Source organism: Vogesella sp. AC12, assembly GCF_024437575.1.
In the GTDB taxonomy this organism is placed as follows: domain Bacteria; phylum Pseudomonadota; class Gammaproteobacteria; order Burkholderiales; family Chromobacteriaceae; genus Vogesella; species Vogesella indigofera.
Window position 1 is genome coordinate 56871 of the sequence record NZ_JANFNU010000004.1, and the last position, 57156, is coordinate 114026.

General features: G+C 64.1%; 50 protein-coding genes and 4 tRNA genes (2 of these 54 running past the window's edge). 35 read left to right on the forward strand and 19 right to left on the reverse strand.

Going from position 1 to position 57156, the window contains the following annotated elements:
• A protein-coding gene (locus NOM55_RS08380) for a PLP-dependent aminotransferase family protein (protein WP_255908218.1) crosses the window boundary here: on the reverse strand, nt 1–690 show its beginning. Its footprint begins 741 nt before the window's first position; 690 of the gene's 1431 nt are visible here — the first part of the coding sequence; it begins with the start codon at nt 688–690; its stop codon lies beyond the left edge, outside the window.
• Nucleotides 691–1000: 310 nt separating this feature from the next.
• On the opposite strand from NOM55_RS08380, the gene NOM55_RS08385 reads away from it, so the two are divergent.
• The 3 genes from NOM55_RS08385 (at nt 1001) to NOM55_RS08395 (ending at nt 3173) form a co-directional block, all read left to right on the forward strand.
• The gene (locus NOM55_RS08385) at nt 1001–1609 is read left to right on the forward strand and encodes a LysE family translocator (RefSeq protein ID WP_255908219.1); all 609 of its coding nucleotides are present in this window, start codon (nt 1001–1003) and stop codon (nt 1607–1609) included.
• A 1-nt stretch (nt 1610) separates the two neighbouring features.
• Complete coding sequence (locus NOM55_RS08390) at nt 1611–2324, forward strand: aspartate/glutamate racemase family protein (protein ID WP_255908220.1); 714 nt, start codon at nt 1611–1613, stop codon at nt 2322–2324.
• Nucleotides 2325–2414: 90 nt separating this feature from the next.
• Nucleotides 2415–3173: an ABC transporter substrate-binding protein gene (locus NOM55_RS08395; protein WP_255908221.1), complete on the forward strand. Its 759-nt coding sequence runs from the start codon at nt 2415–2417 to the stop codon at nt 3171–3173.
• Between the two features lie 134 nt (nt 3174–3307).
• On the opposite strand, the gene NOM55_RS08400 is transcribed toward NOM55_RS08395, so the two are convergent.
• From NOM55_RS08400 to tgt, 7 genes are all read right to left on the reverse strand, one after another.
• Nucleotides 3308–4471 (reverse strand): benzoate/H(+) symporter BenE family transporter, encoded by a 1164-nt coding sequence (locus tag NOM55_RS08400; RefSeq protein ID WP_255908222.1) that lies wholly within the window; start codon nt 4469–4471, stop codon nt 3308–3310.
• Between the two features lie 22 nt (nt 4472–4493).
• Complete coding sequence (mutL, locus tag NOM55_RS08405) at nt 4494–6440, reverse strand: DNA mismatch repair endonuclease MutL (RefSeq protein ID WP_255908223.1); 1947 nt, start codon at nt 6438–6440, stop codon at nt 4494–4496.
• Nucleotides 6441–6544: 104 nt separating this feature from the next.
• Nucleotides 6545–7183, reverse strand: a complete 639-nt coding sequence (locus tag NOM55_RS08410; protein ID WP_202902783.1) for a DedA family protein — start codon at nt 7181–7183, stop codon at nt 6545–6547.
• Between the two features lie 88 nt (nt 7184–7271).
• Nucleotides 7272–8207: a protein translocase subunit SecF gene (secF, locus tag NOM55_RS08415; protein WP_255908224.1), complete on the reverse strand. Its 936-nt coding sequence runs from the start codon at nt 8205–8207 to the stop codon at nt 7272–7274.
• 12 nt (nt 8208–8219) lie between these two features.
• Nucleotides 8220–10067: a protein translocase subunit SecD gene (gene secD, locus NOM55_RS08420; protein ID WP_255908225.1), complete on the reverse strand. Its 1848-nt coding sequence runs from the start codon at nt 10065–10067 to the stop codon at nt 8220–8222.
• A 45-nt stretch (nt 10068–10112) separates the two neighbouring features.
• Nucleotides 10113–10415 carry a preprotein translocase subunit YajC gene (yajC, locus tag NOM55_RS08425; RefSeq protein ID WP_120811475.1) on the reverse strand — a complete coding sequence of 101 codons (303 nt, stop codon included), beginning with the start codon at nt 10413–10415 and terminating at the stop codon, nt 10113–10115.
• 163 nt (nt 10416–10578) lie between these two features.
• Complete coding sequence (tgt, locus tag NOM55_RS08430) at nt 10579–11694, reverse strand: tRNA guanosine(34) transglycosylase Tgt (protein ID WP_170152169.1); 1116 nt, start codon at nt 11692–11694, stop codon at nt 10579–10581.
• A gap of 135 nt (nt 11695–11829) precedes the next feature.
• On the opposite strand from tgt, the gene NOM55_RS08435 reads away from it, so the two are divergent.
• From NOM55_RS08435 to NOM55_RS08495, 13 genes are all read left to right on the forward strand, one after another.
• Nucleotides 11830–11906: transfer RNA gene (locus tag NOM55_RS08435), tRNA-Val, on the forward strand.
• Between the two features lie 184 nt (nt 11907–12090).
• A complete protein-coding gene (thrS, locus tag NOM55_RS08440; RefSeq protein ID WP_255908226.1) occupies nt 12091–13992 on the forward strand; it encodes a threonine--tRNA ligase in 1902 nt (633 codons plus the stop codon).
• A 35-nt stretch (nt 13993–14027) separates the two neighbouring features.
• A complete protein-coding gene (infC, locus tag NOM55_RS08445; RefSeq protein ID WP_082133798.1) occupies nt 14028–14552 on the forward strand; it encodes a translation initiation factor IF-3 in 525 nt (174 codons plus the stop codon).
• Between the two features lie 153 nt (nt 14553–14705).
• Complete coding sequence (rpmI, locus tag NOM55_RS08450) at nt 14706–14903, forward strand: 50S ribosomal protein L35 (RefSeq protein ID WP_047967884.1); 198 nt, start codon at nt 14706–14708, stop codon at nt 14901–14903.
• 11 nt (nt 14904–14914) lie between these two features.
• Nucleotides 14915–15271, forward strand: a complete 357-nt coding sequence (gene rplT, locus NOM55_RS08455; RefSeq protein ID WP_047967885.1) for a 50S ribosomal protein L20 — start codon at nt 14915–14917, stop codon at nt 15269–15271.
• Between the two features lie 116 nt (nt 15272–15387).
• Nucleotides 15388–16374: a phenylalanine--tRNA ligase subunit alpha gene (pheS, locus tag NOM55_RS08460; protein WP_255908227.1), complete on the forward strand. Its 987-nt coding sequence runs from the start codon at nt 15388–15390 to the stop codon at nt 16372–16374.
• An 18-nt stretch (nt 16375–16392) separates the two neighbouring features.
• Nucleotides 16393–18753, forward strand: a complete 2361-nt coding sequence (gene pheT / locus NOM55_RS08465; protein WP_255908228.1) for a phenylalanine--tRNA ligase subunit beta — start codon at nt 16393–16395, stop codon at nt 18751–18753.
• A gap of 65 nt (nt 18754–18818) precedes the next feature.
• Nucleotides 18819–19121: an integration host factor subunit alpha gene (locus tag NOM55_RS08470; RefSeq protein WP_047967888.1), complete on the forward strand. Its 303-nt coding sequence runs from the start codon at nt 18819–18821 to the stop codon at nt 19119–19121.
• Nucleotides 19102–19449 (forward strand): MerR family transcriptional regulator, encoded by a 348-nt coding sequence (locus NOM55_RS08475; RefSeq protein ID WP_047967889.1) that lies wholly within the window; start codon nt 19102–19104, stop codon nt 19447–19449. The genes NOM55_RS08470 and NOM55_RS08475 overlap by 20 nt, the downstream gene beginning before the upstream one ends.
• A gap of 28 nt (nt 19450–19477) precedes the next feature.
• Nucleotides 19478–19554: transfer RNA gene (locus tag NOM55_RS08480), tRNA-Pro, on the forward strand.
• Nucleotides 19555–19646: 92 nt separating this feature from the next.
• Nucleotides 19647–20051, forward strand: a complete 405-nt coding sequence (locus NOM55_RS08485; protein WP_255908229.1) for a DUF1289 domain-containing protein — start codon at nt 19647–19649, stop codon at nt 20049–20051.
• A gap of 86 nt (nt 20052–20137) precedes the next feature.
• On the forward strand, nt 20138–20731 hold the full coding sequence (locus tag NOM55_RS08490) for a methyltransferase domain-containing protein (RefSeq protein WP_255908230.1): 594 nt from the start codon (nt 20138–20140) through the stop codon (nt 20729–20731).
• A gap of 97 nt (nt 20732–20828) precedes the next feature.
• Complete coding sequence (locus NOM55_RS08495; protein ID WP_047967892.1) at nt 20829–22628, forward strand: methyl-accepting chemotaxis protein; 1800 nt, start codon at nt 20829–20831, stop codon at nt 22626–22628.
• A gap of 69 nt (nt 22629–22697) precedes the next feature.
• On the opposite strand, the gene NOM55_RS08500 is transcribed toward NOM55_RS08495, so the two are convergent.
• Both NOM55_RS08500 and NOM55_RS08505 read right to left on the reverse strand, forming a co-directional pair.
• Nucleotides 22698–23030, reverse strand: coding sequence for a DUF2325 domain-containing protein (locus tag NOM55_RS08500; protein ID WP_047967893.1), 333 nt, complete (start codon nt 23028–23030; stop codon nt 22698–22700).
• A 108-nt stretch (nt 23031–23138) separates the two neighbouring features.
• A complete protein-coding gene (locus NOM55_RS08505) occupies nt 23139–24797 on the reverse strand; it encodes an AarF/UbiB family protein (RefSeq protein WP_308446532.1) in 1659 nt (552 codons plus the stop codon).
• 129 nt (nt 24798–24926) lie between these two features.
• Between NOM55_RS08505 and NOM55_RS08510 the strand changes: the two genes are divergently transcribed.
• The 10 genes from NOM55_RS08510 (at nt 24927) to NOM55_RS08555 (ending at nt 36177) form a co-directional block, all read left to right on the forward strand.
• Nucleotides 24927–25661, forward strand: coding sequence for a C40 family peptidase (locus tag NOM55_RS08510; protein WP_255908232.1), 735 nt, complete (start codon nt 24927–24929; stop codon nt 25659–25661).
• Nucleotides 25662–25757: 96 nt separating this feature from the next.
• Nucleotides 25758–25970 carry a hypothetical protein gene (locus NOM55_RS08515; RefSeq protein WP_047967896.1) on the forward strand — a complete coding sequence of 71 codons (213 nt, stop codon included), beginning with the start codon at nt 25758–25760 and terminating at the stop codon, nt 25968–25970.
• A gap of 25 nt (nt 25971–25995) precedes the next feature.
• Entirely contained in the window at nt 25996–27243 is a 1248-nt protein-coding gene (locus tag NOM55_RS08520) for a lipoprotein-releasing ABC transporter permease subunit (protein WP_255908233.1), read from the forward strand.
• On the forward strand, nt 27236–27934 hold the full coding sequence (gene lolD / locus NOM55_RS08525) for a lipoprotein-releasing ABC transporter ATP-binding protein LolD (RefSeq protein ID WP_120811498.1): 699 nt from the start codon (nt 27236–27238) through the stop codon (nt 27932–27934). The genes NOM55_RS08520 and lolD overlap by 8 nt, the downstream gene beginning before the upstream one ends.
• Entirely contained in the window at nt 27931–29259 is a 1329-nt protein-coding gene (locus NOM55_RS08530) for a mechanosensitive ion channel family protein (protein ID WP_255908234.1), read from the forward strand. Before lolD ends, NOM55_RS08530 begins: the two co-directional genes overlap by 4 nt.
• A complete protein-coding gene (locus NOM55_RS08535) occupies nt 29256–29876 on the forward strand; it encodes a response regulator transcription factor (RefSeq protein ID WP_255908235.1) in 621 nt (206 codons plus the stop codon). The genes NOM55_RS08530 and NOM55_RS08535 overlap by 4 nt, the downstream gene beginning before the upstream one ends.
• Complete coding sequence (gene nudB / locus NOM55_RS08540) at nt 29873–30334, forward strand: dihydroneopterin triphosphate diphosphatase (protein ID WP_255908236.1); 462 nt, start codon at nt 29873–29875, stop codon at nt 30332–30334. The genes NOM55_RS08535 and nudB overlap by 4 nt, the downstream gene beginning before the upstream one ends.
• A 94-nt stretch (nt 30335–30428) precedes the next feature.
• On the forward strand, nt 30429–31163 hold the full coding sequence (locus NOM55_RS08545) for a response regulator (protein WP_255908237.1): 735 nt from the start codon (nt 30429–30431) through the stop codon (nt 31161–31163).
• A 17-nt stretch (nt 31164–31180) separates the two neighbouring features.
• A complete protein-coding gene (locus NOM55_RS08550; protein WP_255908238.1) occupies nt 31181–35446 on the forward strand; it encodes an ATP-binding protein in 4266 nt (1421 codons plus the stop codon).
• Nucleotides 35428–36177, forward strand: coding sequence for an endonuclease/exonuclease/phosphatase family protein (locus NOM55_RS08555; protein WP_255908239.1), 750 nt, complete (start codon nt 35428–35430; stop codon nt 36175–36177). Before NOM55_RS08550 ends, NOM55_RS08555 begins: the two co-directional genes overlap by 19 nt.
• A 15-nt stretch (nt 36178–36192) precedes the next feature.
• On the opposite strand, the gene NOM55_RS08560 is transcribed toward NOM55_RS08555, so the two are convergent.
• From NOM55_RS08560 to NOM55_RS08580, 5 genes are read right to left on the reverse strand one after another with little or no spacing between them, the layout of a single operon-like run.
• Entirely contained in the window at nt 36193–36939 is a 747-nt protein-coding gene (locus tag NOM55_RS08560) for a proteasome-type protease (protein WP_255908240.1), read from the reverse strand.
• Entirely contained in the window at nt 36936–37730 is a 795-nt protein-coding gene (locus NOM55_RS08565) for a transglutaminase family protein (RefSeq protein ID WP_255908241.1), read from the reverse strand. Before NOM55_RS08565 ends, NOM55_RS08560 begins: the two co-directional genes overlap by 4 nt.
• A gap of 60 nt (nt 37731–37790) precedes the next feature.
• Nucleotides 37791–38297, reverse strand: a complete 507-nt coding sequence (locus tag NOM55_RS08570; RefSeq protein ID WP_255908242.1) for an arsinothricin resistance N-acetyltransferase ArsN1 family B — start codon at nt 38295–38297, stop codon at nt 37791–37793.
• Nucleotides 38294–39217, reverse strand: a complete 924-nt coding sequence (locus NOM55_RS08575) for an alpha-E domain-containing protein (RefSeq protein WP_255908243.1) — start codon at nt 39215–39217, stop codon at nt 38294–38296. The genes NOM55_RS08570 and NOM55_RS08575 overlap by 4 nt, the downstream gene beginning before the upstream one ends.
• Before the next feature lie 2 nt (nt 39218–39219).
• Nucleotides 39220–40647: a circularly permuted type 2 ATP-grasp protein gene (locus tag NOM55_RS08580; protein WP_047968064.1), complete on the reverse strand. Its 1428-nt coding sequence runs from the start codon at nt 40645–40647 to the stop codon at nt 39220–39222.
• 253 nt (nt 40648–40900) lie between these two features.
• On the opposite strand from NOM55_RS08580, the gene NOM55_RS08585 reads away from it, so the two are divergent.
• From NOM55_RS08585 to NOM55_RS08615, 7 genes are all read left to right on the forward strand, one after another.
• Nucleotides 40901–42487 carry a diguanylate cyclase gene (locus NOM55_RS08585; RefSeq protein WP_255908244.1) on the forward strand — a complete coding sequence of 529 codons (1587 nt, stop codon included), beginning with the start codon at nt 40901–40903 and terminating at the stop codon, nt 42485–42487.
• Nucleotides 42488–42568: 81 nt separating this feature from the next.
• Entirely contained in the window at nt 42569–43339 is a 771-nt protein-coding gene (locus NOM55_RS08590; protein ID WP_255908245.1) for a 2-keto-4-pentenoate hydratase, read from the forward strand.
• A 340-nt stretch (nt 43340–43679) separates the two neighbouring features.
• A complete protein-coding gene (locus tag NOM55_RS08595) occupies nt 43680–44417 on the forward strand; it encodes a methionine ABC transporter ATP-binding protein (RefSeq protein WP_120811525.1) in 738 nt (245 codons plus the stop codon).
• Nucleotides 44418–45107 carry a methionine ABC transporter permease gene (locus NOM55_RS08600; RefSeq protein WP_120811528.1) on the forward strand — a complete coding sequence of 230 codons (690 nt, stop codon included), beginning with the start codon at nt 44418–44420 and terminating at the stop codon, nt 45105–45107.
• Between the two features lie 74 nt (nt 45108–45181).
• Complete coding sequence (locus tag NOM55_RS08605; RefSeq protein WP_047968073.1) at nt 45182–45991, forward strand: MetQ/NlpA family ABC transporter substrate-binding protein; 810 nt, start codon at nt 45182–45184, stop codon at nt 45989–45991.
• A gap of 324 nt (nt 45992–46315) precedes the next feature.
• Nucleotides 46316–47179 carry a MurR/RpiR family transcriptional regulator gene (locus NOM55_RS08610; protein WP_211329250.1) on the forward strand — a complete coding sequence of 288 codons (864 nt, stop codon included), beginning with the start codon at nt 46316–46318 and terminating at the stop codon, nt 47177–47179.
• Nucleotides 47180–47435: 256 nt separating this feature from the next.
• Nucleotides 47436–49205: an S-layer homology domain-containing protein gene (locus NOM55_RS08615; protein WP_255908246.1), complete on the forward strand. Its 1770-nt coding sequence runs from the start codon at nt 47436–47438 to the stop codon at nt 49203–49205.
• Between the two features lie 131 nt (nt 49206–49336).
• Here the strand turns inward: NOM55_RS08615 and gltX are convergent, their stop codons facing one another.
• The 3 genes from gltX to NOM55_RS08630 form a co-directional block, all read right to left on the reverse strand.
• Complete coding sequence (gltX, locus tag NOM55_RS08620; RefSeq protein ID WP_255908247.1) at nt 49337–50722, reverse strand: glutamate--tRNA ligase; 1386 nt, start codon at nt 50720–50722, stop codon at nt 49337–49339.
• 189 nt (nt 50723–50911) lie between these two features.
• Nucleotides 50912–50986, reverse strand: a tRNA-Glu gene (locus tag NOM55_RS08625).
• A 5-nt stretch (nt 50987–50991) separates the two neighbouring features.
• Nucleotides 50992–51067: transfer RNA gene (locus tag NOM55_RS08630), tRNA-Ala, on the reverse strand.
• A gap of 367 nt (nt 51068–51434) precedes the next feature.
• On the opposite strand from NOM55_RS08630, the gene NOM55_RS08635 reads away from it, so the two are divergent.
• Together NOM55_RS08635 and NOM55_RS08640 are read left to right on the forward strand one after the other, a co-directional pair.
• On the forward strand, nt 51435–51668 hold the full coding sequence (locus NOM55_RS08635) for a hypothetical protein (protein ID WP_255908248.1): 234 nt from the start codon (nt 51435–51437) through the stop codon (nt 51666–51668).
• 542 nt (nt 51669–52210) lie between these two features.
• Entirely contained in the window at nt 52211–54220 is a 2010-nt protein-coding gene (locus tag NOM55_RS08640; protein ID WP_255908249.1) for an Ig-like domain-containing protein, read from the forward strand.
• 69 nt (nt 54221–54289) lie between these two features.
• Here NOM55_RS08640 and NOM55_RS08645 read toward each other — a convergent pair whose 3' ends face one another.
• Nucleotides 54290–57156: the 3' portion of a hypothetical protein gene (locus tag NOM55_RS08645; protein ID WP_255908250.1), read on the reverse strand. It continues 163 nt past the right edge of the window; only the last 2867 of its 3030 coding nucleotides appear in the window; its start codon lies beyond the right edge, outside the window — the gene reads right to left on this strand; its stop codon occupies nt 54290–54292.

Consider the following 57156-nt stretch of genomic DNA (forward strand, 5'->3'; position numbering starts at 1 on the left):
GGATTGCGGATCGGTGGGGATTTCCAGCGCCTTCAGCCCCAGGCTGGCGAACAGCGGCAGCAGGTTGAAGTAGGTCGGCGACTCGATGCCGACGGTGTCGCCGGGGCGGCACACCGCGCGCAGCGCCAGGTTCAGCGCCTCCATCGCGCCGTGGGTGAGGATGATGTTGTCGGCCTGCAGCGCCATGCCCAGCTCCAGCCCGCGGCGCGCGATCTGGGTGCGCAGCCGTTCCGAGCCCGGCGGCAGCGCGTAGTTGCTGACCAGGCCGGGGTTCTTGCGCAGCACCTGGCCCATCAGCCGCGCCAGCTTGCCGGCGGGGTAGAAGTCGCCGCCGCGCGGGCAGGCCAGCGCCATGTCGATGTAGCCCGGCGTCTGCTGCGCCTTCAGCGCGGCGCCGATCAGGTCCAGCACCGCGCCGTCGGTGCCCTGCGCCGGGCCGGCGGCCTGGCTGCTGCTGCGCGCCGGCGACGGCAGCCGCGAGCGCACGTAGTAGCCGGACTGCGGCCGCGCCTCGACCAGGCCGCGGTCTTCCAGCACGCGGTAGGCGGCGACCACGGTATTGAGCGACAGCTGGCGGCTGTGCGCGGTCTTGCGCACCGAGGGCAGGCGCGAGCCGGGCGGCAAGGTGCCCAGGTTGATGGCGCCGGACAGGTCGTCGGCGAGTTGCTGGTACAGGGTGCTGCTATCCATGGCGGCTTTCCGTAAGAACCTGTTCAATGGCTGCTGTGCTTTGTGGAACGTTACACGGTGAGTACGTCTTCGGCATGCGGCGTGCTCCCGTTGAATTCCGCTTCCCCTGTCGTTTTTGCCTGGTCTCGCGTGAGCGTGCGAGACTTTGCACGGGTTCTGACACGGGCATGACAGTGGGCGGGAGAACGGAGGGTGACAGTTGCCAGTATGCTGCAACTGTCACCATGACAATAATAAATTCTTGACACTGTATCCGGCAACTGCTGTTGGCTACGATGGAACGGTCTACTACTTGTTGCGGGAGCGTGTGATGCTGGGTCTGCCTTTATTGAGTTATGTGTCGCTGATGTCGATCACGCCGGGGCCGAACAACCTGATGTTGGCCGCATCGGGGGTCAACTTCGGCTTTCGCCGCAGCGTGCCGCACCTGCTTGGCATCAGCATCGGCCATGGCGTGCAGGTGTTGCTGGTGTCGCTGCTGCTGGGCTGGGTGATGGCGTGGCTGGACGACTGGCGCCTCTTGCTGACGCTGGCCGGCTGCAGTTACCTGTTGTGGCTGTCGTGGCAGGTGTGGCTGGCGGGCGAGCCGCAGGCGAAACAGCTGGTGCGGCCGATGGGTTTCATCGGCGCCGCCGCCTTCCAGTGGGTGAATCCCAAGGCGTGGGTGATGGTGATCAACACCGCCTTGCTGTTCTTGCCGCTGCAGGCGCAGCTGTCGCACGCCATGCTGCTGGCGCTGGCCTGTGCGCTGATCAACTTCCCGTGCATCTGCGTCTGGGCCGGGCTGGGCGAGGCCTTGCGCCGCCATCTGTCGCAAGCGGCGGCGCGGCGCTGGTTCAATGGCATCATGGCCTTGTTGATGGCGTTGACCGCGCTGTACCTGCTGTACGACGAATTGCAACTGGCCGGGGTGCTGTGACATGAGTGGAAAACTGCTGGGCCTGCTGGGCGGCATGAGCTGGGAATCGACCGCGCACTACTACGCGCAGATCAATCGCCGGGTGCGCGACGCGCGCGGCGGGCTGCACTCGGCACCGCTGCTGCTGCACAGCATCGACTTCGCGCCGCTGGCCGAGCTGCAGAGCCACGGCGAGTGGGCGCAGGCCGCCGAGCTGCTGGGCGAGGCCGGCCGTGGTCTGGCGCAAGCTGGTGCCGGGGCGCTGCTGATCTGCAGCAACACCATGCACCAGGTGGCGGCGCCGGTGGCGGAGCGGGCCGGCATCCCGCTGCTGCATATCGCCGACCCCACCATTGCCGCGCTGCTTGCGGCCAAGGTTGGCCGCGTCGGCCTGCTCGGCACCCGTTTCACCATGGAGCAGGCGTTCTACCGTGAGCGGCTGCAGACGGCCGGGCTGCAGGTGCTGCTGCCAACGGCGGCCGAACGCGACGAGGTGCATCGCGTGATCTTCGACGAGCTGTGCCAGGGCCGCCTTCTGCCGGCGTCGCGGGCGCGCTATCTCGACATCATCGCCGCTCTGCAGGCGGCGGGGGCGGAGGCGGTGATACTCGGCTGCACCGAGATCGCCATGCTGCTCGACGGCTGCCAGGCCGCCTTGCCGCTGCTGGACACCACCGCGCTGCATAGCGCGGCGGCCGCCGACTGGCTGTTGCAGCCAGACAACGCCGCGTGCTGAGCGCAGGCCGGCTTTGCCGCCAGTGGGTGCGGCCAACCATGCGGCATGCTGTTAGGCTTGAGGCTTGTCGCCATTGCCGGGGAGTCGTGCATGTTCCGCAAACTGTTGGCGCTGGCCGCCCTCACCCTGTCCGCCCCGGCCTCGGCCGCGGTGTTCACGCTGTGCGCCGAGGCGTGGCAGCCGTTCATCTACCAGAATGCGCAGGGCCAGCCGGTGGGGCTGGCGGTGGACGCGCTGGGCCGTGCCGCGCGTGCGGAAGGGCACCGCATCCGCTACCTGTTCCTGGCGCCGGCCTCCTGTCTGCGGCTGATGAAGGAGCAGCGCATCGATATCATGGCCTTTGCCACCGCCGAGGGCAGCCCGCCGGGCTGGCTGCAGACGCAGCAGCCGCTGGTGTACTGGGTGCTCAACGCCTGGGTGCGTGCCGACAATCCGCTGCACCACTATCCGGGGCTGGGCCATTTCAGCGCGCACAAGGTGGCCTTTGTCGACGTCTACGACTATCCGCCGGCGATCACGGCAAAACGCGACTGGCAGCGGGTGGCGGCCAACGACTCCACCACCGCGGTGCGGCAGCTGGCGGCCGGGCGGGTGGACGTGATCTTCGAGGACGCGGTGGCGCTGCAGGATGTCGACCCGTCGCTGCATGGCAAGATCCGGCGCCTGCAGCCGGTGGTGGCCAGTGTCGCGCAGCCGTTCAGCTTCCGCCCCGGCCTCGAGCTGTTGCGCGATGCGGTGGATGGCGAGGCGCAGCGGCTGAAGGGCAGTGGCGAGCTGGATCGTTTCTACCAGCGCCATTTCGGCAGCACGCTGGCGCAGGTCAGTGCCAGCGTCGCCGCCAGCCCGTAAGCACCGCTTTGTTGTGATGAGTCGCAATGGCGCGATCCGGCGTTGCAAACGGCTTCGGCATGCGGGCGTGCCGCCGGGCGAACACCGTTTCCCCCACCGTGTTCGCCCTGTCCCGCGCTTGAGGCGCTAGCGGCTCAGGCCTTGCGCCGCGCGTTGAGGATCAGCAGCGCCAGCACGCCGCCCGCCAGCCCCCAGAACGCGGAGCCGATGCCGGCCAGCGACACGCCGGAGGCGGTAATCAGGAAGGTGATCAGCGCCGGCTCGCGCATCGCGTCGTCCTTCATTGCGGTGGCGAGGCCGCCGGCGATGGTGCCGAACAGCGCCAGCCCGGCGATGGCCAGCACCAGTGCCTTGGGAAACGCCGCGAACAGCGCGCCGACGGTGGCGCCGAAAATCCCCAGCAACAGGTAGAACGCGCCGGCCGCCACGCTGGCCAGATAGCGCCGCGCCGGATCTTCGTGCGCGTCGCGGCCCATGCACAGCGCGGCGGTGATCGCCGCCAGATTCACCGCGAAGCAGCCGAACGGCGCCAGCAGCAGGTTGACCACGCCGGTGCCGGTCATCAGCGCCGAGATCGGCGGCCGGTAGCCGTTGGCGTGCAGGGTAGCGACGCCGGGGATGTTCTGCGATGCCATGGTGACCATGAACAGCGGCAGGCCGACGCCCAGCAGCACGCCGGGGTTGAACTGCGGCGTGGTCCACAGCGGCGTGGCCAGCGTCAGCGTGACCTCGCCCAGCTGCAGCAGGCCCTGTGTCGCGGCGATGGCGCAGCCGAGCAGCAGCACCAGCACGATGGCGTAGCGCGGCAGCAGGCGCTTGGCCAGCAGGTAGGCGACGAACATCGCCAGCACCAGCGCGAGCTGGGTCTGCATCGCGCCGAACACGTTGATGCCGAACTTGACCAGGATGCCGGCCAGCATCGCCGCCGCCATCGGCAGCGGGATGCGGTTGAGCGCCTTCTCGAACCAGCCGGTGACGCCGGCGAGCACGATCAGCGCTGCGGAGAACACGAAGGCGCCGATGGCCTCCGGCATGCTGACGCCGGAGAGCGAGGTGATCAGGAGCGCCGCGCCCGGCGTCGACCACGCGGTCACCACCGGCACCTTGTAGCGTAGCGACAGCCCGATGCAGGTGATGCCCATCGCGATGCCCAGCGCCATCAGCCACGAGGCGATCATCGCCTGGCTGGCGCCGGCGCTGCGTGCCGCCTCGAAGATGATGGCCGCCGAGCTGGTGTAGCCGACGAGGACGGTGACAAAGCCGGCGCTGAGGGCGGGCAGATCGCGACGTTGCAGCATGGGGACTCCGTGAGCGCGCGCCTTAGCGGCCGCGCATGAAAAGATTGTCCAGATCGCGCATCGACAGCCGCGACCACGTTGGCCGGCCGTGATTGCACTGCCCGGAGCGTTCGGTGGCCTCCATGTCGCGCAGCAGCGCGTTCATCTCGGTCAGCGTCAGCTGGCGGTTGGCGCGCACCGCGCCGTGGCAGGCCATGGTGGCCAAGAGCTCGTTGCGACGTTCGGTCAGCACCTGGCTGAGGCCGATCTCGCGCACATCCTTCAGCACCGCGCGCGCCAGCTCCACCGGGTTGCCGTCTTGCAGCCACACCGGCACGCCGCGCACCGCGATCTGCGTCGGCGACAGCGGCGCCAGGTCGATGCCGAGGCGCTGCATCTCGGCGCCGTGTTCGTGCGCGGTGGCGACCTCGAAGCGGTCGGCGGCGAACGACACCGGCAGCAGCAAGGGCTGCATCGGGATCGTGTCTTCTTCTAATGCATTTTTCAGCCGTTCGTAGACGATGCGCTCGTGCGCGGCGTGCATGTCGACCACGATCAGGCCGTCCTCGCACTGGCTGAGGATGTAGACGCCGTGCAGCTGCGCTAGCGCAAAACCGAGCGGCGGGATGCCGTCGCTGGCGTCGGGCAGGGCGGCAAGCTTGGCCGCAGACAGCGGCGTGGCCAGGGTGCTGCCGATCGTCGTGCTGCCGGCCGGCGTGTCGGTGACGGCCGGTGTCAGGCCGCGTTCCTCCTCGCGCAGCCCGGCAAACTGGCGCTGGTAGCCGCCGATCGCCTCGCGCGCCACGTGCAGCGGCATTGCCTGCTGTTCGTAGCGTGGCTGCTGGAACGGCATCCGCTGCGGGCTGTCGCCAGCGCGCGAGGCGGCGGCCGCGGTGCCGAAGGTGGCGAGCGTGTCTTCGTTGCGGCCAACGTTGGCCGCAACGGCAATGTCATTGCCTGCCGGCTGGCCATCGTCCAGCGTCACCGCCGGGCTGGCGCCGGCTGTGGTGCTGGCCAGCGCCTTGTGGATGCTGTGGAACAGAAACTGGTGGATGCCCTGGCTTTCGCGGAAGCGCACCTCGATCTTGGTCGGATGTACGTTGACGTCGACGTTGGCCGGATCGAGGGTGAAGAACAGCGCGTAGGCCGGGTGGCGGTCGTGGTGCAGCACGTCGCGGTAGGCCTGGCGCAGCGCGTGCTGCGCGATCTTGTCGCGCACGAAGCGGCCGTTGACGTAGAAGTACTGCGCGTCGCGGCTGGCCTTGGAGTAGGTCGGGCTGGCGACAAAGCCGGTGAGCGTCAGGCCGGCGGCGCCGGTGTCGGCCGGTAGCGAGGCCTCGACGAAGTCCTTGCCCAAGAGCGCGCCGACGCGTTCGGCCAGGCTCTGCTGCGGCAGGCGCCACACCACCTTGCCGTTGTGGCGCAGGATGAATTCGACCTGGGGATGTGCGAGCGCGATGCGCTCGAAGGTGGCCTCGCAGTGCGCGTACTCGGTGTTCTCGCTCTTCAGGAACTTGCGCCGCGCCGGGGTGTTGAAATAGAGATCGACGATCTCGACGCTGGTGCCGGGGGCGTGCGCAGCCGGCTCCACCGGATGCAGCGTGCCGTCGATGGCGACGATCTGGTGCGCGTGCTCGGCGTCGTGCGGGCGGCTGGTCAGCGTCAGCCGCGACACTGAGGCGACACTGGCCAGCCCCTCGCCGCGAAAGCCGAGGGTGGCGACGTTTTCCAGATCGTCGAGGCTGCCGATCTTGCTGGTGGCGTGGCGGTCCAGCGCCAGCGCCAGGTCGGCGGCGGCGATGCCGCCACCGTTGTCGGTGACGCGGATCAGCTTGATGCCGCCCTGCGCCAGGTCGACGCTGATGCGGTCGGCACCGGCGTCGAGGCTGTTTTCCAGGATTTCCTTCAGTGCCGACGCCGGCCGCTCCACCACCTCGCCGGCGGCGATCTGGTTGACGAGGTGGTCGGGCAGTTTCTGGATGCGTTTCATGGTGTCAAAACCTTGTTTGCCACAGCAGCCACGGCAAGCAGCCGCAAGACCGGCTCAGCCGTGTGGGGCGGGCTTGTTGCCGTGTTGGCTGTGGCAGGAAAAAGTCACGCCTTGCCGGCGGCGCGGCGGTGGCGGATCACTTCGATGATACCCGGCAGCATCGACACGATGATGATGCCGAAGATCAGGTATTCCAGGTTCTTGCGCACGAAGGGCAGGTTGCCGAAGAAGTAGCCGGCGTAGCTGAAACCGGCCACCCACAGCACGGCACCGATCACGTTGTAGCTGAGGAAGTGGCGGTAATCCATGCGCCCGATGCCGGCGACGAAGGGGGCGAAGGTGCGCACGATCGGCACGAAACGGGCGAAGATGATGGTCTTGCCGCCGTGGCGCTCGTAGAAGGCGTGGGTCTTGTCCAGGTATTGCGGTTTCAGCAGCCGCGGAAAGCGGGCAAACAACCGCATGCCGACATGTTTGCCGATGGCGTAGTTGACGCCGTCGCCGAGGATGGCGGCCACGATCAGCAGCACTACCAGCAGCTGTACGTTCATCTCGCCCATCGCGGCGAGGGCGCCGGCGACGAACAGCAGCGAATCACCGGGCAGGAACGGCGTCACCACCAGTCCGGTTTCGCAGAACACGATCAGGAACAGGATCAGGTAGATCCACGGCCCGTAGCTGGCGACCAGCTGGGTCAGGTGCACGTCGATGTGCAGGATGAAATCGAGCAGAAAAGCGATCAGTTCCATGGCGACTCGGGGCAGGTAAAAGTCAAAAAAGGTTGGCCGCATTGCCTGCGGCCAACCTTGCTCAGGTGCGGGGCGCGATGCGTCAGACCACCGCTTCTTCTTTCGGCTTCACGATCTTGATCATGTGCTCGCGCTTGACGCCCAGCGCCAGCGCCAGCGGGCTGGCGACCAGCACCGAGGAGTAGATGCCGAACACGATGCCGATGGTCAGCGCCATGGCAAAGCCGTGCAGCGCCGGGCCGCCGAACACCAGCATCGCCAGCACCACCGTCTCGGTGGAGCCGTGGGTGATCATGGTGCGGCTGATGGTGGAGGTGATCGCGTTGTCGATCACTTCTGCGGTGCTGCGACCGCGCATGCCCGGCTTGCGGAAGTTCTCGCGGATCCGGTCGAACACCACCACCGATTCGTTGACCGAGTAGCCCAGCACCGCCAGCACGCCGGCCAGTACCGTCAGGCTGAATTCCCACTGGAACAGCGCGAAGCAGCCGATGATGATCACCACGTCGTGCATGTTGGCGATGATCGCCGACACCGCCAGCCGCCACTCGAAGCGCAGCGCGAGGTAGATCACGATGCCGAGGCAGACCAGCAGGATCGCGGTCAGGCCGTGGCTGACCAGTTCCTCGCCCACGCTTGGGCCGACGAACTCGACCTTGCGCAGCTGCACGCCGGCGTCCCCAGCCTTGAGCAGGCTCATCACCTGTTCCGACAGCTTGGCCGAGCTGGTGCCTTCCTTGTTCGGCAGGCGGATCAGCACGTCGCGGCTGGTGCCCAGGCTCTGCACCTGCACTTCGCCCACTTTCAGCGTTTCCACGCGATGGCGGATGTCGGCGATGTTGGCCGGCTGCTGGTACTGCACTTCCATCACCGTGCCGCCGGTGAATTCCACCGACAGGTTCAGCCCTTTGCTGAACAGGAAGAACACCGCCAGGATGAAGGTCACCAGCGAGATCGCGGTGGTGAGCTTGCCGTAGCTCATGAACGGGATGTCCCGTTTGATGCGGAAAAACTCCATGTTTCTTGATCCTTACTTGGTTTCCGGCTTCCACACCTGGCCGATGGACACGGCAGTCAGGCGGCGGCGACGGCCGTACCACAGGTTGACGATGCCGCGCGATACCAGCACCGCGGAGAACATCGAGGTCAGGATGCCGAGGCAGTGCACCACGGCAAAGCCGCGTACCGGGCCGGAGCCGAATACCAGCAGCGCGATACCGGCGATCAGCGTGGTCACGTTCGAGTCGAGGATGGTGGCCCAGGCGTGGGCGTAACCGGCCTGGATCGCCGACTGCGGCGGCACGCCGTTGCGCAGTTCTTCGCGGATGCGTTCGTTGATCAGCACGTTGGCGTCGATGGCCATGCCCAGCGTCAGCGCGATCGCGGCGATGCCCGGCAGTGTCAGCGTCGCCTGCAGCATCGACAGCAGCGCGATCAGCATGAACAGGTTGACGCCGAGCGAGGCGACCGAGATCAGGCCGAACACGCGGTAGTACAGCACCATGAACACGGCGATGGCGGCAAAGCCCCACAGCGTGGCGCTGAAGCCCTTCTCGATGTTTTCCTTGCCCAGGCTCGGGCCGATGGTGCGTTCCTCAATGATGTTCATCGGGGCCGCCAGCGAGCCGGCGCGCAGCAGCAGGGCCACGTCGTTGGCTTCGGCCGGGTTCATGCTGCCGGAGATCTGCACGCGGCCGCCGCCGATTTCACTGCGGATTACCGGTGCGGTCACCACTTCGCTCTTGTTCTTCTCGACCAGTACCATCGCCATGCGCTTGCCGATGTTTTCCGCGGTCAGGCTGCGGAAAATCTCGGCGCCGGTGCTGTCCAGACCGATGTCCACCGAGGCGCCGCCATTCTGGTCAAAGCCGGGCTGGGCCGAGTTGATGTTGTCGCCGGTCAGCTCGACATCCTTCTTCAGCAGGATCTTCTGAATGCCCTGCGAGCTGGCTTCGTCCAGCAGTTCGTAGCCGGTCGGCACGTTGCCGGCCATCGCTTCGGCCACGCGCGACGGATCGTCTTCCACCATGCGCACCTGCAGCGTGGCGGTACGGCCGAGAATATCCTTGGCCTTGGCGGTGTCCTGCACCCCCGGCAGCTGCACCACGATGCGGCTCGGGCCGGCTTGCTGGATCACCGGTTCGGCAACGCCCAGCTCGTTGACACGGTTGTGCAGGGTGGTGATGTTCTGCGACACGGCATCGCTCTGGATGCGGGTGATCTCTTCCGGCTTCAGCGCCAGGCTGAGGCGGAACAGCTGGTCGTCGCTACTGAAGGTCAGCGACGGCAGGCTGCTCGCCAGCTTGTCGGCGGCGGCGTTCAGCGTTTCCTGGTCACGCAGCTGTACTTCCAGCGCGGTGTTGCCGGTGCGCTTGATGGCGCCGTAGCGGATCTTGGCGGTTTTCAGCTCGCGGCGGATGTCGCCGGCGTAGCGTTCCATGGTCTTGTCCACGGCCGCCTGCATGTCGACTTCCAGCAGGAAGTGCACGCCGCCGCGCAGGTCGAGGCCCAGGAACATCGGGTTGGCATGCAGCTTGCTCAGCCATTCCGGCGATGCCGCCAGCAGGTTCAACGCGATGATGTAGGTGTCGCCCAGCGCTTGCTGGATGATGTCGCGCGCCTTGATCTGCGTATCGGGATCGTTGAAGCGCACTTTCAGGCTGTTGCCGTCAAGGAACAGGCCGGCAGGCTTGATGCCCTGTTGCTGCAGTACGGTTTCCACCCGCGCCATCAATGCCGTATCGACGGTGGCCGATTGGCGGGTGCTGGAGATTTGCACGGCAGGGGTTTCGCCAAAGAAATTGGGCAGGGTGTAGATTGTCGAGACAATCAGTACTACCGCAATGACGAGGTATTTCCAGATCGGGAAGCGGTTCATGGAGGCGGTAACAGGAAAAAGGGCCGCCAGGGCGGCCCATTGGGATTACAGGGACTTGATGGTGCCTTTTTCCAGCTTGGCGGCAACGGCGCCACGCTGGACATTGATTTCCACGCCGTTGGCAATCTCGATCGCCAGGTACTGGTCACCAGCCTTGGTCACGCGGCCAACGATGCCACCTTGAGTTGCCACTTCGTCACCCTTGTTGATTTCGGCCAGCATCTTCTGGTGTTCTTTCATTTTCTTCTGTTGCGGACGGATCAGCAGGAACCAGAACAAAACGAAAATCACGATCATGGGCAAAAAGCCCATCAGGTCGAGGCCGCCGGCCGCGGAAGTATTGAACATCGATTGAGTCTCCCTTGTTTTAGGATGAATGCGGGTATTACGTGTGCAAGTGGCCGATTGTAGCCACGCTGCGGCTGATTTCCAACCATTGTGCCGAGATGCCGCTTTTGCAAGCGGCATGACGGCGCGTGGCACGACATTACACTGACAGCAGTTGGCCGCGTCAGTTCACGCCGCGGGCGCGGCGCTCGTGGAAGCCGGCTTTCCAGTCTTCAAACTGGTCGGCGTCGATGGCGTCGCGCATCTCCTGCATCAGTACCTGATAGTAGTGCAGGTTGTGGATGGTGTTGAGGCGGGCGCCGAGAATCTCGCCGGTGCGGTGCAGGTGGTGCAGGTAGGCACGGCTGAAGTGGCGGCAGGCGTAGCACTCGCACTGCTCGTCCAGCGGCTTCTTGTCATCCTTGTAGCGCGCATTCTTGATCTTCAGGTCGCCCCACTGCGTGAACAGCCAGCCGTTGCGCGCATTGCGCGTCGGCATCACGCAGTCGAACATGTCGATGCCGTTGGCGACGCCGTGCACCAGGTCTTCCGGGGTGCCGACGCCCATCAGGTAGTGCGGCTTTTCCGCCGGCAGCATGTCCTTGAGTTCGGTCAGCATGCGGTACATTTCCGGCTTCGGCTCACCCACCGACAGGCCGCCGATGGCGATGCCGTCAAAACCGATCTGCATCAGGCCATCCAGCGATTCCTGGCGCAGGTCCTTGTACAGGTTGCCCTGCACGATGCCGAACAGCGCGTTGGGGTTTTTCAGCTCGTCGAAGGCGCGGCGCGAACGCTCGGCCCAGCGCAGGCTCATGCGCATGGATTTGGCGGCGGTGGCGTGGTCGACCTGACCCGGGGTGCACTCGTCGAAGATCATCACGATGTCGGAGTTGAGCACCTTCTGGATTTCCATCGACTTTTCCGGCGACAGGAACAGCTTGTCGCCGTTGACCGGGCTCTGGAAGGTGACGCCTTCCTCGGTGATCTTGTTCAGCGCGCCGAGGCTGAATACCTGGAAACCGCCGGAGTCGGTAAGGATGGGCTTGTCCCAGCCGATGAACTGGTGCAGGCCGCCGAACTTCTCGATGATGTCGAGGCCGGGGCGCAGCCACAGGTGGAAGGTATTGCCGAGAATGATCTGGGCCTTGATGTCGTGCAGCTCGTGCGGGCTCATCGCCTTCACCGAGCCGTAGGTGCCCACCGGCTGGAACACCGGGGTCTCGACTTTGCCATGGTTCAGTTCCAGGGTGCCGCGGCGGGCGCCACCCGATGTCTTGTGCAGGGTAAACTTCAGCATGTGCTTGATAATAATGGCTGGAATCGGAAATTTAGCCGCGCAGTATACACCCCGCGTGCGGCTGGCGTGTGAGCTTTACGCGCAAATGGCTTGCATTTGCCGGCGCCGGTTGGTAATATCGGCAGCCTTGATTGCAGGCACGTAGCTCAGTTGGTTAGAGCACCACCTTGACATGGTGGGGGTCGTTGGTTCGAATCCGATCGTGCCTACCAAATTCAGTTTGGAGTATTAAATGTTCAAGCGAACTACCACCACCCGTATCTCGCGATAAAACCGAGCCATACGGGGTGCCTTTAAAATTAAAGGAATACTCCAAGCAAACCAAAAAGTGCGGCTCAAGCCGCACTTTTTTTTTGGATTTTTGTCGTCCACCTTCACTTTAAAGCTGGAGTTGCTATGCCTGACATTCGCCTGCCCGACGGTTCCATCCGTTCCTTCGACAAGCCGGTAACGGTGCACGAAGTGGCTGCGTCCATCGGTACCGGTCTTGCGCGCGCGGCGCTGGCTGGTCGCGTGGACGGCCAACTGGTTGACACTTCCTATCTGATTGCGGCCAACGTTGATCTGGCCATCATCACCGAGAAAGACGCGGACGGCCTGTCCATCATCCGCCACTCCACCGCCCACCTGCTGGCGTATGCGGTGAAAGAGCTGTTCCCGGAGGCGCAGGTCACCATCGGGCCGGAGATCGAAAACGGCTTCTACTACGATTTCGCCTACATGCGTCCGTTCACGCCGGAAGACCTGGTGGCGATCGAGAAGAAGATGACCGAGCTGGCGAAGAAGGACATCCCGGTCGAGCGCTACGAGCTGCCGCGTGACGAGGCGATTGCCTACTTCAAGAGCATTGGCGAGGCGTACAAGGCCGAGATCATCGAGTCCATTCCGCAGGGCGAGGTGCTGTCGCTGTATCGCGAAGGCGGTTTCACCGACCTGTGTCGCGGCCCGCACGTGCCGTCCACCGGCAAGCTGAAGGTGTTCAAGCTGATGAAGGTGGCCGGTGCCTACTGGCGCGGCGACAGCAACAACGAGATGCTGCAGCGTATCTACGGCACCGCCTGGCAGAAGAAGGAAGACCTGGAGCAGTACCTGTTCATGCTGGAAGAGGCGGAAAAGCGCGACCATCGCAAGCTGGGTCGTCAGCTGGACCTGTTCCACCTGCAGGACGAGGCGCCGGGCATGGTGTTCTGGCATCCGAAGGGCTGGGCGCTGTGGCAGAGCATCGAACAGTATATGCGCAAGACGCTGACCGAGGCCGGCTACCAGGAAATCCGCACCCCGATGGTGATGGACCGCGTGCTGTGGGAAAAGTCCGGCCACTGGGAAAACTACCGTGAGGGCATGTTCACCACCGAGTCCGAAAAACGCGACTACGCGGTGAAACCGATGAACTGCCCGGGTCACGTGCAGGTGTTCAACCAGGGGCTGCGCTCCTACCGCGACCTGCCGATGCGCCTGGCCGAATTCGGTGCCTGCCACCGCAACGAACCGTCCGGCGCGCTGCACGGCATCATGCGTGTGCGCGGCTTCGTGCAGGACGATGCCCACATTTTCTGTACCGAAGAGCAGATCATCGAAGAGGCGCGTGCCTTCAACGAGCTGACCATGGCGGTGTACAAGCGCTTCGGCTTCGACAAGGTGGCGATCAAGCTGTCGCTGCGTCCGGAAAAGTACGCCGGCACACTGGAAACCTGGGATCGCGCCGAGGAAGGTCTGCGCGAGGCGCTGCGCGCCTGTGGCGTGGAGTGGGAAGAGCTGCCGGGCGAGGGCGCGTTTTACGGTCCGAAGATCGAGTATCACATCAAGGACGCGCTGGGCCGTTCCTGGCAGTGCGGTACCCTGCAGCTGGACTATGTGCTGCCGGAGCGTCTCGGCGCCGAGTATGTCACCGAGGATAACGGCCGTGCCCGTCCGGTGATGCTGCACCGCGCGATTCTGGGTTCGCTGGAGCGCTTCATCGGTATCCTGATCGAAAACCACGCCGGTGTTTTCCCGCTGTGGCTGGCGCCGGTGCAGATGGTGGTGATGAATATCACCAGCGCACAGGCCGATTATGCTGCGGATGTGGCAACCAGTTTGCGTAAACTGGGTTACAAAGTCGATCTTGACTTGAGAAACGAAAAGATCGGCTATAAAATCCGCGAGCACAGCCTGCAGAAGCTCCCTTACCAGGTCGTCATCGGCGACAAGGAAAAAGAGGGCGGGCTGGTGGCCGTACGTGCTCGCGGCGAGGATCTGGGTCAGATGACTCTGCAAGCCTTTGCCGACCACCTGCAAGCCGCGATGGCGCAGGTCTGAGTGCCTACGGGTACGATCACTAAACTACAGGAGTATTGGCTATAGCTCAGGAACGCGAACCACGGATCAATGGCGAAATTACCGCCCGCGAGATCCGTCTGGTAGGAGAAGAAGGCGAGCAGCTCGGTATCGTCAGTCTGCGTGAAGGTCTGGCGCTGGCGGAAGAACGCGACGTTGATCTGGTGGAAATTTCGCCGACGGCCCAGCCGCCGGTGGTCAAGCTGATGGACTACGGCAAGTACAAGTACGAGCAGTCCAAGAAGCGCCACGAAGCGAAGCAGAAGCAGAAGCAGATCCAGATCAAGGAAATCAAGTTCCGTCCGGGTACTGACGATGGCGACTACAACGTCAAGCTGCGTAACCTGATCCGCTTCCTCACTGAAGGTGACAAAGCCAAGGTAACCCTGCGTTTCCGTGGTCGTGAGATGGCTCACCAGGATATCGGTCTCGCGCTGCTCAAGCGCGTGGAAGCCGATTTGGCGGAAGTGGGTACGGTCGAGCAGTTCCCGCGACTGGAAGGCCGCCAAATGGTCATGATGATTGCCCCGAAAAAGAAATAATCGGGTATAATCATCGACTTCTTCACGGCAGGCTCGCCTGCCGTGTTGATTTTGTAGGCCGGTAACGGCCTGCAGCAAAAGCGTGACGCAGTGGTTTTAAGTGCCTTTGGCCACCCTGGGTCTAATCTAACGAAAATTCAGCAGGAGCATTCCATGCCGAAAATGAAAACCAAGTCGAGCGCGAAGAAGCGTCTCAAAGTATTGGGCAACGGTGGTGTCAAGCGCTCTATGGCGTTCAAGCGTCATATCCTGACCAAGAAAACCACCAAAACCAAACGTCAATTGCGCGGTACTGCCATGGTAGATAGCACCAACATGGCTTCCGTTCGCAAAATGATGCCCTACGCTTAAGGAGATAATTCATGCCACGCGTAAAACGCGGTGTAACCGCACGTGCTCGTCACAAGAAAATCTTAGCTCTGGCGAAAGGCTATCGCGGCCGCCGGAAGAACGTCTATCGCATCGCCAAACAGGCGGTGATGAAAGCCGGTCAGTACGCCTACCGCGACCGTCGCCAGAAAAAGCGTCAGTTCCGTCAACTGTGGATTGCTCGTATCAACGCCGCTTCGCGTGAAAACGGCCTGCCGTACAGCAAGTTCATGAACGGCCTGAAGAAAGCGCTGATCGAAATCGACCGTAAGGTCCTGGCCGATCTGGCCGTGTTCGATAAGCCGGCATTTGCTCAAATCGTTGAAAAAGCAAAAGCCGCCCTCGCTTAAGCGCTGGATACTAAAAAGGGAGGCTGATGCCTCCCTTTTTTTTCGATCTTCCCCAAGATGGCTGACTCGAGCGCGCCCCGTTCCGGTCAGTTTTCTTACGCATACTGGTGCGACCCATGAGCAATGTTGACGTGATTCTCAAGGAAGGTCTGGCGGCACTCGATGCTGCTGCCGATCTCGTTGAACTGGAACAGGTCAAGGCCCGCTATCTTGGTAAAAGCGGTGCCCTGACCGAGCTGCTGAAGCAGCTGGGCAAACTGTCGCCCGAAGAGCGCAAGAGTGCCGGCGCAACCATCAACGCCGCCAAGCAGGCGTTCGAGACCCGTCTTAACGAAGTGCGCGACGGCTTCAATGCCGCCAAGCTGGCCGCACAGTTGGCCGCAGAGTCGCTGGATGTGACTCTGCCGGGCCGTGGCATCTCGCCGGCCGGCCTGCACCCGGTGACGCTGACGCTGGAGCGTATCACCGGCCTGTTTGCCACCATGGGCTTTGAAGTGGCCGACGGTCCGGAAATCGAAAGCGACTTCCACAACTTCCAGGCGCTGAACATTCCGGAAAACCACCCGGCGCGTGCGATGCAGGACACCTTCTATGTCGAAGGCGGCGACGTGCTGCGTACCCATACCAGTCCGATCCAGGTGCGCTACATGCTGGATAACCAGCCGCCGATCAAGATCGTGGCCCCGGGCCGCGTGTACCGCGTGGATTCCGACGCTACCCACTCGCCGATGTTCCACCAGATGGAAGGCCTGTGGATCGACCAGAACGTGAGCTTCGCCGACCTGAAGGCCACCATCACCGAGTTCCTGCGCCGCTTCTTCGAGCGTGACGACATGCAGGTGCGCTTCCGTCCGTCCTTCTTCCCGTTCACCGAGACCTCGGCCGAGATCGACGTGCTGGACGAGCAGGGGCGCTGGCTGGAAGTCGGCGGTAGTGGCATGGTGCACCCGAACGTGCTGCGCAATGTCGGCATCGACCCGGAAAAATACACCGGCTTCGCCTTCGGTATCGGCCTCGACCGCTTTGCCATGCTGCGTTACGGCGTGAACGACCTGCGTTTGTTCTTCGAGAACGATCTGACGTTCCTGAAACAATTCAACTGATCGCGACGGAGACTCATCATGCAATTTTCCGAACAATGGCTGCGCAGCCGCGTTAACCCGTCGCTGAGCACCGACCAGCTGTCCTACCTGCTGACCATGGCCGGCCTGGAAGTGGAAGAAGTCAACGCCGCCGCCCCCGCTTTCAGCGGCGTGGTGATTGGCGAAGTGAAAGAATGTGAAAAGCACGAGAACGCCGACCGCCTGCGCGTGACCAAGGTCGATGTCGGTACCGGCGAGCTGGTGCAGATCGTGTGCGGCGCGCCGAACGTGGCCGTGGGCGTGAAAGTACCCTGCGCACTGCCGGGCGCCATCCTGCCGGGCGACTTCCGGATCAAGCCGACCAAGATGCGTGGCGTGGAATCCGGCGGCATGCTGTGTTCCGGCAAGGAGCTGGGGGTGCCGGACGAGGTCGACGGCCTGATGCTGCTGCCGGCCGATGCACCGGTCGGCCAGAACATCCGCGACTATCTGGGTCTGGATGACAGCCTCTTCACGCTGAAAATCACGCCGAACCGTGCCGACTGCCTGTCGGTGCGCGGTATCGCCCGCGAAGTGGCGGCACTGACCGGCAGCGCGCTGACGGCCTGGGACATTGCCGCGGTGGCACCGCAAACCGACAGCAAGCTGACGGTCAGCATTGCCGATAACGCACCGTGCGGCCGCTACGTTGGCCGCGTGCTGAAGAACGTGAACGCCGCCGCGCCGACGCCGGACTGGATGAAGCGCCGCCTCGAGCGTTCCGGCCTGCGTTCCATCTCCGCCATCGTCGACATCACCAACTACATCCTGCTGGAGCAGGGCCAGCCGATGCACGCGTTTGATCTGGACAAGATCGACGGCGGCATCACCGTGCGCATGGCCGCCGCCGGCGAGAAGCTGGTGTGCCTGAACGAAAAAGAAATCGAGCTGACGCCGGAGCTGATGGTGATCGCCGATGCCGCCAAGCCGCTGGCCATCGCCGGCATCATGGGCGGCCTCGACAGCGGCGTGACCACCGCCAGCCGCGACATCTTCCTGGAAAGCGCCTTCTTCCAGCCGGAAGCCATCGCCGGCAAGGCGCGCGCACTGGGCTTCGGCTCCGACTCCAGCTACCGCTACGAGCGTGGCGTGGATTTCGCGCTGCAGACCGAAGCCATCGAGCGCGCCACCGCGCTGGTGCTGGACATCTGCGGTGGCGAGCCTGGCCCGCTGACCGAAACCGTGTCGGCGCTGCCGGCACGCGCCAGCGTGGCGGTGCGGACCGCCCGCGTGGCCAAGGTACTGGGCATCACCTTGGCCGCAGACGAGATCGCCGCCATCTTCACCCGACTCGGCCTGTCGTTCGAGCAGAATGCCGACGGTTTCGTGGTCAGCGCGCCAAGCTTCCGCTTCGATATCGCGATCGAGGAAGACCTGATCGAGGAAATTGCCCGCGTCTACGGCTACGACAATATTCCGGCCAACGCCCCGGTCGCCGCGCAAACCATGCTGCCGCAGCCGGAAGGCCTGCGCGTGCGCAGTGAAGTACGCCGCCTGCTGGCCGGCCGCGATTTCCAGGAGATCGTCAGCTACGCCTTCGTGGAAGAGAAGTGGGAGCGCGATTTCGCCGGCAATACCAACCCGGTACGCCTGATCAACCCGATTGCCAGCCAGATGAGCGTGATGCGCTCCAGCCTGATTGGCGGTCTGGTGGACACCCTTGCGGCCAACCTTAACCGCAAGCACAGCCGCGTGCGCGTGTTCGAGATCGCCCGCGTGTTCCACAAACAAGCCGACGGCAGCGTGCAGCAGCCGGAAGTGGTCGCCGGCCTGGCGCACGGTAGCCGTGTCGACGAACAGTGGGGCAGCAAGGCCGAACGCGTCGATTTCTACGACATCAAGGCTGACGTCGAGGCGCTGCTGTATCCGCGCGTCGCCGAATACCGCAAGGCCGCCCATCCGGCCTTCCACCCTGGCCGTTGTGCCGAGGTGCTGCTGGATGGCGCCGTGGTTGGCGTGCTGGGCGAGCTGCACCCGCAGTGGGTACAGGCTTACGGCCTGACCAACGCACCGGTGCTGTTCGAGCTGGCGGCCTGCGCCGCCGAACAGGTTGGCCGCGTCAAGCTGGCGCCGGTCAGCAAGTTCCAGCCGGTACGCCGTGACCTGGCGCTGGTGGTGGCGGAAGAGGTGAGCGCCGCCACGCTGCAGCAGGCGATGCTGGCGGTCGCGCCTGAGTCTGTGCGCGAGCTGGCGCTGTTCGACCTCTACCGCGGCAAGGGCGTGGACGAGGGCAAGAAGAGCCTGGCGTTCCGCATCGTGTTGCAGGCGGCCGACCGCACCTTGGTCGACGATGAAGTCGAGCAAGCGGTGGCCGCGATGCTGGCGGCCGCCGAAGGCGCCGGTGCCGTACTGCGCGCCTGATCCATCCCTGTTGGCCACCCGCCGGGCGGGTGGCGTTTTATCTGATGTTGTAGTGAGGAATTGTCATGACTTTGACCAAAGCCGAGTTGGCCGATCTGTTGTTCGACAAGGTGGGCCTGAACAAGCGCGAAGCCAAGGACATGGTGGAGTCGTTCTTTGAAGAAATCCGCTCCACCCTGGAAACGGGCACCAGCGTCAAGCTGTCAGGTTTCGGTAATTTCCAGTTGCGCGACAAGCCGCAGCGCCCGGGGCGTAACCCGAAAACCGGCGAAGAGATTCCCATCACCGCCCGACGCGTGGTAACTTTCCATGCAAGTCAGAAACTCAAGGGAATGGTTGAACAACATCATGCAAATACCCAAGGCTGAGCTTCCTGCCATTCCGGCCAAACGCTATTTCACCATCGGTGAAGTCAGCGAGCTGACCGGCGTCAAGCAGCATGTACTGCGCTATTGGGAGCAGGAGTTTTCCGAGCTGCGCAACGTCAAGCGCCGCGGCAACCGTCGCTACTACCAGCACCGCGAGGTCTTGCTGGTGCGTCGCATCCGTTCCCTGCTCTACGACGACGGTTTTACGCTGCATGGTGCCCGTCAGCGCCTGGAAGGCGATCAGCCGGCACCGGCTACCGCCGGCGAAGTGCGCAAGGAGCTGCAGGCCATCCTGGACTGGCTGGATCTGAGCCTTGGCAAAGACTGAATAACTGTTTATAATTTTTGCCTTGAGTCGGAGTGTGGCGCAGCCCGGTAGCGCACTTGCATGGGGTGCAAGGGGTCGAAGGTTCGAATCCTTTCACTCCGACCAAAAAATCATTCGAAGGCCACTTGCTTGCAAGTGGCCTTTATCATTTGTTCTCAATATCGCTTTCTCCGTCTCAGTCACCGGGAGCCGCCATCATGATCGCCACGCCGTGTATCGGAGTCTGCTCCACCGCCGTTGGCGACGAGGTCTGCTTCGGCTGCGGCCGGAGTTTTGCCGAGGTCTCCAACTGGCTGGCGCTTGATGATGGCCAGCGTGCCGCCATCCAGGCGCAGCTGTCACGGCGCAAGGTCTGGCTGCAGATGGCGATGCAGAGCGGTGGCCGGCTGCAGGCGATCCAGCCGGCGCAGCAGCAGGCCAGGCTGGCGCTGACGCCGTCGCTGCTGGTCACCCTGGGTTGGCCGCAGCAACGGCAGGGTCGCGGCTATGTGCCGCTGCTGACTCACGACGGCCGCAGCTATCTGCTGCCGGTATACCGCGACGACTGGCTGCGCCTGTTCTGGGACTGCCTGTTTGATGCCGACTGCGCGCCGTTGAACTGAGCGTTCCTTGTCTTCGCCTGCCGATCGGCGGCAAGATAGCGACTCGATCGGGAGCAGGGGGATGCCGCATGGCGCAGGACAGCAGCTTGAGTTCATTCTGGGATAGCCGTTACCAGCAGCAGGTGACACCGTGGGAGAGCGGCCAGCTGCCGGCCGGGTTCGCCGCGCTGGTGCAGCCGCTGCTGCCGCTGGCGCATTCGGTGTTGCTGCCCGGTTGCGGCAGCGGCTATGAGGTCGCCTACCTGCAGCGCCAGGGCTTGCAGGTGGCCGCGATCGACTTCAGTGCCGAGGCGGTGGCGCGGGCGCGGGAGCAGCTCGGACCGCTGGCGTCACTGGTGCGGCAGGCCGATTTTTTCAGTGACGAGGTCGACGGCAGCTGGGACTGGGTGTACGAGCGCGCCTTCCTGTGCGCGTTGCCGCCACCGCGCTGGCCGGCCTATGCCGAGAAAATGGCGCGGCTGGTGAAGCCGGGCGGCTATCTCGCCGGCTACTTCTTCTTGCGGCCAACCTTGAAAGGCCCGCCCTTCGGCGCCGAGCTTGCCCGGCTGCAGGCACTGTTCCAGCCCTGGTTCACCCTGCACCAGCAAACCCCGGTGAGCGGCTCCTTGCCGGTGTTCGCGCCGGACGAGTATTGGCTGTGCTGGCAGCGATCCGATGCACACTTGACGACGGTCATTTGATTTAAGATGGCCGCTGTATTTTTCTACAGAAACAGTGTAAAAACGACCGACAATAAGTGCAGATAGGCACGCGTGCTAGCAACAGGAGACATGAAGGATGAATTGGTTCTGGCGGACTTATTACCTGATGGAAAAATCGTTCTGGAACTCGCTGACCAAGAAACTGTGCAGCTTTTTCTTTATCAGCCTGTTTCAATTGATCCTGATTGCCTACGTTTACCTGGCACTGGATGACATCCGCCAGCTGGTCGGTGGTCAGGAGCTGACCGAGCCGATCCGCCAGCAGATCTTCTCGCTGCTGGACAAGACCATGATCTGGTCGTTCGCCATCTGGTGCGTGTCGCTGGTGTTCATCGCCTTCATGGTCTGGTATCTGCGCTTCCTGATCGTGCGGCCATTGCAGATGATCATCGCCATCTTCCGCGAGATCGGTGCCGGCGAGGGCGACCTGTCACGCGAGATCCCGACCATCACCTACGACGAGATCCGCGATCTGTCGCTGTCCTATAACGAATTCCTGAAGAAGATGCGCGAGATCATCAGCAATGTGCGCATCATGACCATCCGCATCGCCATGGACTCCACCCGCACGCGCAAGAACATCGGCGAGTCGCTGAGCAGCGCCAAGCAGCAGGCGGAGCTGGCCAGCCAGGTGCGTGACTCCAGCGACAAGACCACCGCCGGCATCAACCAGGTGTCGGCCGAAACGCAGTCGATTTCCACCACCACCGTCGGCAACCTGGCGATGGCGCGCGAGTCTTATGCGGAGCTGCAGGACGCGGCGACGCGGATAGGCGAGATCAGCGGCCGCGTCGGTGCCTTCAACACCACCGTGGTGGAGCTGAACAACCGCTCGGCCAGCATCAAGACCATTGTCGACCTGATCAAGGACATCTCGGAACAGACCAACCTGCTGGCGCTGAATGCGGCGATCGAAGCGGCACGCGCCGGCGAATCCGGTCGCGGTTTTGCGGTGGTGGCCGACGAGGTGCGCAAGCTGGCGGAGCGGGTGCGGGTAGCGACCGAGGAAATCTCCGGCAATATCGACGGCATGCTCAATCTGGTGTCGCATACCCAGGAGGCGACCGCGCGCATCAATACCGATACCGCGCAGGCGCTGGACGTGGTCAATCGTTCCTCGCAGCACTTCGGCCGCATGATGAGCGATTTTGAAAACATGGCCAGCGGTCTGACCGAAATCGCCGGCACCATGGAGCTGTTTGCCGGCACCAACCTGCAGGTCAACCGCAATGTCTCGGAAATCCACGGCCTGAGCACGGTGGTGTCCACGCACCTGGCGCAGTCGGAAGACGTGTCGGTGAAGCTGTCGGTGGCGGCGGAGCAGGTGCAGGAGCTGGTGTCGCGCTTCGTGATCGGCGAGGGCGAGCTGGATGCGGTGATCGGCGTTGCCCGGCACGCCCGCGATAACCTGGCGGAAATGCTGGAGCGGGCGCAGGGCGAGGGCCTCAACATCTTTGACCAGCGCTACCAGCCGATTCCCGGCTCCAATCCGGCGAAATTCCATACCGCCTACGACGACAAGCTGGCACCGGCATTGCAGAAGATCTACGATCAGGTGGTGCAAAAGACCAATGGCGGCCGTTTCTGCCTGCTGGTCGATACCAACGGTTATGCGCCGACGCACAACAGCTTCTATTCCAAGCCGCTGACCGGCGACCTGCAGCAGGATCTGGTCGGCAGCCGCGACAAGCGCATCTTCAACGATCCGACCGGCATCAAGTCGGCGAAGAATACCCAGCCGTTCCTGTTGCAGACCTATATGCGCGACACCGGCGAGATCCTGTCGGAGATTGCGTTGCCGATCCGGCTCGCCGGCCGGCACTGGGGCGCGATCCGCGTCGGTTTCGACCCGTCGGCGCTGCTGCAGGCGGACTGACACACAGCCCATGACAAAACGCCCGGATCGTGACTATCCGGGCGTTTTGTTTGGCTGCGTATTCCGGGCCTAGTGCTTGCGGTGGCAGGCGTTGGGACAGCTGGCGCAGCGCTCGGACAGGCCGACACACTCCAGCGATTGCTTCAGCGAGCACACTGAGCGACGGCAGGCGATGAAACGGATGTTCTCCTCGTTGGCCAGCTGGCGGAAGTGCTTCATCACGTTGTGGCCGAGGAAGTCGGTGAACAGGATCAGCAGGTCGGTGCCTGCCGGCAGGCGATCCACCTTGCGCTGGTGCGAGCTGTTGCGCCCGCTGAGGTGCTTGTTGATGGAAATACCGAAGTTGTCCAGTACGCCAGGAATATTGCCCAGTGTATCGGCGCCGACCAGCATTGCATTCATGATGAGACCTTTCACTGTATTTTTAACAATGATATTTATTCTCATTTGCAAATGCAAATCAAAGTTGCATGGCCGGCGCTTCCGTTGCATTTATGCCAAAGCAGTAGCCTAGAACTCCTTGCCGGCCAGCCAGATCGACCAGATCAGCCACAGGCTGTTGAAGAACGCCACCATGAAGCCGAGAAAGCCGAACAGCGGCAAGCCGAACAGGGTCGGCCCGCCATCCACCGTCATCACGATTGAGGAGCCAATGATCAGGCAGCCGGTGACGATGCCCATCGTCAGCCGGTTGACGCTCTTGTCCAGCTGGTGGCCGAACTGCTCCAGCCGCTTCAGGTCGAGATTGATGCGGAACTTGCCGTGCTTGATGTCGCGGCCGATGCGGATGATGTCGCGCGGCAGGCTGGCCAGCATGGCGAAGCCGTCGCTCAGCGTTTCGCGGCCGCGCTTGAGCAGTGCCTCCGGACGGTAGCGTTCGATGATCAGCTTGCGCACGAACGGGGTGAGGTGTTCCACCAGCTGGAATTGCGGCTCCAGCTGCCGGCCCAGCCCCTCCAGCGTGATCAGCGCCTTGAACAGCATCGCCATGTCCGCCGGCAGCAGGATGCCGTGGTTGCGGATCAGCGCCATCAGGTCGTTGATCAGCTGCGACATGTTGAGGTCTTTCAGCACCACGTGATCGTACTGGAAGAAAATCTCGCCGATGTCCTCGGCAAACTGCTCCTCGTCCACCGGCACGCTGCCGGTCCAGCCTATCAGTACCCCCATCATCGCGTGCTCGTCGCGCTGCGCCATCGCCGCCAGCAGGTCGACGATCTCGTCGCGGCGACGGTGCGACAGGCGGCCAACCATGCCGAAGTCGATGAAGGCGATGCGGTCTTCCGGCAGGAAGATGACGTTGCCGGGGTGCGGGTCGGCGTGGAAATAGCCGTTGAGCAGGATCATCTTCAGCACCGCGTCGGCGCCGCGTCGCGCCAGCAGCGACGGATCCAGCCCTGCCGCCGGCAGCGCGCTGACCGGCGAGGCGCTGAAACCGTCGATGAAGTCCTGCACGTTCACGTCGGCACGGGTGTACTCCCAGTACACCTTGGGAATGCGGATATAGGGATCCTCGGCAAAGTCGCGGGCAAAACGCTCCATATTGCGGGCTTCGGCGGCCAGATCCAGCTCGCGCTTCAGCGAGCGGGCAAACTGCGCCACGATGTCGGATGGCATGAAACGGCGCGCGTCGGGGAACTCCAGCTCGATCAGATGGGCCAGATGCTCCAGGATGCGCAAGTCGGCATCGACTTTCTGCACGATGCCGGGGCGGCGCAGCTTGACCACCACCTCGCTGCCGTCGTGCAGCGTGGCGCGGTGTACCTGCGCGATGGAGGCCGAACCGATCGGCACCATGTCGAAGCGGGCGAACAGCGTCTCCGGCGCCTCGCCCAGCACTTGTTGCAGGTAGGGCGCCAGCAGTGCCTCCGGTATCGGCGGCACGGTATTTTGCAGCTTTTCGAATTCATTGATCCATTCCGGCGCGAACAGGTCGACGCGGGTAGACAGGATCTGGCCCAGCTTGATGAAGGTAGGGCCCAGTTCCTCGAAGGCGAGGCGGACGCGGATGGGAGCGGGGATGGCGTCGGCGCTGTCCGGCAGGCGCAGGTTGAACCACTCGCCGGCCTTTTCCACCGCCGCCGGCAGTCGCAAGCGCTGCACGAATTCACCCAGTCCGTGCTTGAACAGCACCGCGCTGATTTCGCGCAGGCGGGGCAAGTCGCGCATGGCTATCAATGTTTCTCTGAGCATTTTTTCTGACCCGTTATGACGGCTTTACAGTGCCGGTTCGCTTCGCTACAGTGCAAGCCTATGAAATTGCATCTTCACCTGTTTGCCATCATTTTGGCCGGATTTATGTCGTTTGCCCATGCCGAACCGGAATCCGGGGTGGGCAACAAGCCGAATCTGGGTATTTTCGCCGATCCGATTGCCCAGTTTGCCGCGCCTGGCGAAGAAGCCGTGGGTGACCTGCTGCTGCAGGCGATGAGCCTGATGGGTGTGGCCTACCGTTTTGGCGGCAGCAGTCCGGAAACCGGCCTCGACTGTTCCGGTTTCATCCAGTACGTATTCCGCAAGTCCCTGCGCGTCAACCTGCCGCGCACTTCGGCCGAGATGGCGCGCGCCGGTCGCGTGATCGAGCGCGACGAGCTGGCGCCGGGTGACCTGGTGTTTTACAACACGCGCGGTTTCCAGTATTCCCACGTCGGCCTCTATCTGGGCGGCAACAAGTTCATCCATTCGCCCCGCACCGGCAAGTCGGTGGAGGTGGTCAACATGGCCAACAGCTACTGGTCGCAGCGCTTCAACGGCGCCCGGCGGGTGAACCGTGGCGGTAGCGAGTGGAAAGAGCCGGTGACGGCGCGCGCGGCCGACAGGCCGCCAGCGGAGAAAAAGCTGGCCGAGAAGAAAGTGGCCGAGAAAAAAACTACCGACAAGAAGTCGGCCGACAAGCCGGTAGCGGAGAAGAAGGGCAGGAGCAGTACCCGCGCCGAACGGCGTAAGGCGGCGCGCGAGCAGGAGGCGGAGCGCAAGACCGCCAGCCGCAAGAAAAGCGAGCAGAACCCGCGCAAAAAGAAAAAACCGGACTGAACGGACGGAACATTTCGGGATGGTGACTATCCATTCCCTTTTTAGCTTGCAGCCCGGATTGCGGGCTGCAGGCTTTTTCAGCAAGGTAAAACGGTCATGAGTTTGCAACTTCCCACCTGGTATGCCCCGGACGGCAGCGTGGTGTCCTGCACCGAGAAGATCAAGGTGATGACAGAAAATCTGCAGGAACTGGGCCAGATGGCGCAGGACGCGTTCGAGGACGCCATCCTGATGGGCTGCGATGAACAGCAGGTGCGCGCGTTCCTGGTGGACATGATGCAGCGCCTGGAAAACCCCTACCAATCCTGAGCCCCCAATTCTGAGCAAGGTATCGATGTCTTTTCCTTTCGAGATGTTTGTCGGGCTGCGCTACCTGCGCGCGCGGCGTCGTAACGGTTTTATTTCCTTCATCTCGCTGATGTCGGTGCTGGGCATCGCGCTGGGGGTGGCCGCGCTGATCGTGGTGCTGTCGGTGATGAACGGCTTCCAGCAAGAGATCCGCGGCCGCATGTTGTCGGTGGTGTCGCACGTCGAGGTTGGCAGCTACGACGGCCGCGTCGCCGGCTGGCCAAAGTTGGCCGCAAACCTGACGCAGCAGCCGCACGTGCTGGCCGCCGCGCCCTACGTCAATGCACAGGGCCTGTTGTCCAGCGGCGGCTCGGTCCGCGGCGCCATGGTGCGCGGCATCGTGCCGCAGCAGGAAGACAAGGTTATCGACCTCGGCCAGCAGATGCAGCGCGGCAAGCTGACCGACCTGCAGCCGGGCAAGTTCGGCATCCTGCTCGGTTACGAGCTGGCGCGGGCGCTGGGGGTGGAGGTGGGCGACAAGGTGACGCTGATCACGCCGCAAGGCAATGTCACCCCCGCCGGCATGATGCCGCGCCTGAAGCAGTTCACCGTCACCGGCGTGTTCAAGATCGGCATGTTCGAGTACGACTCGTCGCTGGCGATGATCCACCTGCGCGACGCGCAGGTGCTGTTCCGCATGGGGCAGGACGTGTCCGGCGTGCGCCTGAAGCTGGACGACCCGCTGCAGGCGCCGCAGGTCAAGGCGGCGCTGAACGGCCAGCTGGCGGCCAACCAGGTGGCCAGCGACTGGACCGACATGAACAGCAACTACTTCCGCGCGGTGCAGATCGAGAAACGCATGATGTTCATCATCCTGACGCTGATCGTCGCGGTGGCGGCGTTCAACCTGGTGTCGACGCTGGTGATGGTGGTTACCGACAAGCAGGCCGACATCGCCATCCTGCGTACCCTGGGCGCCAGCCCGGCCAGCATCATGCAGATTTTCATGATCCAGGGCTCGGTGGCCGGCGTGCTCGGCACCCTCAGCGGGGTTGCCGGCGGCCTGCTGCTGGCCTTCAACCTGGACGTGATCCTGCCGGCGATCGAAAGCGTGCTCGGCATGCGCCTGCTGTCCAGCGAGGTGTACCTGATCGACTACCTGCCGTCCGAGGTGCAGCTGTCGGACGTGGTCACCATTGCCGTCATTTCCCTGGTGTTGTCGTTGCTGGCAACGCTGTATCCAAGCTGGCGCGCGGCGCGTACCCGCCCGGCGGAGGCACTGCGTTATGAGTGAAGTCCTGTCCTGCCGCGATCTGGGGCGTGTCTACCGCGAGGGCGAGCTCGACGTCAGCGTGCTCGCCGGTATCAACCTGTCGGTGCAGCAAGGCGAGCGCCTGGCCATCGTCGGCGCCTCCGGCTCCGGCAAGAGCACGCTGCTGCATCTGCTGGGCGGGCTGGACCGCCCGACCAGCGGCGAGGTGCTGCTGATGGGGCAGGCGATCGGCAGCCTGTCCGAGCAGAAGCTGGGCGAACTGCGCAACCGGAGCCTCGGCTTTGTCTACCAGTTCCACCACCTGCTGCCGGAATTCAGCGCGCTGGAAAACGTGATGATGCCGCTGTTGATCCGGCGCACGCCGCGTCACGAAGCGGCGGCGGCGGCGCAGGCGATGCTGGCGCGCGTCGGTCTCGGCGCGCGGCTGCAGCACAAGCCGGGTGAGCTGTCCGGCGGCGAGCGACAGCGCGCGGCGATGGCGCGCGCGCTGGTGACCAATCCGGCCTGCCTGCTGGCCGACGAGCCGACCGGCAACCTTGACCGCGCCAATGCCGAGGCGGTGTTCGAGCTGATGCTGGAACTGAACCGCACGCTGGGCACCAGCCTGATCATCGTCACCCATGATCACGCGCTGGCACACCGCGTCGGCAAGGTGCTGACCCTGACGCCGCAAGGCCTGAGCGTTGCGGCCAACCTTGAGCACGAAACATGATCAATACCGTGAATGACATGCTGGACGGCTGGACGCCGGGGGTCACCCTGCACCGGCTGGGCCAGGTGATCCAGGGCGAAACCGGCTGGCAGGAACTGCTGGTCGGCGTCGCCGCTTTGCTGTGCGCCTGGCTGTGGGCGCGGCAGCTGTACCGCCGCTATTTCCAGACCGCGCAGGCGCAGGAGTGGTCGTTCGGCAAATACCTGCTGTACCGGCTGGTGTATCCGCTGTCGGCGCAGTTGCTGACCCAGGCCCTGGCGCTGGGCTGGCAGCTGCTGCAGGGACAGTCGTCGGTGATCCTGATGCTGTCGGCGACGCTGCTGTTCTGGCTGTCGCTGATCCGGGTGCTGACCGCCATCGTGCGTCACGCGCTGCCGGAGGGCAAGGTGGAGCGCCACTCGGAACACCTGCTGGCGATGCTGCTGTGGCTGGCCTTTGCCGCGTGGGTGACCGGCATCGATACGCTGGCGCTGAGCTGGCTGGAGTCGGTGCGCTTCCGTGTCGGCAAGAACGAGCTGAACCTGCTGATGATCCTGTCGGCGCTGTTGTGGGTGTCGGTGATCCTGGTCGGCGCGCTGTGGGTCAGCAAGCTGATCGAGAAGCGGGTGATGAAGCTCGGCGACATCGACATGAACCTGCGCTTCGTGATCAGCAAGCTGGCGCGCACGCTGCTGATCATCGGCGCGGTGATGGTGGCGCTGCCGATCGTCGGCATCGACCTTACCGTGCTGTCGGTATTCGGCGGCGCGCTGGGTGTCGGTCTCGGCTTCGGCTTGCAGAAAATCGCCAGCAACTACGTGTCCGGCTTCATCATCCTGCTCGACCGCTCCATCCGCATCGGCGACCGGCTGATGGTTGACGGCCGCGTCGGCTACGTCAGCAAGATCACTGCGCGCTACGTGGTGCTGAAGGGGCTGGACGGCAGCGAGGTGCTGGTGCCGAACGAGGCGCTGATCGCCAATACCGTGATCAACCAGTCCTATACCGACAAGCAGATCTGGATCAGCATGCCGATCCAGGTTGCCTACGACACCGATCTGGAACTGGCGCAGCGCCTGCTGCGCGAGGCTGCCGAACACCCGCGGGTGATGACCGAGCCGGCGCCGAACGCCTTCGTCACCGCCTTTGCCGAGTCCGGCATCAATCTGGAAATCGGGCTGTGGGTGAAGGACCCGGAAAACGGCATCGCCGGTCTGCGTTCCGACATCAACCTGCGCATCTGGCAGCTGTTCAAGCAGCACCATGTGCAGATCCCGTATCCGCAACGCGAGTTGCGGGTGGTCAACCAGGCGGTGGTGCCATCACCGGTCGAGGCCAACGCATGAGCTGCCAGACACTTGCCGTCATTGATGACGATGCCGCGGTACGGCAATCGCTGCTGTGGCTGCTGGAAAGCGACACCCTGCGCGTCACCGGTTTTGACAGCGCCGAGGCCTTTCTCGCCGCGCCGGACAATACCGCCTTCAACTGCCTGATCGTCGACCTGCGCCTGTCCGGCATGAGCGGCATCGTGCTGCTGCAAACCTTGGCCGCATGGGCGTACTGCCCGCCGGTGGTGATGCTGACCGGCCACGGCGACGTGCCGCACGCGGTGGCCGCGTTCAAGCTGGGGGTGGTCGATTTCCTGGAAAAACCGTTCGACGACCAGCGCCTGCTGGCGCAGGTCGAGCACTGCCTGCAGCAGGACCACGTCGCGCGCGAGCAGCACCAGCGCGAATCGCGGCTGCACCAGACGCTGGCGACGCTGACCGAACGCGAAAAGGAAGTGATGCAGCTGGTGCTGGCCGGCCTGCTCAACAAGCAGATCGCCGAGGCGCTGCACATCAGCATGAAGACGGTGGAAGTGCACCGCGCGCGGGTATTCGACAAGATGGGCGTCAAGTCGGCGGTGGAACTGGCGGGCCTGATCGCCAGCTTGGCCGGCGCGGCGGGCAAGCCATGAGCAAGGCGCCGAAGCAGCCGGTATCGGTGCTGGTGGTGATCCACAGCGCCGACGGCCAGGTGCTGCTGATCGAACGCGCCGACCGTCCCGGCTTCTGGCAATCGGTGACTGGCAGCCGCGAAGGCGACGAGCGCCTGTGCGACACCGCGCGGCGCGAGGTGTTCGAGGAAACCGGCATCGATGCGGCCAAGCTTGCGCTGAGCGACTGGCAGCAGCAGAACGTGTACGAGATCTACCCGCACTGGCGCCACCGCTACGCGCCGGGAGTGACGCACAACACCGAGCACGTGTTCAGCCTGCAGTTGCCGGCACCGTGCGCGGTGCAACTGGCCGCCGCCGAGCATCTGGCCTGGTGCTGGCTGCCGTGGTCGCAGGCGGCCGACAAGGTGTTCTCGCCGTCCAATGCCGCGGCGATCCGCGCGTTGGGGCAACGGCTGGCAAATGCTGAAGATGGCTGAATCATTCTCAAGTATTTTGCATAAAATCCTTGCCGGTCTTGCCGCCACTCGCCATCATGAAGCGTACCAACCAATATAAAGGCAAGGCCAAGTCATGACTGTTGACTTCTCCCGGCTGCGGGCGCTGATCGTCGATGACCAGATGCTGGTGCGCACGCTGGTGACGCAGGCGCTGCGTACCATGGGCTTTGCGCCGGAAAACCTGTCGCAGGCGGTGGACGGCTCCTTCGCCAAGCGCACGCTGGAAGCCAAGCCGATCGACATCGTGCTGTGCGATGTGCAGATGGAGCCGATGAACGGCCTCGACGTGCTGAAAGACCTGCGCTGCGGCCGGACCAACAATCCGCCCAATCTGCCGTTCGTGTTCCTGTCCGGCCATCCGGAAAAGAGCAATATCGTCGTTGCCGCGCAGCTGCACGCCGACGGTTTTATCATCAAGCCGCCCAAACCGGCCGACATGGAAAAAACCCTGCGCCTGGCGCTGACGCGGCCACGGCCGGACATCGACCCGTTCTCCTACTACAAGGTGGCCACCGGCACCGCCTTCGACCGCCACGTGTTCGGCGAGCTGGTGACGCAGGCGTCGCTGCTGCTGGACGAGAACGACAAGCCGATGCAGCGCCTAGGCCTGGGCGCGGTGAAACCGGGAAGCCGGCTGGCGCGTGATCTATACAACAAGACCGGGCAGCTGCTGTTGCAGCGCGGCAGCGAGATCACCAAGACGCAGCTGCGCGTGCTGCGGCAGTTTCCGGAGCGCTTCGGCGTCGACGATATCGAGATCAGCTGCGAGCCGGACAGCGACATCACGTCACCGCCCCCGACCGCCTGAGCCACGCGAGGTCCGCCATGAGCAAGCAAGGCCAGCTGCAGCAGCAAACCGCCGGTATCGGCCAGGCGGTGATCCTGATCGTGGTGATCCTCGGCTCGTTGCAGCTGGTGGCCTCCGGCCTGCTGATCCGCTCCGGCGTGTACAACTACCGCCAGGCCAGCCAGCACGCCACGCTCAATGCGGCCAACCTTGACATCTTCCTGCTGGCCTCGGCCATCAACCGCGAAAACCAGCTGCAGCTCGGCCTGCTGGCGCTGACACGCCCGGCCAGCCGCCGTGAAAGCGCCGAGCTGCAGCTGGCGCGCACCGCCACCGACCAGCGCCTGCAGATCGCGCTGCGGCGGCTGTCGCGGCCGCTGGCCGACGACAGCAATGCCGCGCTGCTGCAATTGCAGGACCGGCAGCCGCACCTGCGCCAGCGGCGACAGGAAGTGGACAAGGTGCTGGCGCGGCGGCCGGTGCTGTTCGACGAGAATGCCATCTTCGGCTGGAAGCTGTCGGTCGGCACCTGGCAGGATGCCATCGACAAGGTGTTGCGCCTGGACGCTTTCCTGCTGTCTGACGGCGCCGACGACCGCCTGAACCGGCTGGCGGAAACCAAGTACCAGCTGTGGCAGCTGAGCCGCTCGCTGGAGCAGGAAGGCAACGCGCTGATCATTCGCGCGCAGCTGGCGCGCAAGCTCAATTCCACCGACGAATACGAACTGCTGCGCAGCCGCGAGCGCGCCTTGCTGCTGCTGGAGTCGTTGCGCTACAACACCGGTTATCTCGGTGATGCCACGCTGCGCCAGCAGCTGGCGGCGCTGGCGACCCAGACCTGGCTGCTGCACCAGAGCGCCGACCGGCAGCTGCTGGCGCTGGAGCAGGGCCGCGTCGCGCCGGCTTCCGCGCACGAGTACAAGACGGCCGCGCAACAGGTCAACCGCAATCTGGGCGTCTTCTTTGCCGAGCTGACCCGCGCCGCGGCCAACCGTGTCGACGAGCAGCAGCAGCGCTACGCGCAAAGCCTGGCGCTGAACATCTCCTTCGCGGTGCTGGCGCTGCTGCTGTACGCCTACCTGCTGCTGCGCATGCGCTACCGCATCCTGCGCCCGCTGCAGCGCATGCAGCGGGTGCTGGATGCGGCGGCGGACGCGATCCTGACCGTCAATGCCAACCACCGCATCGAGGTGGCCAACTACGGCGCCGAGAAGATGTTCGGCTTGCCGCTGGCGGCGTTGCAGGGGCTGTCGCTGGACGACATCCTCAGCGTCGACGGTGCCGACGCCGACTGGCTGGATGACGAGGGCCGCTTCGACGTGTCGCGCGCCGGCAGCGGCCGCCGGCACGATGGCAGCCGCTTCTTTGCCGCGATTACCGTCAGCCCGCTGGTGGACGGCCGCGACGGCCGCCACAGCCGCCGGCTGCTGATCATCCGCGACGAGCACCAGCGCACCATCGCCGAGCAGTCGCTGGCGCGCAGCATGCAGCTCTTGTCGGCGATCCAGCGCGTGGAGAGCCTGCTGTTTGCCCGCAGCCCGCGGCAGACGGTATTCCGCGAGGTGCTGCGCATCCTGCTCGACTACTTCGGCGTCGCCGAGGGCCTGGTGCTGTCGCTGGAGGCGTCGCGCGACAAGTCGGCGTCGTTCCGCATCCAGGCGCGGCTGGGCAACAGCAAGGAGCCGCCGTGGGTGGAGCGCTTCCGTCAGCTGCCGCTGGCGGTCGCCCTGCAACAGGGGCAGCTGCAGCAAACCATCTCCGAGGATGGCTGGACCTTCCTGCCGATCCAGATCGACAGCCGCACGGTGATGGTGGCCGGCATCGCCATCGACTCGATTGCCGAGGCCCACTACCAGGCATTGCAGCCGCTGCTCGGCGCTTGCGGCAGCATCGTCAGCTTCTATGCCGAGGAAGACCGCCGCCGGGCCAGCGAACGCAACCTGCGCGAAGTGCTGCAGCTGGAAGAGGCGATCTACAGCGCGTCGCCGGTCGGCTTGATGCGGCTGGACAACAACTACCACATCGTGCGTGCCAACCGCGCCGGCGAAGCGCTGTTCGGCACCCGCGAGGACGGGCTGCAGGGCGTACCGCTGCGCGAGCTGCTCGGTAGCGACGAGGCGTGGCAGCAGCTGCAGGGCCGGCTGGAAGAGGTGCGCCACCATGACCGCCACCTCAATATCGAGATCGAATGCGTGCAGGTCAGCGGCAAGCCGATCTGGGTGCTGTTCGCCGGCCAGCTGCTGTTCCCCGGCATGGCCGAGGACGGCGTGATCCTCGCCTGTTTCGACATCACCGGCCGGCGCGAGGCGGAGGAGGGCGTGCTGCGCGCGCGCGATGCCGCTGCCGAGTCGCGCCAGCAGCTGGAGCTGGCGATCGACTCGCTGGATGACGCCTTCGCACTGTTCGACGCCGGCGACCGGCTGGTGCGCTGCAACAGCCACTTTGCCCGTCTGGCCGGTGCCGGCAGCACGCCGGAAACGCTGAAGGGGCAGTCTTTTGCCAGCGTGCTGCGTGCCAGCCTGATCGCCGGCGAGCAGCCGGAGCCGGGCTACGAGGAACACAGCTGGTTCGTGGAGCGGCTGGCGCGCTACGGCCGCGAGGCGTCGTCGTTCGAGCTGCGCTGGAACGAGCGCTGGCTGCAGCAGGCGTCGCGGCGGGTGCCGGACGGCGGCGCGGTGTGCGTGCTGACCGACATCAGCGCGCTGAAACAGCAGCAGGCCGACCTGCTGCTGGCGCGCGATGCGGCCAACGCCGCCAGCCGTGCCAAGAGCGCCTTCCTTGCCGCGATGAGCCACGAGATCCGCACTCCGATGAACGGCGTGCTGGGCATGCTGGAGCTGCTGTCGCTGACGACGCTGGACGAGGCGCAGCGCGACGCGGTGGATACGGTGCAGGAGTCGGCGCACACCCTGCTGCGCCTGATCGACGACATTCTGGACTTTTCCAAGATCGAGGCCGGCAAGCTGGAGATCATCCCCGAGCCGGCGTCGGTGCGTGCGCTGATGCAGCGCGTGCATCACCTGTACACGGAGCTGGCGCAGCGCAAGCAGCTGTGGTTCCTGCTCGACATCGACGAGCAGGTGGCGCCGGCACTGCGCTTCGATCCGCTGCGCCTGCGCCAGATCCTGCAGAACTTCTGCAGCAATGCGCTGAAATTCACGCAGCAGGGGCAGGTGACGCTGCGCGTGCGCTGCCTGGAGAGCAGTGCCAGCGAGCAGTGGCTGCGCTTCGAGGTGGCCGATACCGGCATCGGTATCGACCGCCAGCAGCTGGCACGGCTGTTCGAGCCGTTCACCCAGGCGGAAAGCAGCACCGCGCGCCGCTTTGGCGGCACCGGTCTCGGGCTGACCATCTGCCGGCGCCTGTCCGAGCTGATGGGCGGGGTGGTGGCGATGGACAGCGAGCCGGGCAGTGGCACCGTCGCCTCGCTGGAGATCCGTTTCCCCTTGTGCGACGCCGCCGAGCTGCCGCTGGCGAGCGAGCTGGACCACGCCGCCATCGTGGCCGCGACCGCGGGTTTGATGCGCGACATGGCGCCGGTGCTGTTTGTGGAAGACAATTCAATCAACCGCAAGCTGACCGTCAAGCAGTTCGAGCTGCTCGGCTACCCGGTGGTGACGGCGGTGGACGGGCTGATGGCGCTGAGCCTGTGGCAGCAGCAGACCTTCTCGCTGGTGCTGACCGATTGCCACATGCCGCAGATGGACGGTTACGCGCTGGCGCAGGCGATCCGCAGCCAGGAGGCGGCCCAGGGCCGCGCGCCGGTGCCGATCATCGCCTGCACCGCTAACGTGGCGAAGGAAGAACTGGACAAGACCCGTGCCGCCGGCATGGACGATTTTCTCAGCAAGCCGCTGGGGTTGGCGGCGCTGAAGGACATGCTGCACAAGTGGCTGGGCGACGTTGCCCTGACTCCCGCGCCGCTGGCAACGGCGGTAGTCGCGGCCACGCCGGCGGCGGCGGTCGACCGTCAGGCGCTGGCGATGTACAGCGCCGGTGACTGGTCGGTGGAGCAGGCGATTCTGGATGAGTTCATGCAGGGCAACGACGAGGACGTCGCCGCCCTGGCGCGGGCGGTGGCCGCCGGCGACGCGGTGCAGATCGCCTGGTCGGCGCACCGTATCAAGGGCGCCAGCCGCATGGTCGGCGCCATGGCGCTGGGCGATGCGGCCGAAGCACTGGAAAAGGCGGGACGTGCCGCCGAGCTGGCGGCGATCCCGGCCCTATGGCAGCAGTTCAATGCAGCACAGGCGGCAGTGGCCGCCTGGCTGGAGGAGCAGGCCTCGTGCCAAGCAAGCGCCTGAGCGTGGTGACCTTCAACCTGCACAAGGGGATGTCGCCGTTCAACCGCCGTTCCCACATGCAGGAAATCGCCAGCGCACTGCAGCAGCTGTCCGCCGACGTGCTGTTCCTGCAGGAGGTGCAGGGCCGTCATGCCGGGCGCGAGCAGCACCATGCCGGCTGGCCGCAGCACGACTTCCTGGCCGCGGCGCTGACCCATTCCGCCAGCTATGGCATGAATGTGCGCTACGACCACGGCCACCACGGCAATGCGGTGTTGTCACGTTTTCCGCAGCAGCTGGCCGCCAATCACGACATCTCGGTCAACCGGCTGGAGCGGCGCGGCATCCTGCACACCGTGATCCAGCCGGAAGGTTGGCCGCAAGCGGTGGCCTGCCTCTGTGCCCACCTCAACCTGCTGGCGCGTGACCGCCGCCGCCAGTACCTGACGCTGCAGCACTATATCCAGCAGCATGTGCCGGCCGGCATGCCGCTGATTCTGGCCGGCGATTTCAACGACTGGCGCGGCGAGGCCGACAGCTGGCTGGGGCGCGGCTGCGGCCTGCAGGAAGTGTTCGTGCAGCAGCAGGGCCAGCACGCGCGCACCTTCCCGGCGCGGTTGCCGCTGCTGCCGCTGGACCGCATCTACGTGCGCGGCCTGCACGTCAACCAGGTGGCGGTGTGTCGCGGCCAACCCTGGTCGCACCTGTCCGATCACCTGCCGCTGTTCGCCAGCCTGTCGCTGGCGTCCTGAGCCGGCGACGCGGCCTTACTCGGTGTCGCCGTGCTTGAACCACAGCGCGTCCGGCAGCTGGCCGAACACGCTGCGCAGCCCTTCGCCCCAGCCCTGGCGCAACGCCAGAAAGTAGGGGTCGTCTTCGGTGACGCGGTGGCGCGGCGCGAAGTCGAAATCATCGCGCTGCTGCCACAACAGGTCGATGGGCAGCCCCACCGACAGGTTGGAGCGGATGGTGGAATCGAACGAGATCAGCGTGCACTTGATCGCCTGCGCCAGCGGCGTGTCGTGGCGGATCACCCGGTCGATGATCGGCTTGCCGTACTTGGCTTCGCCGATCTGCAGGTAAGGCGTGTCCGCCGTGGCCTCGATGAAATTGCCCTGCGGATAGACCTGGAACAGCCGCGGCGGCTCGCCCCTGATCTGCCCGCCGACCAGGAAGCTGCAGCCGTAGTCCACCCCTTGCGACTGGGTCTGGCCGTCGCCATCGCGGGCGATCACCTCGCGCACCGTGCTGCCCACCAGCTCCGCCGCTTGGTACAGGCTGGTCACCGTGTAAAGGTTGGCCGCATCGTGGCTGAGCCGGCTTTTCAGCAGGCTGACCACGCTCTGGGTGGTGGCCAGGTTGCCGGCGTTCAGCAGCACGATCTGCCGCTCGCCCGGCAGCGCGATCACGTTCATCTTGCGGAAGGTGGCGACGTGGTCCACCCCCGCATTGGTGCGCGAATCGGAAGCGAAGATCAGCCCCTCGTCCAGCACCATGCCGACACAGTAAGTCATTGCTGATCCGCCTCCGTTACCCGCGCGTGCGCCTGCAGCGCCTCGCTGCCGCCGCCGCGGCGCACGCCGCGTACCGGGCTGGCGTCGGTGTAGTCCAGCCCCACCGCCAGCTTCAGGTGGTGGCGGTCCGGCTGCTGGCGGTTGCTGATGTCGAAGCCCAGCCAGCGCCCGGCGGCGTACACCTCGGCCCAGGCATGGCTGGCGACGTGGGCGTCGCGATCGGTCAGCAGGTAGCCGCTGACATAGCGCGCCGGCAGCCCCAGGCTGCGGCAGGCGGCGATGAACACGTGGCTGTGGTCCTGGCACACGCCGGCGCCCAGCGCCAAGGCCTGCGCGGCGCTGGTTTCCGCCTGGGTGGCGCCGCTGGTGTAGGGCATGGCGTCGGCCACCGCCAGCATCAGCGCGGTCAGACCGCTCTCGGGGTTGGCCGCAATGGCGTCGGCGTGGCCTGTGGCCAGGGCGCGGATGGCGTCGTCCGGCTCGGTCAGCGCGCTGCCGCGCAGGAACACCGCCGCCGGCAGCGCCTCGGCGCCATCTTCGCAGTCGTCACAGGTTTCCACCACGCCGTGCGCGCGCAGGCGGATCTCGCTGTGCGGCGTGTCCAGGGTGAGCACGTGCAGGATGTTGCCGTAGGCGTCGGTGCTTTCGCTGGCCGCCACCGGCAGCTCCAGCTGCCAGCTGATGATGCGCTGGTGGCGGTTTTGCGGCGGCGTCAGGCGCAGGTACTGGGTGCTGTGGCTGACGGTCGCGTCGTAGCGGTACACGGTTTCATGGGCGATGGTGAGTTGCATGCTGCCTCCTGTGGGTAAGTACCGGCTCGCGATCGGCGCTGGCGCCATCGCGGGCAGGGGCTAGGCGGAAAAGGAAAGTTGCCAGTAGGCCACGTCCAGCCAGCGGCCGAACTTGCGGCCAACCTGTTCGAAGTGCGCCACCTGCTTGAAGCCCAGCGTGCGGTGCAGCGCGTCGCTGGCCGGGTTGGGCTGCGCCACGCCGCCGATCACGGTGCGCAGCCCCTGCGCGGCCAGCCGTTGCAGCAGCTCGCGGTACAGCAGCTTGCCCAGGCCCTGGCCGACGGTGGCCTGGCGCAGGTAGATGCTGGCCTCCACCGCGTGGCGGTAGGCCGGGCGCGTGCGCCAGCGGCTGGCATAGGCGTAGCCGAACAGCTCGCCGTCCTCGGTTTCGGCCACCAGCCACGGCAGGCCCTGCGCCTGGGTGCCGGCGATGCGCTCGGCCATGTCGCCGACGCTCACCGGCAGCTCCTCGAACGAGATGGTGCTGTACTCGATGTACGGGTTGTAGATGGCGCAGATGGCGGCGGCGTCGTCCGGCGTCGCCTCGCGGATGATCAGCTCGCTCATGCCGCCTCCAGATAGGCGCCGTGCACCGCGTTGCCCAGCGCATGGATCTGGCTGAGGAATTGCGCCAGATAGGCATGCAGGCCGGCGCCGAGAATGCTGTCGATCTGGTCGTAGCTCAGCTCGGCGTGCAGCGTGGCGGCCAACCTTTTGGCGCGATGGCCGGTGTCGCCCTGGATGCGCGGCAGCAGCTCGGCGATTTCGTCCACGCAGGCGCGCAGCGAGCGCGGTACGTCGGGGCGCAGGATCAGCAGCTCGGCCACGCGCCGTGCGCTGAGGGTGTCGCGGTACAGCTCGTGGTAGGCCTCGAAGGCGCCCAGCGAACGCAGCAGCGCGCCCCACAGGTAGAAGTCGGCGGCGCTGTCGTCCAGCTCGTGGCCGATCAGGTGCGATTTCACGTCGATCAGCCGCGCGGTGTTGTCGGCGCGCTCCAGAAAGGTGCCCAGCCGGATGAAGGAAAACGCGTCGTTGCGCTGGATGGTGCCGTAGGTGGTGCCGCGGAACAGGTGCGAGCGCTCCTTCACCCAGTCGAAGAAACCGGCCAGCGGGCGGCCCTCGAACGCCATCTGCCGCGCTTCCAGCCAGCTGGCGTTGATGCTCTCCCACATCTCGCCGGTGATCTTGCCGCGCACCGCGTGGGCGTTCTCGCGGGCGAATTTCAGGCAGCTGATGATGCTGGCAGGGTTGGCCGCATCGAAGGTCATGAAGTGCAGCACGTCGGCGGCGCCAAGCGCCGGATGGCGCGTGCGGCAGGCGTCCAGCGCGCCGGTGGTGGCCAGCGCGGCGGCGATGTCGGCGCCACCGCGCGATTGCGGCAGCATCGACAGACTGTGGGTGACATCCAAGAGGCGCGCCAGATTCTCGGCGCGTTCCATGTAACGGCTCATCCAGTACAGCTGGGAAGCGGTGCGCGACAGCATCATGATCAATCCTCCAGTATCCAGGTGTCCTTGGTGCCGCCGCCCTGCGACGAATTCACCACCAGCGAGCCTTCTTTCAGCGCTACCCGCGTCAGCCCGCCGGCCACCATGCTGATTTCGCGGCCGGACAGCACGAAGGGGCGCAGGTCGATGTGGCGCGGCGCGATCCCGGCTTCCACGAAGGTGGGGCAGGACGACAGGCACAGCGTCGGCTGCGCGATGTAGTTGGCCGGATCGGCGATGATGCGCTGGCGGAAGTCGTCGATCTCGGCGGCGCTGGCGGCCGGGCCGATCAGCATGCCGTAACCGCCGGCGCCGTGGACTTCCTTCACCACCAGCTCGGCCAGGTTGTTCAGCACGTGGTCCAGCTCGGCCGGGCGGCGGCACATCCAGGTCGGCACGTTCTGCAGCAGCGGCTCCTCGCTCAGGTAGAAGCGGATCATGTCCGGCACATAGGGGTATATCGATTTGTCGTCGGCCACGCCGGTGCCGATGGCATTGGCCAGGATCACGCCGCCGCTGCGGTACACCGATAGCAGCCCGGGCACGCCCAGCATGCTGTCGGCACGGAAGGCCAGCGGGTCGAGGAAGGCATCGTCGATGCGGCGGTAGATCACGTCCACCTGCTTGTGGCCGGCGGTGGTGCGCATGTACACGCGGTTGTGTTTCACGAACAGGTCCTGGCCTTCCACCAGCTCCACGCCCATCTGCTGCGCGAGGAAGGCATGCTCGAAATAGGCGCTGTTGTGGTGGCCGGGGGTGAGCACCACCACGGTCGGGTTTTCCGCCAGGCTGGCGTGGCGCAGGGTGTTGAGCAGCAGGGTGGGGTAGTGCTGCACCGGTGCCACCGCGTGGCTGGCGAACAGCTCGGGGAACAGCCGCATCATCATCTTGCGGTTTTCCAGCATGTAGGATACGCCGGAGGGCACGCGCAGATTGTCTTCCAGCACGTAGAAGTTGCCATCGTTGTGGCGGATCACGTCCACGCCGGTGATGTGCGCGTAGATGCGGTGCGGCAGGTCCAGCCCCTGCATCGCCGGCTGGTACTGGCTGTTGGAGAACACCTGCTCGGCGGGAATGATGCCGGCTTTCACGATGTGCTGTTCGTGGTAGATGTCGTGCAGGAAGGCGTTCAGCGCGGTGACACGCTGGCGCATGCCGGCTTCCAGTGTCTGCCAGTCGCTGGCGGGGATGATGCGCGGCACGGTGTCGAACGGGATCAGCCGCTCGGCGCCGGAATCGTCGCCGTACACGGCGAAGGTGATGCCGACGCGGTGGAACATCAGGTCGGCTTCGGCGCGCTTGCGCGCCAGCGTCTGCGGTGACTGCGAGTGCAGCCAGTGGGCAAAGTCGCGGTAGTGCGGGCGGATACCACCGCTGGCGAGCAGCATTTCGTCATAGTGGTGCGCTTCGGGCAAGGTCAGTGCATGCATGGCGCGGTCTCCTGCTGTTCATCGTCAGCAGCAGTTCAGCAAGCCGCGTGCCAGTGTTTGCCCTATCGAAACGGGCACTACGCCACGGCAGCTTGCACCGCAATGATGCAGGCATCGGCGGCGCCGTAAATCATGTGTCATGGTGGTGCGTCATGCCCCGTTCGCGTGCCGTGCCAGCTGCAGCAACAGCCCTTGAAACGTTGCTGGCATGCTCTTATGCTGCTGTTTACTTTATCCAGATAGCGGCCATGCCATGCACGCTTCCCCTGTTGCGGCCAACCTTGCCACGCCGGCCGATCCGCTGGTCGCCAGCGACCACGCGTTGCCGCTGGCGGTGCTGCTGCAGCGCTCGCCGGCGCGCTGGCAGCTGCTGCTGGCCTGGTTGCTGTCGCTGGCGGCCTGCCTGTGGCTGGGCGTGGTACAGCTGTATGGCGGCTGGTATGGCTACAGCGTCCACTTTGGCGAGCTGGATTTCGTGATCAGCATCTACCCGCCGCTGACCATCGCCACCTTGTGGGTGTTGTGGTTCGGCTACGCCTGGGGCGCCAGCCTCGCCTATCTCTCCACCTTGCTGGTCGCCTACCTGTCCGGGCTGCCGCCGGGCTGGGCCTTGCTGTTTGCCTGTTCCAATCCGCTGGGGCTGCTGGTGATGTCGCTGGTGTACCGCCACGTCAAGGTGCGCTATGTGCCGTCGTCGCTGCCGGCCATGCTGTTCTTCGTCACCATCTGCTTCATCTCCGCCGTGTCCAGCGCCACCGGTTCCTTCATCTGGAGTTACAGCAACAAGCTGTCGGCGATGGGCGCCTTCGCGGTGTGGCAGGGCTGGTGGTCGGGCAATTTCCTGCAGACGGTACTGACCTGCGGCCCGTTGCTGCTGCTGGGCACGCCGGCGGTGCTGCGCTGGCGCGAACAACGTTGGCCGCAGCGCGCCGCGGCGGTACCGGCGCAGCGCTGGGTGGGGCTGGTGGCGGTGTTCGCGCTGTGTGGCGTGCTGGGCTTCCTGTGGCTGTCGTTCTGGCTGGCGGACCGCAGCGTGGCCGCGCAGGTCGGCGACAGCGCGCAGGCGTGGCAGCAGCGCGCGATGCTGTATCGCGATTCGGCGATGGCGGTGTACTGGGTGCTGTCGGTGCTGTTGCTGGCGCTGGTGTTTCTCGGCTACCGCTTCTTCCGCCAGCGCACGCTGCAGCTGCAGCAGGCGGCGCAAAGCGTGGCCTTCGAGCGCGACTGGGCACTGCAGCGGCAGCAGGAGGCGGAACACGCGCACCAGGCGCTGCAGACGCTGAACCGCGAGCTGGCGGTGCGCATGGCCGAGGTGGAGCAGCTGCAGCAACAGCTGCAGGAACAGGCGCGACGCGATCCGCTGACCGGGCTCTACAACCGCCGCTACCTGCACGAACGGCTGCCGGTCGAACTGCAGCACGCCAGCCATCTCGGGCAGTCGCTGTGCCTGGTGCTGATCGACCTCGACCACTTCAAGGCGGTCAACGACCAGTACGGCCACGCGATGGGGGACGCGGTACTGAAGGCGCTGGCGACGCTGTTTGCCGGCCGCCTGCGCGCCGCCGATTTCGCGGTGCGCTACGGCGGCGAGGAGTTCTGCCTGGTGCTGCCCGGCTGCGACATCGTCGGCGCCGCCGCCTGCGTCGCCGAGCTGCAGCAGGCCTACGCCGGCTGCCGCGTGGCCGGCGACAGCAACGCACTGCAGGGGCTGCACTTCTCTGCCGGCATCGCCAGCTATCCGGCGCACGGCAGCGACGAGGAGGCGCTGCTGCGCGAGGCCGACTCCGCGCTGTACCAGGCCAAGGCCGCCGGCCGCAACTGCGTGCGCTATCGCGGCTGAAGCCGGGCCATGCGGCGGCGGGCTTGCCGCCGCGCGCGCGGACAGGTACAACGGCGCTTTGTCTACCGTGTTGCCATCCTCATGACCCCATCCGATATCCGTGCCGCCGCCATCACCCTCGCGGCCCGCCGCCTCAGCGGTGCACAAGGGCCGCTGCTGGCCGACGCCCAGGCCCCGCAGACGCCGGCCGACGCGCTGGCGATCCAGCAGGCTGTCTCCGGCCTGCTGAACGACGCCATCGGCGGCTGGAAGTGCGGCCTGCCGGACAAGGACAAGATCGTCGCCGCGCCGATCTACGCGACCAGCATTCACAGCAGCCACACCGCCGCGCCGTGTCCGGTGTGGCTGCGCGACGGCGCGGTGCGCGTCGAGCCGGAGCTGGCCTTCGTCTTCGACGGCGGCCTGCCGCTGCGCGCCGAGCCTTACACCGAAGCCGAGATCCGCGCTGCCATCACCCGCGTGCATCTGGCGCTGGAGCTGATTGACAGCCGCTACCTGCCGCTGCCGAAGCCGCCGTTCCTGCAGTCGCTGGCCGACGGTCTGGTCAACCAGGGGTTGCTGCTGGGGCCGCAGGTCGATCGTGACGCCGCCTTTGCGGCCAAGGTATTGCCGCTGGTGCTGAATCAGGGCGAGCGCGAGGAAACACTGGCCGGCGTGCACCCGGTCGGCGATCCGCTGGCGCCGCTGTACTGGCTGCAGGGCTTCCTCGCCGCGCGCGGCGAGGCGATCCTGCCGGGGCAGGTGGTGATCACCGGTTCCTATGCCGGGGTGCTGTCGCTGGCGCCGGACAGCGAGGTGACCCTGCGCTATGGTGAGCTGGGCCAGCTAAGCGCCTGTTTTAGCGCGCGATAAGGACAGATGGCAGCGTGATCGCGTGCCGGCGGGCGCTGCCAGTGTTTGGCACTGGATACAATATTTAAATTGCTGAAAGTTATATTAAAACTAATGTTTGCAATTTTGCGACATAAGGGTAATATGGTGCATCGCAGCGATTGACACAAACGAATGTATATTGTTCAATTGTGTACAACAACTTGATTAACGCCGATTTGAACACAGCTTGCGGGCGTAAAACAGCTAAAGCGTGGGGATTGTTTTATCAAACGATTCTCCCAATTTTCGATACCGAAGATTCCACGTGATAAAGCCCGCCAGCGCAAACCCGGCGGGCTTTATTGCTTCGGAGTCCAGGATGATTCACCTCAAAAACGTACACAAGCGCTTCCGTCGCCCTGAAGGCGGCTGGTTTGACGCCGTGCGCGACACCACCCTCCATATCAAGGCGGGCGAGATTTTCGGCCTGATCGGGTTTTCCGGCGCCGGCAAATCCACGCTGCTGCGACTGATCAACCTGCTGGAACGCCCCGACCACGGCAGCGTCAATGTCGACGGCCGTGACCTGACCGGCCTGTCCGCCGCCGAGCTGCGCCGCGCGCGCCAGAATATCGGCATGGTCTTCCAGCAGTTCAACCTGATGGCCAACCGCACCGTGGCGGCCAACATTGCCTTTCCGCTGGAGATCGCCGGCTGGAGCCGCGCCGACATCGATGCCCGCGTCGCCGAGTGCCTCGATATCGTCGGCCTCGCCGACCGTGCCGGCCACTACCCGGCGCAGCTGTCCGGCGGCCAGAAGCAGCGCGTCGGCATCGCCCGCGCACTGGCGCCGCGGCCGCACGTGATCCTGGCCGACGAACCGACCTCGGCGCTGGACCCGAAAACCACGCAGTCCATCCTCGATTGCCTGCAGGACATCAACGCCCGTTTCGGCGTTACCGTGGTGATCGTCACCCACGAAATGCACGTCATCCGCTCCATCTGCCACCGCGCCGCCTTGCTCGATGCCGGTGAAGTGGTCGAGCTGCTGGAAGTCACCGACAAACAGGTCGCGGCGCGTTCGGCGCTGGCCAAATCGCTGCTGGAGGTCGCATAAATGGACGAACAACTGACTCTTGCCCAGGCACTGGCCAATCTGTCCGATCTGGCACCGGAAATCTGGCAGGCCAGCGCGGAAACCGGGCTGATGCTGGCCATCGGCCTCTCCGTCGCCATCGTGGTCGGCGGCCCGCTCGGCATCCTGCTGTACCTGACGCAGCCGGGACAGCTGTTCGCCAACCGTGCCGTCAACGGCGTGGTCGGCTGGTTCGTCAACCTGGTGCGCTCCTTCCCGTTCATTATCCTGATGGTGTCGCTGGTGCCGCTGACGCGGCTGCTGGTCGGCTCCACCATCGGCCCGATTGCCGCCGCGGTGCCGCTGTCGTTTGCCGCGATCCCGTACTTTGCGCGGCTGGTGGAGCAGACGCTGCGCGAGATCCCGCGCGGCGTGATCGAGGCGGCCGAGGCGATGGGCGCCAGCCCGGCGCAGATCATCTGGAAAGTGTTGCTGGGCGAGGCTCGCGCCGGCCTGATCTCCAGCCTGACCATTCTCACCATCAGCTTCCTCAGCTACTCGGCGGTGGCCGGCGTGGTTGGCGGCGGCGGCATCGGTGACCTGGCCATCCGTTACGGCTACTACCGCTTCCAGACCGAAGTGATGGTGGCGATGGTGCTGCTGCTGGTGGTGATCGTGCAGATCATCCAGTTTGCCGGCAACCATCTGGCGGCCCGCCTCGACAAGCGTTAAGCACTCAATTTAAAGCGGCGGGCGTTCACGCAGACGCCACGCCATTGGACAAAGACTCTCACAAGGAGAACACCATGCGCAGACTCGTACTGAAATCCATCGCTGTTGCCGCCATCGGCCTGACCGCTGCGGCCAACGTTTACGCTGCCGACCCGGCGAAAAAGGAAATCACCATCGGCACCACCGTTGGCGACTTCGGCGACCAGGTGAAGCAGCAGATCAAGCCGCTGCTGGAAAAGCAGGGCTACAGCGTGAAGCTGGTGGAATTCACCGACTACGTGCGCCCGAACCTGGCACTGCAGGAAGGCTCGCTGGACGTCAACGTGTTCCAGCACAAGCCTTACCTCGACAACTTCGCCCGTGAAAACAAGCTGCAGCTGAAAGAAGTGTTCCAGGTGCCGACCGCACCGCTGGGCATCTACAGCGGCAAGCTGAAATCGCTGAAGGATGTGAAAGTCGGCAGCACCCTGGCGGCACCGAACGATCCGTCCAACTTCGCCCGTGCGCTGGTGATGCTGAACGACCTGGGCTGGGTCAAGCTGAAGAAGGGCATCAACCCGCTGACCGCGTCGGAAAAGGACATCGAAGTCAACGTCAAGAAGATCAAGATCGTACCGCTGGAAGCCGCACAACTGCCGCGCTCGCGCGCCGATGTTGACTTCGCGGTGGTGAACGGCAACTACGCCGTCAGCTCCGGCATCAAGCTGACCGAAGCCGTGTATCAGGAAAAGAGCTACGCCTACGTCAACTGGGGCGTGGTGCGCGCGGCTGACGCCGCCAAGCCATGGGCCAAGGACGTGATCGCCGCCTACAACTCGCCGGCGTTCCGCGCCTGGGCGAAACAGAAGTACGCCGGCTACAAGTTCCCGGCCAACTGGAAGTAAGCGTTTTATCCGTACCGGCCTGCAAGACAGCAGCCGGTACGGCGGTTTTCCTTGAAACACTCCTGGCATTCAAGGCTGCTCGGCGGATCCTGCGATCCGCCATTTTTTTTGCCTGCAGGGAATGCGTGTGCGGCTGGCTTGCTATTGGCCTTGCCGTATTGCCTGCTGGCGAGTGTCACTAATTTGCGACGTTGGCCGCTTGCCTCTCCGGCGCGCGATCGATAATCGTTGTTATGATCTCGGATTGATGTGATTATTTTCATTAAATCAAATTATGAAAATAAATATTCAATGATTGAACCTACACTGCATGACTCCCCCTTAATGCAGACGCTGCAACAGGCGTTGTCGTCTCTGTCTCCGGCCTTGCGCAAGGTTGCGGATTTCTTGCTGCGCCACCCGCTGCTGGCGGCGACGCATTCCATTGAGGAGCTGGCGCAGGCAACCGGTGTTTCTGCGGCAGCGGTCAACCGGCTGGCCAATAGCCTCGGTTATCAGGGGTTTGGCGGTCTCAAGGCGGAGTTGACCGCGGCTTTGCAAGAAGCCGTGTCGCCGGTAAGCAAACTGCGTCAACAGATCGGCATGCAGGCGGATGACAGGGTTTCCTTGTCTTCGCTGCTGTCTGCAACAGCATCCAATCTGGCATTTACTGCCGATCGCAGTGGCGCCTTGCAGTTTGAGCTGGCGGTGGCGCTGCTCGCCGCGGCGCGGCGGGTGTTCTGTCTTGGCTTTGGCAATAGTGCCTATCTTGCCGGACTGGCGGCGGCCAACCTGGCGCCTTTTTGTGATGCCCAGGCGATCAGCCTGGAAGGCGGCAATGAAAATGCCGCTTATCGCTTGGCGACAATCCGGCCAGAGGATGTGCTGCTGGCGATCAGCTTGCCGCGCTATTCCCGGGATACGGTGCAGCTGGCGCGTTTTGCCGTCGATCGCGGAGCGACGCTGCTGGTGATCACCGACTCGCCGGCCTCGCCGCTGGCGGCGCTGAGTTCGCACGTGCTGTATGCGGTTGCCGACCATCCCGTACTGGCCGCGTCAGGTACTGCCGCACTGGCCCTGATCGAGTCGCTGGTGTCCGCGGTGATGGTGCAGAACAAGGAGGCGGTGCGTCTCAGTGCCGAGCTGTCGGAAAGCATGCTGCAATACCTGTACTGGAATGATTCTGCCCAACCGCCGAAACGCGGTTGAGCGAATGCGCCTGCTGTAAAGGGCAGTGGGCGTGACTGCACCGTCCGGCTAGATCCGGCGGGCAAACAAAAAGCCGCGGCTTGTCCGCAGCCACAAAGCACTTTTATCAACAAGAGAAACAGGAGCTTCGTTCATCCCGCCTGGCCCTGATCCGTGTTGCTGCCTGCTGCTGCATCCGGCAGACGTACTGCGTGTGCGTCGGTCGTGGCAGGCTGTTGCCCGGTCCTCAGCCGGGGCGGGTGGCAGCTCAGGAGAAATGATGAAACAGCACACTATCAAGATGGGCGGCCTGCTGGCTGCGCTGGCACTGGCTTGGCCGCTGGCGCCGGCGCAGGCAGAGGGGCATCTGCTGGCCGTCGGGGGCATGCTGCGCGCAAGTAACCAGCCTGTGTACCAAAAATTCATCGAACTGGCCGGCGGTGTGAGCAATGCCCGTATTGCCATCATGCCCACTGCCAGTGGCAGCCAGAGTTCGAGCAAGCGTTTTCGTGGCGAGCTGATCGCGCTGGGGGTGCCGGAGGCCAATATCAGCATCGTCAATATTGATCGCAAAAACTATCAGGACACCATGAACGATCCCGACACGGTCAAGCCGCTGACCCTGGCCAGTGCCGTGTGGTTCGTTGGCGGCGATCAGGCCCGGATTGCTCGTGCCCTGTACAACGGGGATGGCTCGCCATCGCTGGCCTTTCAGGCGATTCGTGCACTGAAAGAGCGGGGAGGGGTTGTTGGCGGTAGCAGTGCCGGTGCCAGCATTCAGGGTGTGTGGATGCCAACAGCCTATGGTGTAGTTATGGATACGCTGGATTTCGGTGTGGCTGCGCGTGGCAATATGCGTGGCACGGCGGTGCTGAAGGGAAGCGGCCTGTTTGATGGTGTGATTGATCAGCACCTGGACAAGCTGGAGGAGACCACCTCCGGCCGTGCGCTGCGCATGGCCAGCTATCTCACCAGTCGCAACCTGAAGCGGGGTTATGGTCTGGATACCAATACGGCGATGTGGGTCAAGCCAGATGGCAGCGTTGAGGTGCTGGGCGAGGGCTATGTCACGGTGATGGATGTCTCGTCGGCCAGCAACAGCTTTGGCGTCTATGGCAGCGAAATCCGTAATGTCCGGCTGGCGATGCTGGGCAGTGGTGACCGTTACGACCCCGCACGTGATGTCATTGTCCCTGATCCGGGCAAAGTAGCGATCAAGGCCGGTGACGAGTACCTGAACGGCAATGCGCTGATCCCGGACCTGTCTGCCGTCAACAGTGTCGGCCGCGCCGTGATCTATGGTTTGGCCGACAACAAGGCCAGGCAGCAGCAAGGTTTGCTGACACGCTACAACCCGGCCAACGGCTACCACTATGGCTATCGCGTCAACTTCAGCAAGGGCGAGTCCTTTGCGGCTTGGAGCCGTTTTGTCGATTCGCTGACCAATTACACGGTGCGCGATGTGCGCATGGATATCGAGCCGGTGGATGCGATGCTGGGTCACCCGTCGCGCACATTGCCTGTCGATATTGGTCGCAGCAAGCAGCAGCAGGCGATTGCCGCGGTCGTGTTCCGCGGCCTGATGACGACCGATGCTCAGCGTCGTTTCGAGCCGCAGCGTGCCATTACCCGCGCCGAGCTTGCCAATGCGCTGCAGATGACGCTCAACGGCGAGCTGAAGGCGGCGGAAAAGCCGTTGCTGTCGGATGTTGCTGGCGATCACCCTTTGCGCGAACAGATTGAGATCGTGGTGAGCAATGGCTGGATGAGCGGTTATGACCGCTTCTGGCCGCGGCAGGAGGTGACCCGTGAAGAGTTTGCGCTGGCGGTAAAACGGCTGGCGGAGGTTTTCCAGCAGCGTTCGCTGGCGCAACGTGCCACATTGCTTGATGCTGCCCAACTGGGTAAGGGCTACGATGAGGCTGCTGAGCTGGTGGTGGGCGAAGGGTTGCTTGCGGCACCAGGCGGGCGTTTCAATGGCAAGGCGCCTGTGATGCGAGAAGAGGTGGCGCGCGTGCTGGCCCAGGTGACCGGCATCGCCTCCTGAGTGCAGTCGGGCGGCATGGCTGCGCTCCCGCCGACAAAATGACAGCCCCTGCCGGGATAAGCGGCAGGGGCTGTTTACATGCAGCAAGCCGTAGCGCTGCGTGTCAGGCGGCATGCTACGGCTTTGCGGGCTTAGCCGCGCATGCGGCGCAATACCTCGTCCTTGCCGATCAGCGCCAGCACCGCGTCGACCGACGGCGTCTGCGCGGTGCCGCACACCAGCACGCGCAGCGGCATGCCCAGCTGGCCCATCTTGATGCCCTCGTCGGCGCAGAACGGCTTGAACAGCTCGTGGATGCTCTCGGCGGTCCAGCTGTCCAGCGCGGCCAGGCGCTCGGCAAAGCGCAGCATGCGCGCGTGGCTGTCGGCGGACAGGTGTTTTTCCACGTCGGCGGCGGCAGGCTCGCGCTTGGCGTAGAAGTAGTCCACTTCCAGCGCCAGCGCGTTGAGGTCCTGCACGCGTTCCTTCACCAGTGCGATCACGTCCGACAGCGCCGGGCCGTTGCTGGTGTCAACGTTGGCCGCAGCCAGGCGGCCGGCGATCAGCTCGGCCAGGCGCGCGTTGTCGGCGGCCTTGATGTACTGCGCGTTCAGCCACAGGAATTTCTCGTGGTTGAAACGGCTCGGCGAGCCGCTGACCGCTTCCAGCGTGAACCACTCCACGAACTGCGTCATGTCGAACAGCTCGTCGTCGCCGTGGCCCCAGCCCAGGCGCGCCAGGTAGTTCAGCAGTGCTTCCGGCAGGATGCCCTTGTCGGCGTAATCCACCACGCTAACCGCGTCGCGGCGCTTGGACATCTTCTGGCCGTCCTCGTTGAGGATCATCGGCAGGTGGCCGTACACCGGCAGCGGCGCGTTCAGCGCCTTGAGGATGTTGATCTGGCGCGGGGTGTTGTTCACGTGGTCGTCGCCGCGGATCACGTGGGTGATGTTCATGTCCCAGTCGTCGACCACCACGCAGAAGTTGTAGGTCGGGCTGCCGTCCGGGCGGGCGATGATCAGGTCGTCCAGCTCGGTGTTGGCGAACTCGATACGGCCCTTGACCGCGTCATCCCACGCCACCACGCCGTCCAGCGGGTTCTTGAAGCGGATCACCGGCTGCACGCCGGCCGGCGGCGGCGGCAGGGTCTTGCCGGCTTCCGGGCGCCAGCGGCGGTCGTAGCGCGGCTTCTCGCCGTTGGCTTCCTGCTGCGCGCGCAGCGCTTCCAGCTCTTCCTTGCTGCAGTAGCACGGGTAGGCGTGGCCGGCGGCGACCAGTTGCTGGATCACTTCCTTGTAACGGTCAAAGCGCTGCGTCTGGTAGAACGGGCCTTCGTCGTAGTCGAGGCCGACCCAGTGCATGCCGTCGAGGATGGCCTTGACCGATTCCGGCGTCGAGCGCTCCAGATCGGTGTCTTCGATGCGCAGCACGAAGGTGCCGCCGTTTTTGCGGGCAAACGCCCAGGAGAACAGCGCGGTGCGGACGCCGCCGATGTGCAGGAAGCCGGTCGGGCTGGGGGCAAAGCGAGTGCGGATCATGTCGGATGGCCAGCGAAAACGAGAAAGGGCGTATTGTACGCTGCCGGCAAAATGGCGGGCAAACCATCGCCACCGCCGATGCCGTTTTTGCGGTGTGGTGCCTGATCCGGCGCGCTCGCGGCAGGCTGCGGCCAACGTTGGCCGCCAATGCAAAAAGCCCGTTACCGAAGTAACGGGCTTTTCATGTTCTGGCGTCCCCACGGGGAATCGAACCCCGGCCGCCGCCGTGAAAGGGCAGTGTTCTAACCGCTAAACTATAGGGACTGAAGTGGTGGAGATAAGCGGGATCGAACCGCTGACCTCTTGCATGCCATGCAAGCGCTCTCCCAGCTGAGCTATACCCCCACTGGCTTCGTGTCACAGTGCTGCATCACGAATTGGCGTGCACTTTAACGTCTGGTTTTGAGCAAGTCAAGCCTGTTTTTAAAAAAATATGCGCTTTTGGCATGTTTGAAATGGCAGCTTATTGATTTTAATGCTGTTATTGCTTTTTGCATTGCGGCGCGCCGATTGGTAATGACCGCGCCATCGGGCTTTACGCGCGGTTGCCGGCGGCGAAAGCGTGCAAAAGGTGGCAGATCGTTAAATTACGGCCGCTTTGCCGCCGGTGCCGATGTTTCGCTGCCATTCCGCCAGCGGCGCGCTTGCTGCTGGCACGGTTGCTGCGCTTGCTGCTTATCTCGTGGTGCGCCTTGCGCGATGACCCTGTCGCGTGCTGGCAGTGCTGGCTACATCTTGGTTCATTCTCCGTTTTCATCCTCCTGTTGCGCTGTTTGTGCTGCTACCGGTGCGGCTTTTTGCCGTGCCGGCGGCCAACGCTAGCGCGGTGCTTTGGCGCCGCGTTGGCGGGTCTTTTGCGCCCGGTTTTCAGCGCAACCAGCCGTTCGAACGGGATAAAGATGAGTGGAATGACCCGTTGCAAAATTTCCAAAGATATTGCCGGTAAAGCTATCATTTATCTGATTGATGAAATGATGTTTGTCTAATTAAAACAAAGACATATATCTTGCGTGCTATTTTTTGAATCGGCCGAAAAACGGGGCGGTAACTCCTCAGCAACTATGTATAGTAGCGACGTCATCCGATAGGTTCAGACGTGGAATCACGGTGTCAGCCTTGTGGCCAGACTATGTGAACTGACTTGACTGTTTGTATCTGACATCCTTCGGCTATTGATTTTAAAAGTAGCTGTTGCAAGTAAAACAACAAGTGTCAGCAAGACGAGTGGCCGGCACCAGCGCTTGCCGACGGGATGCCAAAAAGGGGGCGCGTCCTGTTGTGCGGGTGGCTGGTGCCATCGAGACAGCACGCCGGACCTATCGGCGGATACGAAGCAAGGCTTGGTTGTGGCGTGTTGCCTGCGGCCGGGAGCGGACACGATATGGTGCCGCTTCCGGCTGCTGCCGCCACACAGGAAAAGGGTGTTGCCGGATCGGGCAGGGCGCTGAGCGCCGCCGGCCGGCAGCCCGGGTTACACGAAAGGAAATTATGTCTATTGCAGCAGCGCCAGGTTGGCCGCGCCTGATGGCCCGCACCGGCACCATGTTGTCACTTGTCTTGACCCTGTTTGCCGCCCCCGGCATGGCCCAGAGCAGCAAGGCCCTGCCGCAGAACCAGGGCACCGCGACGGCAGCGGCTGCAGTGGAGCGCGAGGGCGAGCTGGAAGTGATCCACGTTCACTACTTCGACAAGACCACCGGCAACCGCTACTACCTGAAAACGGAAGAGGGCCGTGTCGAGCTGAAGTTCAAGGGCAAGGGCCCGCGCCAGCCGAGCGGCACCAAGGTGCGGGTGAAGGGTTCGCTCAGCAACAATGTGCTGGCGCTGGACAGCACCGGCAGCACCAGCTACCAGGTGCTGGCACTGGCCGCGCCGAATACCTTTGGCGAGCAGAAAACCGCGGTGCTGCTGGTCAACTTCCAGGACAACCAGACGCAGCCGTATACCGCGAGCCAGGCCAACACCACCGTGTTTGGCAGCAGCAGCGATTTCATCAAGGAAAACTCGTCGCAGCAGACATGGCTGAACGGCAATGTCTTCGGCTGGCTGACGCTGCCGATCAACCAGACCTGCAGCCCGGACAACGTGGCGGCCTACGCCAACCAGGCCGCCAAGAACGCCGGCATCGACCTGACCCAGTACCCGCGCCGCATCTACGTGATGCCGAAAAACACTGCCTGCACCTGGTCCGGCATGGGCACCGTCGGCGGTTCGCCGTCGTCGTCGTGGCTAAACGGCGCGCTGTATCGCGGGGTGGTGACGCACGAGATGGGGCATAACTTCGGCCTGTGGCACTCGCACTCGCTGGATTGCGGCGCGACCACGCTGGGTAGCAGCTGCAGCCGCAGCGAGTACGGCGATGCCTTCGACACCATGGGCAACGGCGGCGTGCACTACAACGCGTTCCAGAAAGAGCGCCTGGGCTGGCTGAATTACAACCTGTCGCCCGCCATCGCCACCGTGGAAAGCGGTAGCACCACCGTTACGCTGACGCCGTACGCGGCCGCCGGTAATGGCATCAAGGCCGTGAAGGTGCTGAAGGGCGTGGATGCCACGACCGGGCAGAAGAGCTGGTACTACGTCGAATTCCGCCAGCCGCTGGGCTTCGACAGCGACATCTCGCGCTTCCCGCAGGCGGTCAATGGCGTGCTGGTGCGCACCGGTACCGACAACAGCGGAGACACCAGCGACCTGCTGGACCTGACGCCGAACAGCTCGGCCACCGATGACATCAGCGATTCGCCGCTGGCGGTGGGCAAGACCTTTACCGATAGCGGTAGCGGGGTGAGCATTTCGCTGCTGTCGGCAAGCAGCAGCGGTGCCACGGTGAGTGTGGCGACCGGTGGGCAAACCCCGGTGCAGCCGGTGTGCACCCGTGGCAACCCGAGTGTGGTGTTGACGCCGGGACAAAGCCCGTCGCTGGCTGCCGGCTCGGCGGCAAGCTTCAGCCTGAGCGTGACCAATACCGATTCCAGCGCCTGCAGCAGCGCGCAGTTCAGCCTGGCGGCCACGGTGCCGGCTGGCTGGAGCAGCCTGCCGCTGTCGACGCTGACCCTGGCGCCGGGTGCCAGCACCAGTACCACCCTGAGTGTGACGTCGGCAACGACCGCGGCCGCCGGTTCCTACGGCTTCAGCGTCGTTGCGGCCAACGTTGGCAGCACGAGCTACCGTGCCACGGCCAGCGCCACGTATGTGGTGGCCAGCAGCACGACCAGCACCAGCAACAAGCCGCCGGTGGCGGTCAATGACAGCGGCGCGACCAGGGTCGGCACTGCCGTCAGGATGGTGGTGCTGGGCAATGACTACGATCCGGAAGGCAAGCCGCTGCAGGTGAAGACCGTGGGCGTGCCGGCGCGTGGCAAGGCTGTGCTCAATAGCGACGGCAGCATCACCTATACCCCGAACGGCAAGTTCAAGGGCAGCGACAGCTTCAGCTACAGCATTAGCGACGGCGCTGCCAGCGCCAGCGCGGTGGTGTCGGTACAGGTTGCCAGATAAGGCGGCACCGTCTCATCGCCAACAAAAAGCCCGGCTTGCGCCGGGCTTTTTTTGATACGCCAGTCTGGTTTACAGGCAGGCGCTTGGCAGGTTGTTGTTGTAGTTGTCCAGTCGAGTCGCCAGGCTACGGGCCAGGCTGGCGTCAGTGGCGCTGACCTTGCCGGTGTAGCCGTAACCAGTGAACTGGTACTTGGTCAGCAGCGCATTGGCTGCCACGATAGCCTCGCTGACTTTGGCGCAGGTTGTTGCCCCTGCAGCGTAGTTCAGTTCAGCCGCTACCAGTTGTGCCGCCATGTTGAACAGCGGGTCGCTGGCTTTCTTGGTACCGCTAAAGGTGGACTTGTTGAGCAAGTTGACGACCTTGCTGCAATCCGGTGCCACGTCAGGGGTGGCCACGCTACCGTGCAGGTAGAAGCTGTTTACCTGGATACCGGTAGGCTCAGCCAGGGCCATGGTTTGGTCGAGAACAGGCGCTTGCTTGCCGCCACTTTGTTTGCAGGAAGCCCAGTTTTTCCAGTAGCCGATGGTGTGGGCCTGGCCTCCCGGCGGTGGTACGTTGTCGATGGTGAAGCTTACAGACTGACCGGCAGCGGCGCTAAAGCCGACGCAAGTAGTGCTGTTGTCACCGCCATTGGGTGGCGAGAAGGCGCCTGCCATGGAGGACAGAGAAGTTGTCCAGCCAGCCAGGATACCCTGTTCGCACAGCTGGTAGTTGCCAGGAACCACCTTGTCAAAGGTAATGGTGCCACCGTTGCCGGCATTGGCCTGCAGGGTTTGCAGGATGGTGCCGTCAGCTGCGGCCGATGCGCCGGTACGCAGACTGAAGGTGAACACTTCACTACCAGTGATGGGTGCGCCGTTGAAGGTCTTGATTACCTGCACCTCGGCCCGCTTGGTGTTCTTGAACAGGCAGGAGAACACTTTGCCGGCATCGGCTGGGTAATTGACGGTAAAGGAGCAGGTTGTGGCAGCAGGGTCAGCGTTGACACTGTTCAAGTCCCAGCCACTCTTCAGCGTTTCGGTCACGGTGTAGACACCTTCGGAAAGCGAGAACGGCTGGCCGCCTGCTTCGAACGCTACTGCACCACCACCGGCATCAGCCTCGGCGAGGACGCCCGTCCCGGCACCAGGGCCAGTCAGGGTAAAGCTCCACTTGAAGTCGGCATCACCGGATTGCAGCACCGGATCAGTGACTTTCTGCACTTCTGCGGTGGCCGGACCAAATGCCCGCTTGTTGGCGAACACGGCAGTGCCCAGGCAGATCGGTGTGCTGTCGGTGACAGTCAGGTCGACACTGCGCGAGTTGCTGGTCGCATCGGCAAGCACGCCGATCGCTTCAACGTTGGCCGCATTGACGAACACGGTTTCCTCAACCACTTGATAGGTATCCGGTACCAGTCCGGTCAGGGAGACCGATTTGGTGGCACCACTATCGCCGTAGTTGAAGGTCAGCTCTTTGCTGTCCTGGTAGGTCGCATCACCCAGGCGGGTAATGGTGAAGCGGATCACGTATTTCTCACCCGCAGCCAGGAACGACATCGATTCCGCGTCGATGCTCTTGTCGATCTTCAGCTCTGCAGCCGAACTCGACACGATGGCCACATTGACTGGGCCGGAAACCTGCGGGCTGCCATCTTTCGGTGTCAGTGTCGCAGTGTCAGTCAGGGTGCCGGAAGTGATTTTCTGGCCATTCAGGTGAATGGTCTTCATGAATACAACCGAACCGCTGCTGCTTTGTTCGCCGGATGTCCAGTTAACCGGACCGACAGTTTTGGTACCCAGTACATAAGCCGGATTGAAGCTGCCGGCGACGCTGCCGCCCAGGCTATCGACCGAGAACTGCAGGAAATTGCCAGTGATCGACTCGGTGTCGGTGATGACCGCGGTGGCGTTGGTGGTGGTGCCGGTGCTGATGGCGGCACTGGCGGTGGCGGTGGTGTTACCCGGTACCGCTATACCGGTCGCCTTGTCGATGTAGGTCGCAGTGGCCACATCGTTGAAGGCACCCTGATCGCCATCACTGGCTGGCAGAGTCTGCTGGTTGGTGAGCACCAGTACTTCGGTCTTGGCGGCCACATCAACCTCGCCCGAGTTCGCGGTACTGCCGACCTGGGTGGTTGGGGTCAGGCCCTTATAGATCTTGTCGGAGACACTGACGGTGATGGTGCGCGATGCCGGGTTCTTGGCGTAGACGTTGGTAGTGACGGTGATCATGCCGTTGATGGCGGCCGAGCGCGTCCACTGGATGGTGATTTCCACCGGTAGCTGGTCATCAAAACCTTCCGCGCAGACGTTGCCGAACGAGACATCGGTCGGGTTGGCCTGTTTGGTGATGTTCCAGCTGTAGTCGGTGTCCTGACTGGCAGTCATATCCTTGCGCAGTTCTTGCGGCAGGATTTCTTTTACCGGAATGGACACGTCACGGGCGCCGATACCGGCAGTGCCGAAGGCCTCATTGGCTAGGTTGGCGTGCAGCGACGATCCCGGGTACAGATGCGAACCCAGTGCCAGCCGCGCATAGTAGTCAAACACGCAAGTGCTGTTCTTGTCCTGGCTGATGGTGACTAGCCGGTACAGTGACTTGTCGGTACCGCCGATGCCGGGAGTGAGCACCATCTGGGCGCTGATGTTGGTGATCGAGCAGGTGCCGCTGGAGAGCGCCACGTTCTTGGTCAGCGTCGACAGCACGTCGTAGCCGGGCTTGCCGGCATCTTCATGATCGACTACCACCGCGATGGTGTAAGTCTGGGTTGCCGGCGCAGAATTACCGGCATCGACCGTCAGCCGATACGGCACCAGATCCAGCTCGTTCCAGCCTTTGCCGAGGTTACCGCTGGTGTAGACGTCGTCGGGGCAGACAAACTGGCCGCTGCCATTAGGCAGGGTGATGTCGCCGTTGTTGCGGCAACCTTCCAGCGTGTTCTGGATACCGACAG

Coding starts and splice junctions, on each gene's coding strand:
- NOM55_RS08400 (WP_255908222.1), bottom strand. CDS start 4,471: ATGCTGCAACGTCGCGATCTGCCCGCCCTCAGCGCCGGCTTTGTCACC.
- rpmI (WP_047967884.1), top strand. CDS start 14,706: ATGCCGAAAATGAAAACCAAGTCGAGCGCGAAGAAGCGTCTCAAAGTA.
- NOM55_RS08600 (WP_120811528.1), top strand. CDS start 44,418: ATGGACGAACAACTGACTCTTGCCCAGGCACTGGCCAATCTGTCCGAT.
- NOM55_RS08485 (WP_255908229.1), top strand. CDS start 19,647: ATGATCGCCACGCCGTGTATCGGAGTCTGCTCCACCGCCGTTGGCGAC.
- pheS (WP_255908227.1), top strand. CDS start 15,388: ATGAGCAATGTTGACGTGATTCTCAAGGAAGGTCTGGCGGCACTCGAT.
- NOM55_RS08560 (WP_255908240.1), bottom strand. CDS start 36,939: ATGACTTACTGTGTCGGCATGGTGCTGGACGAGGGGCTGATCTTCGCT.
- NOM55_RS08530 (WP_255908234.1), top strand. CDS start 27,931: ATGATCAATACCGTGAATGACATGCTGGACGGCTGGACGCCGGGGGTC.
- NOM55_RS08550 (WP_255908238.1), top strand. CDS start 31,181: ATGAGCAAGCAAGGCCAGCTGCAGCAGCAAACCGCCGGTATCGGCCAG.
- thrS (WP_255908226.1), top strand. CDS start 12,091: ATGCCTGACATTCGCCTGCCCGACGGTTCCATCCGTTCCTTCGACAAG.
- NOM55_RS08535 (WP_255908235.1), top strand. CDS start 29,256: ATGAGCTGCCAGACACTTGCCGTCATTGATGACGATGCCGCGGTACGG.
- gltX (WP_255908247.1), bottom strand. CDS start 50,722: ATGATCCGCACTCGCTTTGCCCCCAGCCCGACCGGCTTCCTGCACATC.
- yajC (WP_120811475.1), bottom strand. CDS start 10,415: ATGTTCAATACTTCCGCGGCCGGCGGCCTCGACCTGATGGGCTTTTTG.
- NOM55_RS08495 (WP_047967892.1), top strand. CDS start 20,829: ATGAATTGGTTCTGGCGGACTTATTACCTGATGGAAAAATCGTTCTGG.
- NOM55_RS08575 (WP_255908243.1), bottom strand. CDS start 39,217: ATGATGCTGTCGCGCACCGCTTCCCAGCTGTACTGGATGAGCCGTTAC.
- pheT (WP_255908228.1), top strand. CDS start 16,393: ATGCAATTTTCCGAACAATGGCTGCGCAGCCGCGTTAACCCGTCGCTG.
- NOM55_RS08580 (WP_047968064.1), bottom strand. CDS start 40,647: ATGCATGCACTGACCTTGCCCGAAGCGCACCACTATGACGAAATGCTG.
- NOM55_RS08395 (WP_255908221.1), top strand. CDS start 2,415: ATGTTCCGCAAACTGTTGGCGCTGGCCGCCCTCACCCTGTCCGCCCCG.
- secD (WP_255908225.1), bottom strand. CDS start 10,067: ATGAACCGCTTCCCGATCTGGAAATACCTCGTCATTGCGGTAGTACTG.
- NOM55_RS08585 (WP_255908244.1), top strand. CDS start 40,901: ATGCACGCTTCCCCTGTTGCGGCCAACCTTGCCACGCCGGCCGATCCG.
- NOM55_RS08610 (WP_211329250.1), top strand. CDS start 46,316: ATGCAGACGCTGCAACAGGCGTTGTCGTCTCTGTCTCCGGCCTTGCGC.
- NOM55_RS08515 (WP_047967896.1), top strand. CDS start 25,758: ATGAGTTTGCAACTTCCCACCTGGTATGCCCCGGACGGCAGCGTGGTG.
- NOM55_RS08595 (WP_120811525.1), top strand. CDS start 43,680: ATGATTCACCTCAAAAACGTACACAAGCGCTTCCGTCGCCCTGAAGGC.
- NOM55_RS08605 (WP_047968073.1), top strand. CDS start 45,182: ATGCGCAGACTCGTACTGAAATCCATCGCTGTTGCCGCCATCGGCCTG.
- secF (WP_255908224.1), bottom strand. CDS start 8,207: ATGGAGTTTTTCCGCATCAAACGGGACATCCCGTTCATGAGCTACGGC.
- NOM55_RS08570 (WP_255908242.1), bottom strand. CDS start 38,297: ATGAGCGAGCTGATCATCCGCGAGGCGACGCCGGACGACGCCGCCGCC.
- nudB (WP_255908236.1), top strand. CDS start 29,873: ATGAGCAAGGCGCCGAAGCAGCCGGTATCGGTGCTGGTGGTGATCCAC.
- NOM55_RS08470 (WP_047967888.1), top strand. CDS start 18,819: ATGACTTTGACCAAAGCCGAGTTGGCCGATCTGTTGTTCGACAAGGTG.
- NOM55_RS08390 (WP_255908220.1), top strand. CDS start 1,611: ATGAGTGGAAAACTGCTGGGCCTGCTGGGCGGCATGAGCTGGGAATCG.
- NOM55_RS08520 (WP_255908233.1), top strand. CDS start 25,996: ATGTCTTTTCCTTTCGAGATGTTTGTCGGGCTGCGCTACCTGCGCGCG.
- NOM55_RS08615 (WP_255908246.1), top strand. CDS start 47,436: ATGATGAAACAGCACACTATCAAGATGGGCGGCCTGCTGGCTGCGCTG.
- NOM55_RS08505 (WP_308446532.1), bottom strand. CDS start 24,797: ATGCGCGACTTGCCCCGCCTGCGCGAAATCAGCGCGGTGCTGTTCAAG.
- NOM55_RS08385 (WP_255908219.1), top strand. CDS start 1,001: ATGCTGGGTCTGCCTTTATTGAGTTATGTGTCGCTGATGTCGATCACG.
- NOM55_RS08565 (WP_255908241.1), bottom strand. CDS start 37,730: ATGCAACTCACCATCGCCCATGAAACCGTGTACCGCTACGACGCGACC.
- NOM55_RS08475 (WP_047967889.1), top strand. CDS start 19,102: ATGCAAATACCCAAGGCTGAGCTTCCTGCCATTCCGGCCAAACGCTAT.
- rplT (WP_047967885.1), top strand. CDS start 14,915: ATGCCACGCGTAAAACGCGGTGTAACCGCACGTGCTCGTCACAAGAAA.
- lolD (WP_120811498.1), top strand. CDS start 27,236: ATGAGTGAAGTCCTGTCCTGCCGCGATCTGGGGCGTGTCTACCGCGAG.
- NOM55_RS08510 (WP_255908232.1), top strand. CDS start 24,927: ATGTCGTTTGCCCATGCCGAACCGGAATCCGGGGTGGGCAACAAGCCG.
- NOM55_RS08545 (WP_255908237.1), top strand. CDS start 30,429: ATGACTGTTGACTTCTCCCGGCTGCGGGCGCTGATCGTCGATGACCAG.
- NOM55_RS08640 (WP_255908249.1), top strand. CDS start 52,211: ATGTCTATTGCAGCAGCGCCAGGTTGGCCGCGCCTGATGGCCCGCACC.
- mutL (WP_255908223.1), bottom strand. CDS start 6,440: ATGAAACGCATCCAGAAACTGCCCGACCACCTCGTCAACCAGATCGCC.
- tgt (WP_170152169.1), bottom strand. CDS start 11,694: ATGCTGAAGTTTACCCTGCACAAGACATCGGGTGGCGCCCGCCGCGGC.
- NOM55_RS08590 (WP_255908245.1), top strand. CDS start 42,569: ATGACCCCATCCGATATCCGTGCCGCCGCCATCACCCTCGCGGCCCGC.
- NOM55_RS08500 (WP_047967893.1), bottom strand. CDS start 23,030: ATGAATGCAATGCTGGTCGGCGCCGATACACTGGGCAATATTCCTGGC.